Genomic DNA, 57,671 nt, shown 5'->3' on the forward strand with positions numbered 1-57,671 from the left:
ACCACGCCTGGACGTACGACCACCTCGGCTGGCGTGACCTGGTCGACGGGCCGTGGTTCGACGCGATGGGCACGCTGACCTCGGCCGCGATGGTCACCTCCCGGATCCGGTTGGGCACCCTGGTCGCCTCGCCCAACTTCCGGCACCCGGTGCACTTCACCCGCCAGATCACCGCGCTGGACGACGTCTCGGACGGCCGGCTGCTGCTCGGGCTCGGCGCCGGCGGGATCGGGTTCGACTCGGCCGTACTCGGTGCGGAGACGCTCTCGCCACGGCTCCGGGTCGACCGGTTCACCGAGTTCACCGAACTGCTCGACCTGCTGCTCCGGGAGGACGGGGTGAACTGGCGGGGCGACTACTACGCGGCGGTCGACGCGCGGAGCAATCCCGGCTGTGTCCAGCAGCCCCGGGTGCCGTTCGTCGTCGCCGCGAACGGGCCCCGCTCGCTGCGGCTCGCCGCCCGGTACGGCCAGGGCTGGGTAACCACCGGCGTCCGGGACGGCGACGACCTGGCGTCGTGGTGGCGATCCGTCGCCGACCTCGCCGGCCGGATGGACGGGATCCTCGCCGCCGCCGGACGAGATCCCGGCAGTCTGGACCGCTATCTCTCGCTGGACTCGGCGCCGGTCTTCTCGCTGTCCAGTGTCGGACACTTCACCGAGGCCGTCGGCCGGGCCGCCGAGCTGGGCTTCACCGACGTCGTCACGCACTGGCCGCGCGAGTCGAGCTGGTACGCCGGGGACGAGGCGATCCTCGCCGAGGTGGCCACCGAGGTACTGCCCCGGCTGCCCGGCCGGAGCTGACCGTCCCGTCCGGACGCACCGGACGTGCGGGACGGTGCTCAACCTGACGATCCCGCCGCGCACGCCGACATCTCGCTCGGATGCGCTGAGTAGTTGCCGACTGAACGACGCGTGGTTGCGGCGTATCCTGCATCCGCCGGTGACCGCGCCAGCCCGGCCGGTCACCCGGCATCGGTGCCACCATCCGACGGGAGAGGCCGATGTCGATCACCCCGAAATCCGCACAGCCCGACAAGGCGCTGAGCGCCGCACGGTACTCGCTCCAGATCGACGGCGTCGAGATCGCGGCCTTCTCGGAGCTTTCCGGGATCAGCAGCGAGGTGCTCCCGGCCGAGCTGGAGTCGACCGGCCGGGAGGCCGGGACGAGGAGACTTCCCGGCAAGGCGAAGCCGGCGACCCTGGTCCTGAAACGCGGCAAGAACAGCTCGCTGGAACTGTGGAACTGGCAGGCGCTGGCGATCTCCGGCGACCCCGGGGCCGCCCGGAACGGCTCCCTGGTCATGTACGCCACCGACGGCACGCCGGTGGCCCGCTACCACCTGGAGCACGCCTGGCCGTCGAAGCTGGAGATCGGCGCGGTGCGGGCGGGTGCCGGCGAGGTGCTGATGGAAACCGTGACGATCGTCTGCGAACGGCTCCAGCGCGTGTCGGTCTGAGCCGGCATACCCCGCACCGGCGGTGGCCGGGTCCGCAGCGCGCGGACCCGGCCACCCGGGAACCGAGCGGTCAGCCGGCGGCGCAGCTCAGCGCGGGCGCGCTGTTGGTGCCGTTCCAGGTCCCGATGAACCCGAACGCGGTACTGGCCCCGGCGGCGAGGCTGCCGTTGTGCGAGACGTTCCGCGCGGTCACTGTCGACCCGCTGCTGGTGACGGTCGCGTTCCACGACTGGTTGACCTGCTGCCCGTTGGCGAAGGTCCAGGTGACGGTCCAGCCGCTGATCGCGGCGCTGCCGGCGGTGACCCGGACGTCGCCCTGGAAGCCGCCCTGCCACTGCCCGGTGATGGCGTACGTGGCGGTGCAGCCCCGGGTACCGGCCGGCGGGGTGGTCGTCGGCGGGCGGGTGGTCGGGGTGCCGGTCGGCGGACGGGTCGTCGGGTTGCCACCGCTGTAGACGGTCGCCTCCCGGGCGGTCTGCCGGATCCCGTTCGCCCCGTTGAAGATCCGCTGCCCCCACGAGGTCAACTGGCTCGGGTCGAAGTTGGTGACCATGTCGAGGTATTCGACGCCACCCCCGTTGCCGCTCCACGACCAGCCGATGTAGCCGATCCCGTTCTGCTGGGCGTACGACATGATGGTGTCCTCGTCCGGGTTGCCGTCCGAGTGGTTGTGCCCGAACTCCCCCACCACGATCGGCAGGTTGGCGCTGCGGAACCGGCCGAGGTAGTCGGTGATCTCGGCGGCGGTGTCGAAGACGCCGTACATGTGGATCGAGAAGACGGTGTTCCGGTCCGGGTCGGAGTTGAAGACGCTCTGCGCGTTGTCCCGCATGATGAAGCGCCAGTCCTGACCCCACATCGGCGCGTCGACCATGATGGTGTGGTCGAAGCCGGCGTTGCGCAGCCGGGTGATCGCGTTGCGGGTGGCGGTCGGCCAGGTCGCGCTGACGCTCTCGTTGTTGCCGAACGGCTCGTTGCCGATGTTGAGGATGACGTAGTTCTCCTGGCCGGCCAGCGCGCTCTGGACGCTGATCCAGTAGCTGACCGCCTGGTCGAGGGTGATCGCCGCGCCCTCCTCTCCGTACCCGGTGGTGTCGTGCACCTCCAGTACGCAGATCAGCCGGTTGGCCTTGCACAGCGAGATGACGTTGGCGACGTCGCTGGCGCTGTTCTGGGTCCACCGGGCACCGCTGCTCAGCACCACCCGTACGGTGTTCGCACCCAGGGATTTGATGTTGGCGAATGAACCGGTTTGGCTGGCGTACCAGGTGTGCGCGTGGCTGACGCCGCGCATGATGAACTCGTTGCCGCGGGCGTCGATGAGCCGGCCGCCGCTGACCGTGAAGCCGGCCGCCGCCTGTGCCGGCGGGGCCACCACGAACAGCGAGACGGCCGCGGCGGCGACGAGCGCGAGCAGCGCCGATCCGACGGCGAAGATTCGTCTTTTCATGACCTACCTCAGGGAGGGCCCCGGGACGGGGACAGAAGTGAGGGGATCGGTAACTGCAGCCCGACAGTTACCGCCCGACTCCCTGCGGCGGCACGGATCAGGGTAGGCCGATGAACCGGTTAACGCAACCGGTTAAGTAACCCCTCCGCCCGGTGCCGGGCGGAGGGGTCGGCACAGCCCGTCACCAGGCGGTGGGCTTGCCCGGGGTGTAGAGCCAGGTCTGGAAGAAGGCGTCGAGCTGCCGCCCGCTCACCTTCTCGGCGAGCCGGACGAGGTCGGCGGTGGTCGCCGTGTCGTCGCGGTTCGCCGCGTACCAGGTGCGGAGCAGCGCGAAGAAGGCCCGGTCGCCGATCTTCGTACGCAGCGCGTGCAGCGTCATCGCGCCCTTGGTGTAGACCGAGCCGGCGAAGAGGTTCGTGGCGCCCGGATCACCGGGCGGCGGGTTCCAGAAGCTCGCCGTCTCCGGCCGGGCGTAGTTGGTGTCGAACCGGGCCTGCGCGGTACGCCCGCCGGTGTGCTCCTCCCAGAGCCACTCGGCGTAGCTGGCGAACCCCTCGTTCAGCCAGATCTCCTGCCAGCGGGCCGGGCTGACGCTGTTGCCGTACCACTGGTGGGCCAGCTCGTGCGCCACCGTACCCTCGCCGGGCGGTCCGGAGTAGATCGGCCGGGTCTGCGTCTCCAGCGCGTACCCGGCGTCGGAGTCGTCGTCGACGATCGCCCCGTAGGAGGTGAACGGGTACCGGCCGAACAGGTCGGAGAAGTACTCGATCATCTCCCTGGTCCGGGCCAGCCCGTCGGCGGCGTCCGGGCCGAGGTCCCGGTCGACCGCGTCGATGATCGGCAGTCGACGCGGACCCGTGCTGCGCCGCAGGTCGTAGTCGCCGACCGAGGCGGTGGAGAGGTAGCTGGCCATCGGGTCGCGGGCCCGCCAGACGAAGGTCGTCCAGCCGTTCCTGGTCCGCTGCTCGACGAGTTCGCCGTTGGCGACCGCGGTCTTGCCGGCCGGAACCGTGATCCGGAAGTCGTAGCTGGCCTTGTCGGTCGGGTGGTCGTTGACCGGATACCAGGTGGGGGCGCCGTCCGGCTCGTTCGCCACGAAGGAGCCGTCCGGGGTGGAGACCCAGCCGTAGAGCGCGCCCTCGATGTCGGTCGGCCGGCCGGTGGTGCCGTCGTACCGGACCAGCACGGTGAACCGCTCGCCCCGGGACAGGCCGTACTTCGGCGAGATCCGCAGCTCCTGGCCGTCCCGGTCGTACCGGGCCGGCCGGCCGTCGACGGTCACCGAGCGCACCTCGAAGTCGCGCAGGTCCAGGTTGAACCGGGAGAGCCGCTCGGTGGCCCGGGCGCTGATCGTGGCGATCCCGGCGAAAGCCCGGCTGGTCGGCTCGTAGCGGATCTCGAGTCCGTAGTGGAGGACGTCGTACCCGCCGTTGCCGGCGGCCGGGAAGTAGCCGTCGCCGGCACCCGGAGCGCCCGGCGTCCCGGCGCCGCCGTGACCGCGGCCGGTGGCGGACGCGGGGGTGACACCGAGCGAGAGCGTGACGGTCGCCGCCACCAGCGCGGCACCGACCCGTCGATAGATCACCATGGTCGGACACGTTAATACGGCCCTGACCCGCGGGGAAGGACCGAACGGACGGGCGGCGCCCGGGCGGTGCGGTGACCGACCACCACGGGCGCCGTCATCCCCACCACAAGGATGATGCACCGGCGATTCTTAACCGGTTAAGGGAACTTACTCCGCCCCTGACAGATAGTCAAGGACATCACTGCCCCTTCGGCCCGGACGACGGGGGTTTACCGGCGCCAGGCGGGGTAGACAACCGGAATCGGACGACGGAGGAGGCCGACATGGTCGGGGTGGGCTACACGCTGATGTGTGAACAGACCGGACCGAAGGAACTGGTCGACCAGGCGGTCCGGGCGGAACAGGCCGGCTTCGACTACCTGGTCATCTCCGACCACTACTACCCCTGGCTCGCCTCGCAGGGTCACTCCCCCTACGCCTGGGCGGTGCTCGGCGCGGTCGCGCACGCCACCTCCCGGGTCAGGCTGATGACCTACGTCACCTGCCCGATCCGGCGCTACCACCCGGCGGTGGTCGCGCAGAAGGCGGCGACGATCGGGGTGATGTCGGACGGCCGGTTCACCCTCTCGCTCGGTGCCGGGGAGAACCTCAACGAGCACGTGGCGGGCGCCTGGCCGTACGTGCACCAGCGGCACGAGATGCTGGAGGAGGCATTGCAGATCATCCGGCCGCTGCTCGACGGTGACAACCTCTCCTACTCCGGCAACCACTTCGAGGTGCCCGAGGCGTACCTCTGGGACCGGCCGGCCACCCCCGTCCCGATCGCCCTCGCGGCCTCCGGGCCGCACTCGGTCGAGCTGGCAAGCGAGTACGCCGACGCGCTGGTCTGCGACAACCCGGATGCCGCAGTGGTCAGGATGTACGACGAGCGCGGCGGCGCCGGCAAGCCCCGTTACGGGCAGGCGGCGGTCTGCTACGGGCCGGACGCCGACGACTGCCGCAAGAAGGTGCACGACCAGTGGCGCTGGGCCGCCCTGAACTGGACGGTCAAGGCCGAGCTGCCCGGGCCGGAGTCCTTCGTCAGCGCCAGCGAAGCCATCCGCCCCGAGGACATCGCGGAACTCGTACCCTGCGGACCGGAGCTGGACTCGCACGTCGAGGCGTTCCGGAAGTATGTCGACGCCGGTTTCACCGACGTGGCGTTCGTGCAGGTCGGTGTCGACAGCCAGCCGATGTTCCTGGACTGGGCCGAGCGCGAGCTGCTGCCCCGGCTCCGGGAGCTGTGATCGGGATGCGGTTCGGCCGCGTCGAGGTCCGCCCGCTCGGCGGTGGACTGGGCTGTCTGCTGATGATCCTGATCTCCATACTCGGCTCGATCGCACTGACCGTACTGGTCAATCTCGTCCTCAACTGAACCTCCACCTCTCCCCTTGCGACCACTCGACCTCTTCCCTTGCGACCGCTCGACCTCTCCCCTTGCGGTCCGTCGTGGCGGAGGTGAGAGACGGGCGAACCCGCCGCGCTGTCCAGATCGAAGGGTTCGGCCTTCGGCCGGCGGCCCGGGTATGGCCCGGCGTGTCGGGCGATCCTCCCGAGCGGCCGGGTCAGCTGTCCCTGGTTCGGCCCCCGCCGTTGCACAAGGCTCGGCCCCAGGCAGCCGTACGGCTGTCGCGCGGCGACGCGGCGGAGACGAGTATGCGGTTCAGAATCCTGGGTCCCCTGTCGGTCGAGGTTGCCGGTGCTCCACTCCGGATCCGGAGCGCCCGGGTCTCGACCCTGCTCGCGACCCTGCTCCTGGAGGCCAACCGGACGGTGCCGACCGAGCGGCTGGTCGAGGCGGTATGGGGCTGGCACGCGCCGCCGACTGCCCGCGCCCAACTGCGCATCGTGGTGTCCCAACTGCGCCGGCTGCTCGCCCAGGCCGGGGTGGAGCGACCGGTGGTGTTCACCGAGACCGCCGGCTACCGGCTCGCCGCGACGGGCCACGAGGTCGACGCGCTGCTGTTCGAGCAGCACGTCGCCGAGGCGGAGCGCGCGGTCTCGGCCGCCCGGCCCGCCGAAGCCGTCGGATGGTTCAGGTCCGCGCTGGAACTCTGGCGTGGGCCCGCGTTGGCCGGGATGCCCGGCCAACTGGTCAGGACGGCGGGCACCCTGCTCACCGAGCGGCGGGCCGCGGTCCGGGCCCGCTGCATCGAACTCGAACTCGCCCTCGGCCGGCATGCCGACCTGCTCACCGAGCTGGTCGGGCTGGCCGTCGACGATCCGTTCAACGAGCGCTTCCGGGAGAATCTGGTGCTCGCGCTCTACCGCTCCGGTCGGGTTACCGAGGCGCTGACGGCCTACCAGGAATTCCGGCAGCGGCTCGCCGACGAGGTCGGGATCGAGCCCAGCCCGCGACTGGCGGCGCTGCACCACCGGATCCTCAACCGCGATCCCGCGCTCGACCTCCACGATCCCGCGCTCGACCTCTCGGCCGCGCCCGCCCGGGCGGCGTCGCAGGCCGGCCCGAGCAGCGAGCCGGCGCCGGTGACGGTGCCGGCCGGTGCGCAGGCGGCCCCGGGAGATCCGTCGACTACCGTCGTCGACCCGGTCGGCACCGAGCCGAACCGGCCGGGCCGGCGACCGGGCGGGCCACCGGCCCGGCGGCGGCTGGCCGGACGACCGGGCCGCCGGCCGGGCGGGATGCCTGGTCGACGGCCTGCCGGGCAACCGGGTGGCCCGGCCCGCCGTCGACCCAGCGGCCGGGACGGTACGACCGGCCAGCCCACCGGCTGCACCGGGGACACATCCGGCCCGGCCGGTACTCCCCCACCCCGGCCGGCACCACCCGTGGCCACCGCACCCGTCACCACCGCACCCGTCACCGCCACACCCGTCACCGCCACACCCGTCACCGCCACACCCATCACCACCACACGCCCCGGCACCGCGCCGCCGGTCCCCCCGCCGCCGGCCCCCGGGTCGTCCGTCACCGCGGCGTACCTGCTCGGTGCGGCGGCGGTCGGCCAGTCGGACGGAGAGCTGCGGGCCACACCGTGGCAACCGCCGCCCGCGGTGGCCGACTTCGTCGGACGGCAGGCAGAGCTGACCCGGATCCGACGCGCCCTCGGCGACGGCACCGGCCGGACCGGACCGGCCGTGGTGGTCCTCTCCGGCCTGCCCGGGATCGGCAAGACGGCACTGGCGGTCCGGGCCGGCTGGGACCTCGGCCCCGCTCACCCCGACGGCTGCCTGTACGCCCAACTCGTCGACGACCGGGGCGTACCGGTGGACCCGTACGAGGTGCTCGGCGCGTTTTTGTGCGCGCTCGGCGTACCCGAGGGCTCGGTTCCGGTCGGGCGTACCGAGCGGCGTGACCGCTACCGGTCGGTGGTGGCGCGACGCCGGATCCTGGTCCTGCTCGACGGTGCCGTCGACGAGGTCCAGGTACGCCCGCTGCTGCCCACCGGACCGGCCTCGGCGGCGCTGGTCACCGCCCGGCGCCCGCTGGCCGGGCTGGACGGCGCCCACCCGGTCGCCCTCGACGCGCTGCCGGTCGAGCCGGCGGTCCGACTGCTCACCGGCATGCTGCCGGAACGGGTGGCCAGCGACCTGCCGGCCGCGTACCGGCTGGTCGAACTCTGTGACCGGCTACCATCGGCGATCCGGGTCACCGGAAGCCGACTCGCGGTCCGGGCCGACCGGTCGCTGGCCCAGGCCGTCGAACGGCTCACCGACGGCGCGCGCCGGCTCGACCGGCTCGCCGACGGCGACCGGGACGTACGGCGAGGACTGGCCGGGGTGTACCAGCGGCTGGCGGCGTACCCCGCGACCCTGCTCCGGCGCCTCGGCACACTTCCGGTGGCGGAGTTCCCCGGCTGGCTCGCCGTCCCACTGCTGGACACCGATCGGCGCACGGCCGAGCAGGCTCTCGCCGACCTGACCGACGCCGGGCTGCTGCATCCCGTGCCGGACCGCCGCCCGGGGCTGCCCCGCTACCGGATGCCCGAGCTGGTCCGGCTGTACGCCGGGGAGCGGGTCAGCCTTGACGATCCACCGCCGACCCGGGCGACGGCGCACCGCCGGGCGTACTGGTGGCTGCTGGACCTGGCGCTGCGCGCCGACCGGCAGGTGCCCGACCATGTCTTCCCGGCCGGCGCGCTCGGCCTGCCGGAGGGCTTCGGCCCGGACGACGACCTTCTGCGTGCCGTCGACGCCGACCCACTCGGCTGGCTCAGCGCCGAACGGCACCTGGTGGTCGGCGCCGCCGAGCACGCCGCCGCACTCGGCGACACCGAGCTGGCCTGGCGGCTTGCCGTGGCACCGACCAACTTCCTGCATCAGCGCGGGCTGACCGAGCTGTGGCAGCGCGCGGTCGAGCACGGGCGTGCCGCGCTGCGCGGTCGCGGTGTTGCCGACCGTGCGCAGGCCCTGTTGTCGCTCGGCAACGCCCTGCTGCTGCTCTCCCGGGCCGAGTCCGCCGCGGCCTGGACGGCGGCCCGGACCGCCCGGCGGCTCTTCGACGAGCTGGGCGATCCGGACCGGGCGGCCGCCTGCGCGACCGTCCAGTGGCTGGCCGGGCAGCGCCCCGGTCCGGCGGCGCACCCGGCCGGGGAGCGCGTCGGGGCCCGGTGCGGCACCGACGAGCCCGCTCCGCTCCGCAGGACGGGGACGTTGCGCGGGGTGATCCGACGGATCGGGGTCGCACCCCGGGCGACTCCGATCCGCTGTCCCGCCGACCAGCCCGAGCCACTGCCACGCCGGCCGGCCGGTGGCCTTCCGGTACCGCGCCGGGCGTCAGCCCAGCGACCGCCAGAAGTCGTAGTGGTGTTCCCGGGCCAGGTCCGTCCGCCGGATCCCGCCCTGTCCCGGGGCGAGTGACTGGACGTACCTCGACCGGTCGTACGGCGCATCCCGGCCGTCGACACATCCCGGGTCGTCAGCGGTCAAGATCGTCAGCACCGGCAGGCGGGGCCGCCGGCACAGGGCGCGACGGGTCGACCTGATCCGGTCCGCCAGGCTCCGATCCCGGCCGCTACGGCCGGGGCCACGACGGGCCGGTCCGTCCCGTGGAAACCCGACTGCCCGGACGGGTCGGGGTGGAACAGCCGCGAACCGCCGAGGCGGAGCCGGAGCAGGAAGGCGAGTCGGCCGGCCGGATCGGGATCGCCGCAACCCGGCCACTCCGGCCGATCGGCGTCCCCGGCCGGGCCGGCGCCGGTCGCCCACCACCTCGTGGCGAGGGCCTCGGCCCAGCCGGCGTACCGGGCGTCGCCGGTGGCCCGGGTCAGGTCGAGCAGGAACTCCGCGTCACCGGCCGGCCCCGAGCCGACCCCGGACACGATCCCAGCGCACGGTCCGATCCCGCCGCCACGATGCCGGGTCCATCGGCTCGTGACGACCACTCGGGCAGCGGCCACCGCCGCCTCCCGGTACCGGGCGTCGCCGGTGTGCAGGTACGTGCGGCACAGGAAGGAGCCGATCCCGGCCGGGTCGTCGGGGCAGCGCGGCTGCTCGGGCCCGGTGCCGACGGATGGGCTCGGCCAGTGCACGGTCCCGCCGACAGACTCGGCGGCATCCAGCAGGGTCTCCGCGCAACGGATCGCGGCGGCGGTCAGGTCCCGCCGGCCGAGCGACTCTCCGGTGGCGAGCAGGAACGCGCCGATTCCGGCGGTGCCGTGCTCGAGGCCGTACGACCGCAGTCCGGCGCGTACCGAGTCGAAGGACGGGTCGACGGTCCACACCATCGCGCCGCCCGGGTCGACGGCGTCGAGCAGGTGTCCGGCCACCGCCGTGATCCGGTCCCGCAGCGCGGGCAGATAGGTGTGCTGCCAGAGGTGCAGCAGGCCGGTGCCGAGCCCGGCGAGACCGTACCCGAGTCCCGGCTCCGGCCAGCGCACCGGCAACCGGACCGCCAGCTCCACGGCCCGGTCCACCAGGTACGGCCGGCCGAGCAGCCGCCCGGCGTCACAGAGCGCCCAGACGGCTGCGGCGGATCCGGCGGAGAGCCCGGGCAGCCGGTGCGGTTCGCCGTCGAGCGAGTGCAGCAGCCGGTCCAGCAGGAGGTCCAGCGCTGGTACCGCGCCGGCCGGTCGAGCGGGTTCGCCGGCCGCCCGCCCGTCGACGACGAGCCGGGTCAGCGCGGCGACCGACCGGGCGAGGCCGCCGCATCCCCGGTCTGGGGCGAGCTGTCGGTCGGACCCGGGACCCGCCCAGCTCGGCCCCGGCCGCCGACCGGGCCGGCCGGCACCGGCCAGCCGTGCATGCGGGCTCGGTCGGGTGCCCGGCCGGGCCCCGAAGTCGGGACCGGACAGTGGATCCGGTGCCGGGTGTAGTCGGTGGACGCTCTCCTCGACCAGGCCCCACCAGGCCGGCTCCGGCAGCGTGGCCGCCGCCTCCGGCAGCGAAGGCCCGGGCAGGGTAAGGGCCTCCGCACCGAGACCGGTGCCGCTCTCAGCAGCGGTGCCGCTCCCAGCAGCGGTGCCGCTCCCAGGACCGGTGCCGCTCCCGAGTTCGGGGCCGGTCCTGGGACCGAACTCGGGGCCGGTCCTGGGACCGAACTCGGGACCGGTCCTGGGACCGAACTCGGGACCGGTCCTGGGACCGAACTCGGGACCGGTCCCGGTGTCGAGTCCGGTCTTCGGGCCGGAGCCGAGGCCAGAACTGGGACCGGAGTCGGGGCGGGAGCCGGCGCCCGAGCTGGCGGACTCGTCCGGTCGACGGGCGGCGGTCGCTGCTTCGGCGCCTCGCCGTCCACCGCGGTCGTCGGACGCCTCGGTGCAGAGCCCGACCACCTCGTCCAGCCCGATCCGGTCGGCGGGCTCCGTGCGCAGCAGGCCGGTGGCGATCCGGCGCAGCGGTGCCGGAACCGGTGGCCCGCCGAAGGACGGCTCCAGCAGCGCCGCCACCCACTCCTCCACCGACCGCATCGGCGGTCCGGCGGACCCGGGCGACGCACCGGCGAACCCGGCCGACGGGCGGGCGCCCGTCACGTCGGCGCTCGCCACGTCGTACCCGGCGCCCCCGGTCGCGGCGAGCCCGGCGCCCCCGGTCGCGGCGTACCCGGCGCCCCCGGTCGCGGCGTACCCGGCGCCCGCCACGTCGATGCCGGCCGGGGAGACCCGGCCGGCCAGCCACAGCGCCACCACGCCGAGGCTGAACAGGTCGGCCGCCGGATCCGGTGCCGCGCCCCGCCACTGCTCCGGCGCGACGAACCCGGTCGCGCCGGAGTGCCGCAGGTCGAGGTACGACCAGTCGTCCGATCCCCCGGTGCGTAACGCGGCCGACTCCAGGTCGACCAGCCGGAGTTCCCCGTCCGGTAACAGCAGCACGTTCTCCGGCGCCAGGTCCCGGAGCACCACGCCGACCGGATGCACCGCCCCGACCAGCCGGGCCAGCCGACCGAGCAGGTGCGGCCAGCCGGGCCGGCCCGGACCGGCCACCGGAAGGTCCGGCAGGTCGGCGCAGAGCGACCGTCCCGGGAGCAGTTCCTCGACGAGGAACCGGTGATTACCCTGCACGAACTCGCGCAGTGGCCGGGGCGTCACGCCGAGCGGGAGCAGGTGCCGCAACACCCGCGCCTCGTGCCCGAGCAGGTCCCGGACGTCCCGGTCGTACGCGTCGGTGCCGACGTACGGCCGGGCCTCCTTGATCAGGACCGTGACGCCGGTACGCAGGTCCCGGGCCCGGTAGACGCCGCCCTTGTTCGCCTGCCGGATCGCCCCGGTGACCGCGTACCTGCCGCCGATCAGCACCTCGGCCGGTCCGGTCGGGTCGACGGGCCCCCACGTCCCCGTCGACCCGACCGCCCCCGTTGACCCGGCCGCCCCCGCCGGCCCGACCGGGCCCCCCGACCCGGCAGGTCCCCCCAGCCGCGCGGATCCCCCGGACCGCACGGATTCCCCCGGCCGCGCAGGTCCCCTTCCCCGCACGGGTCCCCCCGGCCGCGCAGGTCGGTTTCCCCGCACGGATTCCCCCGGCCGCGCAGGTTCCCCCGACCCGGCCGGGCCCTCCGACTCGGTCGAGCCCCCCGACCGAGCCGGCACCCCGGGCCCGGCCGGGCCCCCCGGTCCGCCCCCCACGGACCCGGCCGTCCCCGCCGAGCCGATGACCGGATCGGCGGTAGACGTCCCCAAGACCTGCATCGACGCGACCGACCGGCCCGGCCCGGTCGGGCCGGTCGGCCACACCGGCGACCCGAGCAGCGCCGGGGCCGGTCGTTCCGACAGCGAGTCGAACGGCAACTCGACCCAAGCCGGTGGCCGGAAGACCGGCTCGCACCGGTCCTCGACCAGGTTGCCCTCCGGGTCGACCAGACAGCGCCGGTACCGGCCGTCGTTGTCCAGCACGTCGACCCCGCCGAAGGCGCCGTACCGGTAGTGCACCACCCCGCCCGACCGGTACGGCCGGTCGGAGAGGACCGCCGGCCCCACGTAGCCGACCGTCGCCTCGTCCAGGCGTTTCGCCAGTTCCCGGAAGATCTCGTCGGTCGCCGGGTGGACGGTAAGGAACTTTCCGGCTCCGGCCCGTGGCGCCCGGGGACCGTTGAGTTCGGCGAGTCCCGCCGCGGTGGCGACGAAACCGAACGCGGTACCGGTCTCGACCAGCACCGGTACGCAGGCGGCGAGCACCTCCGGCGCGTTCGACGGCGTCGCCGAGACGTGCAGCTTCCACCCCTGCAACCGGTTCGCCGGCAGCCCCGGAGCGACCAGGGTCCGCCCGGCCCGTTGCCGCACGGTCCAGCCGGCGAGGCTGATCCGGTCCAGCAGTTCGACGACGAGGCCGGCCGGCTCACGCCGCCCGGACCACCCCGCGCTGCGGGCCGGAACCCGGGTCCGCCCGCGCACCGGCATGGCGAGGCCGGAACTCCGGCTCGCGGTTGCCGACGACTCGGGCGTCATAGGTCTCCCCAGCTAGCGGTTGGCGAAGCGCCGGCCGTGGTGAGCGGCGGCTGGCACCGCCGACGAGAGTGCCGGTCCGGCGTATCGTCCGGGCATCGACCCCATATCGGGTACGCCCGCCCGGGCCGGGCGCCTCGTTCCGGGTCGGCTAGCTGTCGAAGATCCGGTCGGGTACCGGACCGTACGGAGACACGCCGGATTTTCCCGAGTGGACTGGGACACCGGTCCCGGGTCCGCGGGACGTCGGACGGGACATGATGCTCAGCCGACGGACCTTACGCGCCCGATGAACACCGGGCCTAGGCTGCCGGAGGAAACCGTCGCCCACCAGCGCCGAAACCGTCGAGGTTGGATTACGAGAGGAGTGTCATGACCGCAAAGCCGATTCGCCCGGTTCGCCGTACGGAGATCGAACCGATCGTCATCGCCAGCGACAACAGCTTCGCGCACGCCTACGGCAGCGTCGCGGAAATGCTGAGCGAGAAGGACATCGGCGCCAAGGCCCAGGGCGGCCTGGAGTTCTTCGACAAGGCGGGCCGTCGACTCGCGCCGGTACTCAGCCACTCCTGGGAGTTGGAGGGCCTGGTGCCGACGCTGGAGGATCCCGACCCGGAGCTGATCCAGGGCCGGTTGCAGGCCGTCGTCCAGCACGTCGGGGACTACATCCGCCGGCACCCGGAGCTGGTCGCCGATTCCGGGCTGACCGTGGACGAGGCGATCGACGCCCTGCCGCAGCTCGGCGGCGGCACCCTGGCCGAAGATGCCGCGCACTTCCCGGGCGGTGACTCCCCGTCGGGGGGCATGCGACTGATGGATCGTGGCGGATGGTTCCACAACTCACTGCACGCCGCCGGCTGGACACACTGAGAACTTGATCGGACAGGGGTAGCAGGGGTGACGTCCACCGAGGACACCAGGCGATGGCCCGCAGGTAGGGTCGCCGCGCTGGTCGGGGCAGCCATCGTCGTCGCGCTCGTGGTGGCCGGGCAGTACGCCAGCGCCCGTGGCATCTGGGTCGAACAGACCGGTGAGATCGCGGTGATCGCGGTCGCGTTCACCGCGATGGGCGTGCTGGTCCTGGTCGGGATACCCGGACATCTTGTGGGCCGGCTCATGCTCGCCGCCGGGGGGGCGGCGAGCGTGGCCGTGCTCGCGGAGAGTTGGGGAACCTGGCTGCCGCTGGCCTGGCTGAGCCAGTGGGCGTGGTGGATCCCGTACGGGCTGATCTTCCTCGCCCTGCTGGTCTTCCCGGACGGGCGGCTGCCCTCGCGGCGGTGGCGCCCGGTCGCCGTGGTGATCATAACCGGGACGGTCGTCGCCGCCCTCGCCTACGCGACCGCCGCCCTGGACGATCCCTACAGCCTGGTCAGCGACCCGGAGCCGGCGCCGACGCAGCGAGCCCGGACGCTCGTACTGGTCGCCCTCCTCGCCATCGGGGTGACCATACTCGGGCTGATCGCGGTACTGGTCTCGCTGGTGCTGCGCTGGCGGCGGGCCGACGGTGAGACCCGGGCCCAGCTCGCCTGCCTGCTGGCGTCGGCGATCCTGCTGCTGCTCGGGCTGGTGCTGGAGGCCATCAACCTGCCCGGGGCGTGGGTGATCATGGTGGTGGCGCTACCGATCGGGCTGGCCGTCGCGGTGCTGCGATACCGGTTGTACGGCCTCGACCAGGTCATCAACCGGACCATCGTCTGGCTGGTGATGAGCCTGCTGGTGATCGCCGCGTTCGTCGGGCTGATCACCCTGCTCCGTGACCTGCTGATGGCGGGCAGCACCTCGAACGCCTCCCTGGTCGCGACCGGCTTGATCGCGGTCGCCTTCGAACCGGCCCGGGGTCGGGTGCAGCGGGGGGTCAACCGGCTGCTCTACGGCGACCGGGACGATCCCTACCAGGTGATGGCGCGGCTCGGCGACCTGCTCGGCCGTACCGTCGAACCGGGTGCGGTACTGCCCCTGCTGACCGACACCATCGCGCGGTCGCTGCGGGTGCCGCATGTCGCGGTCGAGGTCGAGGGGCGGGAGGGGCCTCGCGTCCTCGCCGCGCACGGCACCGCGAACACTCCGGTCGAGTCGTTCGACATGGTCACCCGGGGGGAACGGGTCGGCCGGTTGCTCGTCGCGAACCGGAGCGCGGCGAGCCGTTTCACCCCGGTCGAACGGCGACTGCTGGGCGACCTGGCGGTGCACGCGGCGGTGGCGGCCGAGGCTGTCCGGCTCATCCACGACCTGCAGGAGTCCCGGGAACGGCTGATCACTGCCCGTGAGGAGGAGCGCCGACGACTCCGCCGCGACCTGCACGACGGGCTCGGCCCGACCCTGGCCGGGATGGCCATGCAGGTCCGGGCGGCGCACAAGCTCGTCGCCGGGCAGCCCCGCACCGGTCGGATCCTCGACGCGCTCACGGCGGACCTGCAGACCTGCACCGCCGAGGTACGCCAACTCGTCGACCAGCTCCGGCCGCCGGCGCTGGACCGGGGGCTCGCCGCCGCGCTGCGCAACGAGTGCGCCCGGTTCGACAGCCCGGCCCTCGCGGTCCGGTTGCACGTCGAGGGAAACCTCCAGGGGCTGCCGGCGGCGATCGAGGTGGCCGCGTACCGGATCGTCGCGGAGGCGCTGAACAACGTGACCCGGCACTCCCAGGCCAGCACCTGCCGGGTGAACGTGCACCGGGACCGGGCGCTGACGGTGGAGATCGTGGACGACGGGGTGGGCCTCGGGCCACGCCGGCCCGGCGGTGTCGGCCTCGACTCGATGCGGGAACGGGCCACCGAACTCGGCGGCGACTTCGACATCACCCCGGCGAGTCCACATGGTACGTCCATCCGGGTACGCCTGCCCTTCCAGCCTGCCGTACCCGACCAGGCGACCGGTGCGGCAGCGCAGGACGGCCCAGCTACCCTCGGCCGAGCGGCCACCGGCGCACCGGCCGGAGATGTCTCCGTCGCCGACCGTACCGGCGACGAGGCCGGAACCGATCCGGGCTCCGGCACCTCGGACGGCCGCTGGGGGGCCGCCCACCGATCCGTCGACGCCGGCCCGGAGTCGGAAGTGCCACAGCCACGGAGCGGTGCGGCACAGCCCGCCGCCACAGCCCCGCCGGCCGTCGGTAGCCAGAGTCCGGACAGCGACGCGGACCGGATCGGCTAGCCCGCTACGCTGAACCCGCGATGCGCAGCCCGGCTCCGCGGTGCCTTTCTGCCGCCCGATGGCAGCGCACAGGACGCGATGTGCGGGCAGAGGCGGCGACGAGCATGGTGCACGGTGGACGGATCCTCATCGTCGACGACCACCCGGTGGTGCGCCGAGGGCTGCGCACCATGCTCGAGGGCGAGTCGTGGGTGAGCGAGGTGTTCGAGGCGGCGACCACCGCCGAGGCGATCAGCACTGCGGTCACCGAGCGGGTCGAGGTGATCGCGATGGACGTGACGCTGCCGGACGGTGACGGCGTCGACGCCACCGCCCGGATCATCCAGTCCCGGCCGGAGACCAAGGTGCTGATGCTGACCATGGCCAACGACGAGGAGATCGTGGCCCGGGCGCTGCGGGCCGGTGCCCGGGGGTACGTGCTCAAGGACACGGATCCGGACGCCGTCATCGACGCGCTGCGTACGGTCGCCCAGGGCGGTGTCGTGCTCGGCCCGGGCATCGGTCCGTCCGTGCTCACCACGCTCAACCGGGGGCCGGTCGAGCTGCCCGCCCCGTTCAACCAGCTCACCGCCAGGGAGCGGGACATCCTCGGCCGACTCGCCTTCGGTGACACCAACGCCAAGATCGCACGGCACTTCGGGCTCAGCGAGAAGACCGTACGCAATCAGCTCTCCGCGATCTTCGCGAAGCTGGGTGTCGCGGACCGGGTGCAGGCGGCCCTGCTCGCCCGCGACGTCGGGCTCGGCACCTGAGCCTGACTCGCCCCGGCGCATCGGGCGGCGCCTGCGTCGATCCAGGTGCGTCCGGCCCGGTGCCCTGATGCCGTCCCGATGCTCAGCGGAGCCGCAGGTCGAAGTCGGCGACCAGCGGATAGTGGTCCGACGCGGACTCCGCCGCCCCACCGGTGACCACCCGCGGCGGCTGGGCCAGCCGGGCCAGCGGCGGCGTGCCGAGCAGATAGTCGAGTCGCATCTCGGTGAACTCCACCCCACCGCCGGCACTGGTCGGTACGGTGTGCGGCGGCTCCGCCCGGTCCGTGGACGGGTCGGCGCCCTCCGGCCGGAACAGGTCCACGAGACCCGACCGGTACAGCGCGGCGACCGCCCGGGTGTCCACGGTCACCCCGTCCGGCATCAGGTGCCGCCCCCGGTACTCCGGCGGTAGCCGGCCGATCCGCTCGTCGTGCCGGCCGCCCGGATCGAGTGTGTTCAGGTCACCCATCAGCAGTACCGGCCGGTCCGGTAACGGCCTCCGGTCCGGCCCGCCCCGGCCGGCCGCGCCAACCAGCCAGCCGGCCTCACGCAGCCGGCGCCGCCCGGAGTACGGATGCAGGTGCGTGCTGAGGACGGTCAGCGGGCCCCGGTCGGTGTCCAGCACGACCCGCTGCGCCCCGTGGTGGAACGGCCGGCGGACCGGCGCCGCCAGCACCGCCTCGACCGGTCGCCGGACGAGTACCGCCACCGGTTGCCCGAACCATCCCCCGGCCAGGTACGCCCGCATCCCGAGCCGCCGGGCCATCGTGTCGAGCCGGTCGCGGTCCCGGCGCAGGCCCCGGAGTTCCTGCAGTGCCAGCACGTCCGGCCGCTGCTCGGTGACGACCTGGAGCACCCGGTCCAGCCGGCTCGGGTCGGCACCGTCGCGCCCGCCGTTCTTGATGTTGTACGTCATCGCCCGCACCCGGCATCCGCCCCCGTCCCCGTCCGGCCCATCCGCCCGACGCCTCCGACCTCGGTCCAACCAGCCCGCCCGACGCCTCCCACCTCAGTCCGGCCGGGCCGCCCGGGCCAGTTCGTCGTCGAGACTCGACAGTTCGGCCGGGGCGCTGCGCGCGGTCTCCATCGGGCGCGTCGAGTGCGGCGGCTCCGCGTCGGCACCGCCACTGCGCCGCCGGTCGCCCCCGGCGAGTTCCTCGTTGGGGCGCACCACCAGCCAGAGCAGGCCGATCCAGAGCGTGGTGAGCAGCATGGCCCCGGCGAAGTCGCTCGGGTGGTGCATCCCCCGGTACATCCGGGAGCCGGCCACCAGGAGCGGCATCACGACCGCGGCCAGCACGGTCAGCCAGCGCCACCACCGGTCGGTGCGCGGCATCACCAGCAGGGCGATCGCCACCCACAGGCACATCGTCGCCGCGATGTGCCCGGATGGGAAGGACGCGGTCGGCAGGTGCCCGTCCAGGTGCTCGACCTGCGGTCGGGGCCGGTTCACCGCGCGGGCCGACGCGAGGAAGAGGGTCAGCTCGCCGAACATGGTCAGCGCGAGGAAGAGCACCGGCCGCCAGCGCCGCCAGAAGGCCAGCGCCAACGGGCAGAAGACCAGCGAAACCAGCAGGATGGCGTGGGTGTCGCCGGCCTTGCTCGCCAGATAGCTGAGGTCGTTGAGGGTGTCGGTCCGGTGCGCGGCGAGCCACTGCGGCACCTCCCGGTCGAGCGTCTCGACGAAGGTGCCCTCGACGTAGTAGCTGACCAGCATGCCGAAGGCGTACAGCAGGCCGAAGACCAGTACCCAGCCGGTGAGCACCTCGGCGACGGCCGCCCGGGGATGCGGCAGCAGGTGGCCCTCGGCCGGTGCCGGGCTGATCTCCCGGCCCGCCTCCGGCTCCAGCCCCTCGGCCAGCGGCCGGACCGGGCGACCCCGCTCGCGGCGCCACAACCGGAAGGCGTACGCGGTGACGCCCAGCCAGGCGAGTCCGAGCAGCCAGCCGGCGAGGACGTCGGAGACGTAGTGCACGCCGAGCGCGACGCGGGTCACCCCGACCGCCACCACCACCGCGATCACGACACCGGTCGCCACCCGCCGCCACCCGCGCCGCATCGCCGGCAGGAAGACCAGCAGCAGGGCGCCGTAGGCGACCATCGACCCGAGGGCGTGCCCGCTCGGGAAGCTGTTGCCCGGTGCCGAGGCGACCGGGATGTCGACCGCCGGGCGGAGCCGGCCCACCAGTTCCTTCAGCGACGGGTCGAGCAGCAGGGCGCCGAGACCGGTGACGATCAGATAGACGGCGAGCCGGCCCTGCCGGCGGATCAGCAGGCCCACCACCGCGATGGTGACCAGCCAGAGCATGATCGGCCGGCCGCCCAGTGAACTGACCGCCCGGAGCACGGTGACCAGGCCGTCGTTGGCCGAGACCACCCCGTTGAACCAGGCCGCGGTCTCGTGGTCGGCCCGGTGCAGCGGCTCCCAGTGGAACCGGACCAGCAGTAACAGCACGCCGAACCCGACACCGGTGCCGGCGACCAGGGCGAACCCGAGCAGGCTACGTTCGGCGAAATGCCCGAGCGGTCGCCGCAACACCTCGCTGACCGTGGCCACGCCAGAGCTCCCTTCTCGCCTCTGGCCTGCCCGGTACCCGCGCTGCGGGCGGCGTACACCCGTCAGCCGTCGCGCGGCTCCGCGTCGGGGCCGACCGCGTCGGCCGCCCGCTCCTCGGTGGCCCGTGGCCCGGGTACGCCCCGCCCGAGTGTCCCCGCCGGATCGATGTCCATCATGTCGGCGTGCCCCAGGTCCGTCCGGTCGGGATCCCAGCGGTCCGGCTCGGCCGGCTCGTGCTCGCCGATCCGCAGCGCCTCCAACTGGGCGGCGAAGGCCAGCCCGCCGAAGAGCGCGATCCCGGTCAGGTTGGCCCAGAGCAGCAGCGCCATCATGCCGGTCAGCGCGCCGTAGGTCGCGCCGAACGCGTCGCTGTACGACACATAGCCGGCGAGCAGGACGCTGGCCAGCCACCACAGCGCGGTACTGAATCCGGCGCCGAAGAGCAGCCAGGACAGTCCCGGCTGCCGGCGGCGCGGCGCGTGCCGGAACAGCACCGCGACGGCGAAGACGGTCAGCCCGAGACTCAGCGGCCAGCGCAGCACGTCCCAGGCGAGGCCGATCGACGGGCCCCACCAGTCGTAGTGCCGCCCCATCGAGCGGCCCAGCTCGCCACCGCCGACCAGGATGAAGAAGCCGGCCAGCGCGGGTGCTCCGGCGGTGAGGGCCAGGACGGCGGCCCGGACGTACTTCCACAGCGCCGGCCGGTCCCGTTCCACCCCGTAGATCCGGTTCGCCCCTCGCTCCACCTGCGCCATCGTGGTGGTCAACGCGACCAGCCCGGTGAGCAGGCCGAGGGCCAGGGCAAGTTCGCCGGCGTCCTCGGTCTGCTCCGAGTCGACCAGCAGCTCCTTGACCACCCCGTCACTGGCGCCCGGCGTCAGCCCGATCACCGTGTCGGCGACCACCAGACCACCCTCGTCCGCCCCGAGGTCGCTGATCAGCCCGGCCAGCGCGATCAGGAACGGCACCACGGCGAGGCAGAGTTGCAGGGCGAGGGCCCGGGAGTGGCTGAACGCGTCGCCGTACCGGAACCGGATGAACGCGTCCCGGATCAGGTGCCAGCCACCGTAGCGGCGCAGGGTGTGCCAGGCGTCGTCGGCGGAGAGTTCCTCGTCGGCCATGCACTGGGTCTCGGGAACCAGCCGGGTACTGCTCACCGCGCCCCCTCCACCCGCCGCTCCCCGCGCTCGGCGACCGCGTCGGCGTCCACCGCGAGGTCCGGCTCGGTCGCCGGCCTCGGTACGCAGAGCCAGAGCGCCCGGGGGCGGACGGACACCTTCAGCGCGCGGCCGGCGGGGATGACGTCCCCGTCCAGTTCGCGTGGTTGGGCCCGGTTGCTGGTGATGATGACCCGCCGGCCGCGCAGCACCTCCATCCGAGGCACCCGGCGGCGCCGCCGCAGCACCGCCCAGCCGAGCGAGACCCAGTGGTTGAGCGTCCGGGGCGTGAGCACGGCCACGTCCAGGTAGCCGTCGTCCGGCTCGGCGTCGGCGAGCAGTCGTACCCCGCCCTGCAACCGCCCGACGTTGGCCACCAGCACGGTACGGGCCCGGCGCCGTCGGGGCGGCTGGTCGTCGATCCGGATCGACACCCGCATCGGCCGGTCCCGCAGGTGCCGCAGCGCCCCCACCACGTACGCCGGCCAGCCGACCCGGGCCTTGGTGGTCTCGGAGGTGGCCTCGAGCATCTGTGCGTCGAAGCCCATCCCGGCCATCACGGTGAAGTAGGCGTCACCGCAGGTGCCGACGTCGATCCGCCGCCGGCCCTGTTCGAGCGCCACCTCCAGCCCGGCGGCCAGGTCGCCCGAGAGCCCGAGGTTGGCCGCGAGCAGGTTGCCGGTGCCCGACGGCAGGATGGCCATCGCCACGTCGGTGCCGACCAGTGCGCCGACGCAGGACATCACGGTGCCGTCGCCGCCGCAGACGAAGACCACCTCGGCGCCGTCCTCGATCGCCTGCCGGGCCTGGCCCCGGCCCGGGTCGTCCACTGTGGTGGTGTACCAGGCCGGTTCCGGCCAGCCTGCGGCGGCCAGTGTCTCGGTGACGGTCCGGCGCAGCCCGTCGAGGTCGGTCTGCTTCACCGGGTTGACCACCACCGCCGACCGGAGACCGCCGGCACCGCCACTCCGGGAATCCGCCGGCACGCCGGCCGTGCTCTCCTCGTGCGCCTTCACGGCCGCCAGTGTGCAGCAGCTTGCCGCCGGCAGCGAGCCGGACGGGCGTGACCTTTTCCGCATGCCGGGCGGGTTTCGGCGGGTCAGCGCCGCGGCCGCTACAGTAACCACATGATCGATCCGCCGCTCGGGCCGGAGGAACAGGTGGCCACCGCCGGTGAGCGGGCGGTCTGGGAGGCGTTCCTCGACTGCCAGCGGCGGGAGCTCGCGGAGAAGGTCGCCGGGGTGTCGGACGAGGATGCCCGGCGCCGGCTCGTACCCTCGCTGACCACGCTCGGTGGGTTGCTCAAGCACCTGTCGGTGGTGGAGCGGAGCTGGTTCCAGCGCCGGCTGGCCCAGCGGGAGCCGGTCGAGATCGCCGGTTGGGTGGACGGCGGCGACCCGAGTTGGGCACTCGGCCCCGACGACACCGTCGAGAGCCTGCTCGCCGAGTACGCCGAGGCGTGCGCGGAGTCGCGTCGGGTCGCCGCCCGGTTCGCCCTCGACGACACCGCGCCGCAGGCCCGGCTGGGCCGGGTCTCGTTGCGCTGGATCTACGCCCACATGATCGAGGAGACCGCCCGGCACGCCGGGCACGCCGACATCCTCCGCGAACAGCTCGACGCCGCCCGCCCGCCGGCCTGAGCCCGCGGCCACCCCGGCCGGCTCGGCCGACTCGACGCGTCGCCGACCTCGACCGGCGCCGACCGATGGGGCCGGTGCCGGTCAGGCGGCCTTGCGGAGGGAGTCGAGGGTACGGCGACGCAGCTCGGCCAGGTCCACCCCGGCCTCGGTCAGCACCAGCGCGGCCAGCCCGTGCCCCTCGCGAAGCAGCCCGAGCAGGATGTGCTCGGCGCCGATCTCCCGGTGCCGGAGCTGGACCGCCTCGCGCAAAGCCAGCTCCAGCACCTTCTTCGCCCTGGCGGAGAACCGGCTGCCGAAGTCCCAGCCGCCGAAGAGGCCCCACCGCGACCGGGCCGGCGGTGACTCCAGGGCGCCCTCGCCGAACGACTCCTCGAGCTTGGATCGCACCGCCGCCAGGTCGATGCCGATCGAGCGGAGCGCCTCGGCGTCGCGGTCGCCGAACTCCTCGGTGCCGCGACCGATCTTCCGCTCGATCGCCTCGGTCACCTGCGCGGCGTCCACCCCGGACTGGTTGAGCAGCCCGGCGACGGCGCTCTTCTCCCCGTCGAGCAGCGCGAGCAACAGGTGCTCGGTGCCGACGTTGCGGTGCCCCAGCCGCTCGCGCGCCGCCACAGCCCCCCGGACCACGTCCCGGGCCTGCACCGTGAACCGCTCGAACATCATGCCCCTCCCTGGGTACGCGCCGACGCCCGGCCGGCGTGCTTCTTGTGTACTCCCTGCCTGCTGACCTCGAGTGCGTCGGCGATCTCCTGCCAGGACCAGCCCTGGCGCCGGGCGTTGTCGACCTGGACGACCTCCAGGCGTTCCAACAACCGGCGCAGGGCCACCACCGCGCGCAGCCCGACCCGTGGATCGGTGCTGCCGGCCGCCGCCGCCAGATCCGTTGCCTGACTCATACTGTCAACTTAGGTTGACAGGGCCACGTGTGTCAACCCCGGTTGACACAGTCGGCCTGGAGCCGTCCCCCCGGGCACGCCTGATCGAGCCGTTCAGGAGACGGCGGCACGGAACGCCGTGGCCCGCAGCCGCAGTGCGGCCAGGTCGCCACCCTGGGGCGCCGTGCCGAGCAGGGACTCGGAGGCGCCGACCGCGACGGCACCCGCCGACAGGTACTCCGGAGCCGACTCGACGTCCACCCCGCCGAACGGCACGAACGGGACGTCCGGAAACGGCTCCCGGAGCGCCCGGAGATAGGCCGGGCCACCGAGCGACGCGGGAAAGAGCTTCACCGCCGCCGCCCCGGCCAGGCTGGCCGCGACGACCTCGGTCGGGGTCAGCGCGCCGACCAGGACGGGCAGCCCGAGCCGGACCGCCTCGGCGACCGCCGGCACCAGTCCCGGGGTCACCACGAACGACGCCCCGGCCTGCTCCGCCTGCACCACGTCGGCCTCGGTGAGCACCGTACCGGCACCCAGCGGCGCCTCCGGGCCCAACGCCGCCCGGGCCCGGACCAGCACCCCGGCCTCGTCCCGGGAGGTCAGCGACACCTCGACGAGTGCGATCCCGGCCTCCGCCAGCGCCAGCACGCTGGCCAGCGCCGCGTCGGGGTCGTCGCCCCGCACGACGGCGAGCAGCCGGTGCCGGCGCAGCACGTCGGGCAGGTTCACCGCTACATCCTCGCAGTCGAGCCGGCCCCGGCGCGGCACAACGGGTCCGGGCCAAGCCCGCACAGAACCGACGGTAGCGGGGATTTGCGACGATTCGCATATACCGCCCGGGCTGGTCGGCAATCCTGCTAACCTCCCCGCCATGCACCGTAGCCCTGTGACGGGTCCGGACCGGATGCCCGCCGAGGGCGACGTGAGCCGCGTCTACCCACTCGCCGGCCACCGGCTCAGCGTCGCCGGAGGCAGCCGGGTCGGTCAGCGCTACTCGGCGAACTTCGACGTACTGCACGTCGATCCGGTGCTGCCGTTCCTGGCGGTCGCCGACGGGATGGGCGACGGCCGGGGCAGCACCATCGCCGGCGGCACCACCATGGAAACCATGGTCGCCGGGGTGCGCGCGGCAGCTCCCGACATCGGCCCCGGACAGCTCCGCGCCGCGATGGCCCAGGCGCAGTCCCGGGTCCGGGCGGCCGGCGCCGAACTGAACGAGCTGACCGGCTGCACCTTCACCGGCCTGGTCGTCATGCCGCCGGCCGCCGGACCGGGTGCCGCCGGACCGGGTGCCGCCGGACCGACCCAGCCGCCCGGTGGCGGGGTCACCGGGGCACCGTTCCCGGCCGAGCCGGGCGGCGCCGGCCAGGGAGTCGGGACGCGGCGTACCGCGCCGATCGCCCGGTCGGCCCTGGGCGGTACGGCAGTGGACCCGGCCGGTGAGACCGAGCTTTCCGGCTGGATCGTGCAGATCGGCGACTCCCGCGCGTACCGGCTCCGGGACGGGCTGCTCGAACTGCTCACCGTCGACCACACGGCCGCCTGGCTCGGCGCCGTCTACGGCTGGTATCCGGCGGACTCCCCGGCGGCGGCCGCCGCCCGCTACCAGCTCACCCGATACGTGGGCCACCCGGCCATGCCCGAGCCGGACCTGCTCAACATCGCGTTGCGGCCCGGCGACGTCTACTGCCTCTGCACGGACGGTGTCGCCGAACAGGTCGACTACCAGCGGCTGTCCAGCCGGCTCGGCGCGACCGGCAGCCCTGCCGACACGGTCCGTGGCGTACTCGCCGACACGCTGGTCGCGGGCGGTCGGGACAACGCGACCATCGCCGTACTGCGGGTCGAGCCCTGACCGAACCATCCACTGTGCGGTCGTACCGGCCGAATCCGCCGACGCCCGCCGTGCCGCCCGGATACTCTCGGCTGGTGCAGAGGACACGCCACGTAGTCCGTGCCGGGCCGGTGGCCGAGTGATCGCGGGGCGACGGTGAACGCTCCGCAGGAGGCGCTGGTCGTGGTCGGGGTCGACGACTCCCGGCTGAGCATGACGGCGGTCCGGCTGGCGGCCCGCGAGGCGGTCCTGCACTCCCGCCCGCTGCGTGTCGTGCACGCGTTCAACTGGGTCGCGGACCCGTCGGAGCCGATGCCGGAGGAACCCCGCCGTCCGGCCGAGGAGCTGCTGCGCCGGGCGACCGCGACCGCGACCGAGGCCCAGCCGGGGGTCGAGGTCTCCTGTGCGCTGATCGAGGGCCCGGTGATCACCACCCTCCTCCGCGAGTCGGGTTCCGCCGCGCTGCTGGTGATCGGCGGTGGCGGGCTCTCCGCGGATCCCGACGTGCCGGCCGACTCCGACGCCACCGCCGTGCAGCTCGCGGCCCGGGCCGGGTGCAGCGTGCTGGTGGCCAGGGAACAACTGCCCTCGACCGGGCCGGTGCTGGTCGGGGTGGACGGCTCGGCCAGCTCGCTGAGCGCCCTCGACTTCGCCTTCGACACCGCCGCGCGGCACTCGACCGACCTGGTCGTGGTGCAGGTCTGCGACCCGGACGGCACGGACGGCGCACCGCCGCCCGAGGTCGTCGAGCAACTCGCCGAGGCGGTCGCGCCGTGGCAGCGGAAGTACCCCTCGGTCCAGGTGGACCAGCAGGTCCGGACCGGCGACCCGGAGTCGGCGCTGGCCGAGGAGACCCGCCGGGCCGAACTCGTGGTGGTCAGCGCGCGTGGCGACGAGCCCTGGCGCGGCATGCTCGGCTCGGTCAGCCAGGCGATGCTCTACCACTCGGCCTCGCCGGTGGTCGTGGTACGCGGCGCGCACGGCGTCTACATCCAGGAGTGAGCGTGCCGAGATGGTCGTTCCGGTCGCGGGTCGGCCCGGCTCGGGGCAGGCTCGGGTGATGGAGACCGCGCTGGACCCGCAGCCCCGGCTGACCGACGAGGAGCTGGGCCGGATCGACGCGTACTGGCGGGCCGCCAACTATCTCAGCGCCGGGCAGATCTATCTGCTGGCGAACCCGCTGCTGCGCGAGCCGCTGCGGCCGGAGCACGTCAAGCCGCGCCTGCTGGGTCACTGGGGTACGGACCCGGGGCTGAACCTGGTCTACGCACACCTGAACCGGGCGATCGTGGCCCGCGACCTGTTCGCGATGCTGGTGACCGGACCCGGGCACGGTGCTCCGGCCATCATCGCGAACACCTGGCTGGAGGGAACCTTCACCGAGCTGTACCCGTCGGTGGGCCGGGACGAGGCCGGGATGGCCCGGCTGTTCCGGCAGTTCTCCTTCCCGGGCGGGCTGCCGAGCCACGTCGCGGCCGAGGTGCCGGGGTCGATCCACGAGGGCGGCGAGCTGGGCTACTCGCTCGCGCACGCCTACGGGGCCGCCTTCGACAACCCCGACCTGCTGGTCGCCTGCGTGGTCGGGGACGGCGAGGCGGAGACCGGTCCGCTGGCCGCGAGCTGGCTCTCCACCATGTTCCTCGATCCAGCCCGGGACGGCGCGGTGCTGCCGATCCTGCACCTCAACGGCTACAAGATCGCCAACCCGACCGTGTTGGCCCGGATGCCCCAGGAGGACCTGCTCGGCATGCTGCGCGGCTACGGCTACCGGCCGTACGTGGTGGCCGGGGACGAGCCGGCCCGGGTGCACCGGGAGCTGGCGGCCTGCCTGGACCGGGCGCTGGACGAGATCGCCGAGATCCAGCGCCGGGCCCGGCGCGGCGGGCCGGTGCAGCGGCCGCGCTGGCCGATGCTGGTGCTGCGGACCCCGAAGGGCTGGACCGGGCCGGACGAGGTGGACGGCGAGCAGGTCGCCGGGACGTGGCGGGCCCACCAGGTGCCGCTGGAACGGGTACGCGACGACCCCGGTCACCTGGCCCAGTTGGAGCGCTGGCTGCGGTCGTACCGGCCGGAGGAGCTCTTCGACGCGACCGGCGCGCCGCTGCCGGCGCTGGCCGACCTGGCTCCGCGCGGCGACCGGCGGATGAGCGCGAACCCGCACACCAACGGCGGTGTCGTACTCCGCGACCTGGTGCTGCCCGACTTCCGGACGCACGCCGTCGAGGTGGACCGGCCCGGCCACCCGGTCACCGGCGCGACCGGTGTCCTCGGCGGCTGGCTCCGGGACGTCATCGCGGCCAACCCGGACCGGTTCCGGCTCTTCGGCGCCGACGAGGTGGAGTCGAACGGCCTGTCCTCGGTCTTCGAGGCCACCGACCGGGCCTTCCTGGGCCCGACCGAGCCCGGCGACGACCACCTCTCCCCGGGCGGCCGGGTGCTGGAGGTGCTCTCCGAACACCTCTGCCAGGGCTGGCTGGAGGGCTATCTGCTGACCGGCCGGCACGGCGTCTTCACCAGCTACGAGGCGTTCATCCACATCGTCGACTCGATGCTCAACCAGCACGCCAAGTGGCTCAAGATCACCCGCGGCATCCCCTGGCGCCGCCCGGTCGCCTCGCTCAACTACCTGCTCTCCAGCCACGTCTGGCGGCAGGACCACAACGGCTTCTCCCACCAGGATCCGGGTTTCATCGACCACGTCACCAACAAGAAGGCCGAGATCGTCCGGGTCTACCTGCCGCCGGACGGCAACACGCTGCTCTGCACGATGGACCACTGCCTGCGCAGCCGGCACTACATCAACGTGGTGATCTCCGGCAAGCAGGCCGCCCCGAACTGGTTGTCGATGGAGCAGGCGGAGCTGCACTGCCGGCGTGGGCTCGGGATCTGGGACTGGGCCAGCAGCGACGCCGGGGCCGAGCCGGACGTGGTGCTCGGGTGTGCCGGCGACGTGCCGACGCTGGAGACGCTGGCCGCCGCCGACCTGCTCCGCCGGTACCTGCCCGAGTTGAAGGTCCGGGTGGTCAACGTCGTCGACCTGATGCGGCTGCAACCCGCGAGCCTGCACCCGCACGGGCTGCCCGACCCGCAGTTCGACACCCTCTTCACCCGGGACCGGCCGATCATCTTCGCTTACCACGGCTATCCCTGGCTGATCCACCGGCTCAGCTACCGCCGGACCAACCACGCCAACCTGCACGTCCGGGGCTATCAGGAGGAGGGCACCACCACCACGCCGTTCGACATGGTGATGCTGAACGACCTCGACCGGTTCCACCTGGTCATGGACGTGATCGACCGGGTCCCCGGGCTGGGCGCCCGGGCCGCCCACCTGCGGCAGACAATGGTCGACGCGCGGCAGGAGTGCCGCGACCACACCCGCCGGTACGGCGAGGACCACCCGATGGTCGCCCAGTGGCAGTGGCCGGGCTGAACCGGCGGCGGTTTCACCGACGTGCTGGTGCCGCACCGGGGTCGATCCGTCGGCTACCGGGCTGACCGGGACCGGTGGGCCTGGTTGTCTGGTGGCACCGGTTCTTACTTCCGCGCCGGCACGGCCCCGCCGAGGAGGCAGACATGCCACTGCCCGAGCACGACGCCAGCGTCGGCCACTCGTTCGCCCTCGACGTCGACGGGACGGTGATCTCGGAGATCACCGAACTCTCCGGCCTGCGCCTCGGCCAGGACGTCGTCGAATTCAGGTCGACCACCTCCGACGGCGGGTATGTGGTCCGCCCGGTGCCTGGCCGGCCGCGCGGCGGCGAGCTGACCCTCGTCCGGCCGCAACGCGGCGGCAACAGCTTCGAGGGGTGGATCGCCGACGTCCGCGCGACCCGGGGCGGCGGGGGCGGCTCGGCCGCCGCCGTGGTCGTGTTCGACGCCGACGGTACGCCGATCAAGCGCTACCGGCTCGTGGCGGCCACGCCGAAGCACCTGGAGGTCAGTACGATCACCGGCGGCGACACCGGCGTGCTCACCGAGAAGCTGGTGCTCACGTACGAGGCGGTGGAGGTGGAGTAGTCCCGTGGCACGGTCGGCGGACGAGATCCTGGACATCGTCGACGAGCGGGACCGGGTGGTCGGGCAGGCCCCGCGCGGCGAGGCGTACGCCCGGCGGCTGCGGCACCGGGCCGTCTTCGTGCTGGCCCGCGACCCGTCGGGGCGGATCTTCGTGCACCGGCGTACCGCGCAGAAGCTCGTCTTCCCGTCCCGCTACGACATGTTCGTCGGCGGGGTCGTCGGCGCCGGCGAGACCTACGACGAGGCAGCCCGGCGCGAGGCCGAGGAGGAGTTGGGTGTCACCGGCCTGCCCGCGCCGACGCCGCTGTTCAAGTTCCTCTACGAGACTCCCGAGCACACCTGGTGGTCCGCCGTCTACGAGGTGTGCTGCGCGACGCCGGTCGACCCGCAGGTCGAGGAGGTGGCCTGGCACGCGTTCCTCACCGACGAGGAGTTGGCGGGGCGGCTGACCGAGTGGGCGTGGGTGCCGGACGGGCTGGCCGCGTACCACCGGCTACTGGAGCGGCGCCGGGCGGCCAGCGGTTGCCGCGGCGGCCAGGTCCCACCGCCGTCGGCGGACTCGTGACCCGTCACCGCCACCCGTTACCGGATGTGTCCTGTTCGAGCCCGGCGTGGAGGATCTGCCTGATCAGCTCGACGTAATCGCTCTCCGTCCCGTCATCGGCGGTGTACAGCCGGTCGAGCATGTGCCGGACGTCGCGCAACGGATCGTCCTGCTCGTCGTCGAAGCCGTACGCGGCGACCTCCCCGCCGGCCCGGATCACGCCGTCAGATCCCGGATGCGTCATAACCCATCGCCTTCACTCCGCGCAACGGTGAACTCCCGCCCCCCGCCAGCGCCCCGAAGATCGTGGCGACGCTGCCCCGGGCGGTCAGCATCCCCCAGCCGATGTACCCGACGTACTTGACGATTTTGAATGTGTAGAACGCTGCCATCGCGTCGCCGAACGGCCCCTTCTTCTTCGTGATGAAGATGATCGCGGTGTCGATGGCCAGCTTGAGCGTGTCGACCAGCACCGAGGCGGTGTGCATGGCGAACTGCGCGAACTGCTGGTACGCCTTGTGGACCTCCATGAACCGGGACAACATGTTCTTGAACAGGTCGGCGAGCGCCTGGAACGCCTTGTACGCCACCTCGCTGGCGCCGCCTTCCCAGGCACGGTCCAGCGAGGCGAGACCCCGGTCGATGTTCTTGCCGATCCGCTCCAGCGCCTGACCGATGGCCCGCCACGCCCCGGCGGTCCGGCTGTACGCCTCCCAGTCGCCGGCGACGAACTCGGCGATCTTCTGAAGTGGATTGGTGCCGGTCAGCTCCTCGATGAAGTTCATGACCATCCCGGTCAGGCTGACTTCGGCGATCTTGTCGAGGACCTTGGTGGGGTCGCTGAACACCGTGTAGCCCGGCGTGCCGGTGAGCACGTCGAGCGGGTTCATGTAGTCGGCGAAGCCGGAATGGCTCGCCTCCCAGCCCTCTCGCTCCGAGTGGCCGTTGACGACGTACTGGGACGACTCGAAGCGCTCCTTGGCCGCCTTGTCGCTGCCGTCGTAGAGCTTGGCGGCCTTGTCCAACTCGGCGGCGGAGGCGCGCAGGGCCTGGCCGAGCTGGGTGACCAGGTTCACCGCGTCGTCGTAAATCCGGTCGTGGAAGTTCAGCGCCTTGGCCAGCAGCCCTTCGGAGGAGACCGCCTGCATCTCCTGGCCGCACCACTGGCGCAGGTAGGCGAGGACCTTGTCGTTGTGCTCGGCGTTGCGGTTGAGCAGGCCGACGTACCCGCGCAGGTCGGCGGTTTCCACCTTGAAGGTCATCGACCCTCCTCCTCCCGCTCCCTCGCGATGGCCTCCCGCTCATTCGCGATGGCCTCCCGGCCCTCGGCGTACAGCCGCTCGCGTTCGTCGTCGGGCAGGTCGTGCCACCACTTCGCGTGTTCCTCGGCCCGCTGGGCGAACACCTCGCCGTACACGCTGGAGCCGACCGCCTCGTAGAGCGTGACGTTGCCGGCGAGGACGTCCCGGGCCATGTCGCGGGCCAGCGGGTCGCCGTCGTCCTTGGCCTGTTCCTCCAGGGCTTCGCGCAGCAGCCGCTGCTCGGCCGGGTCGCGCAGACTCCTCAGCAGCGGCCTATCCATCGCGCATCCCCCGCCGGTAACCGGCCCGGTTGTCCATCGTCACGCCTCCACGGTGGCAGAGGACGCTCACCGAACCCTGGCGTCCGGCCAGCCGTACCCGGCCGCCGGCGGCGCTGGTCGGCGACGTGTGGCGGGGTCGTCCACCGGCCGACTACGGGTTGGGTACGGGGCGGCAGGTACCGGCGGAGTCGATGTACGGTTGCCCAGGATTTCCTACGGGAGCGACCAGCCACGAGGACGCGGTCGGGCGGTGACGACCAGTGAGTGAGGCGGGACTCTCCAGTTCCCTTCGTGAGTTCCGGGAACGCGCCGGTCTGACCCAACAGGACCTGGCCGACCGGGCTGGGCTGAGCGTCGGTGGGGTACGCGACCTGGAGCAGGGACGCGTCGCCGCGCCGCGTCCCGCCACCCTGCGCCGACTCGCCAGCGCCCTCGGCCTGTCCGCCGGGGAGACATCGAGGCTCATCCAGCTCTGTCGACACGCCCACCCGCCAGCGTACGGCCTGCGGTTGCAGGTGTTGGGCCCGCTCGCCGTCCTCGTCAACGGGGTCGGCGTGGATCCGGGCTCGGTTAAGCAGCGCACCCTGCTGGCCGCGCTGGCACTGCGCCCGAACGCGCCGGTCCACCTGGACACGCTCGTCGAGGTGATGTGGGGCCGGCAACCGCCGGACAGCGCCGCCGCTCTGGTGCAGAACCACGTATCCCGGCTGCGCCAGCGGCTGCGGGCGCCGCAGCCGGCCGCCCACCCGGACCGCCTGCTGGTCGCCACCGGGGGCGGCTACCAGCTCACCGTCAGTGATGAGCAGCTTGACCTGCTCGAGTTCCGCCGGCTCGTCCGGCGGGCACGCGGCGCCCACCGGGACGGGGACCTGGCGTCCGCGTACGAGTGGTACCGGCAGGCGACCGGCCTGTGGCGCGGTGCCCCGCTCGCCGACCTTGCCAGCCTGCGGATCCTGCCCGAGGCGGCGGCGCTGGACCGGGAACGGCAGTGGGTCGTCCTGGAGTACGCCCAACTCGCCACCGGGCTCGGCCACCACGACCAGGTGCTGCCCCTGCTGCGGCAGGCCGCCGACACCGATCCGCTGGACGAGGCCGCGCACGCGCAGTTGATCCTCGCGCTGGCCGGCACCGGTCAGCAGGCCGAGGCGTTGCGGGTGTTCGAGGCGCTGCGCCGACGGCTCGCGGACGAACTGGGCGCGGACCCCGGACCCGCGTTGGCCGCAGCACACCGGCGGGTGCTGCGCCAGGAGGTGACCAGGCCGGCGGGGACCGGCACGGCGGTGAGCGCACATCGCCAGCTACCGCCGGACATCGCCGGCTTCACGGGCCGGGAGGCCGAGCTGAGCATCCTGTCGTCGGCCCTGCCGCCGGCCGGGCAGACCGGCACCAACGTGGTGATCTCCACGATCGAGGGAATGGCCGGGGTCGGCAAGACCCGGCTCGCGGTCCACCACGCCCACCAACTGGTCAGGTCCGGACGGTACGTCGACATCCAGCTCTATGTGGACCTGCACGGTCACGCCGACGAACCGCCCGCCGATCCGGCCACCGTACTCGCCTCCTTTCTCTACCTGCTGGGGGTGCCCGGCGCCCAGATCCCCGACGGTCTGGATGCCCGGGCGGCGCTGTACCGAGACCGGCTGCACAACCGGCACGCCCTGGTCCTGTTGGACAACGCCGCCAGCGACGAGCAGGTTCTGCCGCTGCTGCCGGCCAGTACGACGAGCCTCGTCCTGGTGACCAGCCGTCGGGTGCTCGCCCTCGACGGCGCCCACACCCTGAACCTGGACGTGTTCACCGCGCGGGACGCGCACGCGTTGCTCGGCCGGGTCGCCGGAGAGCACCGGGTCGCCGCCGATCCGGCCGGCGCTCGCCGGGTCGCCGACCTGTGCGGGCGGCTTCCGCTCGCGGTCGTGCTGGCCGCCCACCGGCTGCGGTCCCGGCCAGCCTGGACGTTCAGCGACCTCGCCGCCCGGCTCGACGCGGAAGGTGACCGCCTCGGCGAGTTGGCGGTCGGGAACAGGCAGATCCGCGCCGTCTTCGACCTCTCCTTCCAGGCCCTCGATCCGGCCGGGCAGCGGCTGTTCCGGCTGCTCGGGCTGCACCCCGGTGACGACTTCACCGTCGATTCGGCCGCGGCGCTGGTGGGCGTGCCGCCGCCGGTGGCCCGGCAGACCCTGGAGCGGCTGGGCGACGAGCATCTCGTCACTCCGATCACCGCCGACCGCTACCGACTGCACGACCTGCTCCGCGAGTACGCCGGCACGCGGGCCACCCTGGATGACGGTGACGACGGTGCGGACCGTACCGACGCCGTCGTCGGCCGAATCCTCACCTGGTATCTGTACGCCGCCGAAGCGGCCGTCCGCCGGCTGTTCCCGTACAACATGGAGGTCGTGCTGGACGAGCCGGCCCGACCATCCCACCTGCCCGGGTTCGGCACCGACGAACAGGCGTTCGGGTGGATCACGGCCGAGCAGAGCACCCTGGTCGCGGCCGTGAACAGCGCCTTCGGCCACGGCAGGTACGACATCGCCTGGCGCCTGCCCGCGGTGCTCCGGTTGTACTTCGACCGCCGCAGCAACTGGCACGACTGGCTCGGCACCAGCCGGATCGCGCTCGACGCGGCACGCCGGGCGGATGACCGGGCCGGCGAGGCGCTGATCCTCAGCGGTCTCGGTCTCGGCTACGGACAGCTCGGCCAGACCGAGAAGTCCGTCGACTGCCTCACCCGGTCACTGGAGATCCGTCGTGCCATCGGCGACCGACGCGGAGAGGGCCGGACACTCAACAACCTGGGGATCGCGTACGGCCGGCAGGGCAGGTTCCACGAGGCCATCGACCACCTGACCGCGGCTCTGGAGATCCGCCGGGACACCGCCTCGCAGTACGACCAGAGCATGGCGTTGGGAAACCTCGGCCGGGCGTACTCGGGGGCCGGGCAGCACCGGGAGGCGATCCGCTGCCTGTCGCAGGCGCTTGAGGTCCGGCGGCGGCTGGCCGACCCGGCAGGCGTTGCCTCGGCGCTGTTCAACCTCGGCGAGGCACTGCTGCACGCCGGGCAGCACCGGCAGGCCCTGATCCGCCTGTACGAGGCGCGCGACCTCTTCCACCAGAAACACTGTCGCGGATTCGAGGCCGAGACCCTGGAGGTACTCGGGGACGGCCTGCTCCGCTCCGGCGAGCCGGTCCAGGCCCGGGACTGCTGGCAGCAGGCGCTGGACATCTTCGACACCCTGGGTCACCCACGGGCCGAAGGGCTGCGTGCCCGGCTGGCACAGCACCCCGCCCACCGGTAGTCGGCCCGGCGAAATCTAGCCGAGTTGGGGCTCGGCGTGCGGCAGGCCCTTCAACTCGTGGAACCCGGGCACGCCGGCCACCAGCAGCGTCCCGTCCCAGAGCCGGCCGGCCTGCTCGCCGGTGGGGATCCGGGAGATCACCGGGCCGAAGAAGGCGACCCGGCGGCCGTCGGTGCCGGTCGCCGCGATGATCGGGGTGCCGACGTGCTCGCCGACCAGCGCGATCGCCTCGGCGTGCGAGGCCCGCACGATCTCGTCGTACCGGGTCGACGTGCCGGCCTCGACCAGTTCGCGCGGCAGGCCGGCGGCGGCCAGCGCGGTGTGCAGGTCGCCGAGCCAGTCCCCGTCGCCCCGGGCAGTGGTCCACATCGCCGTGTAGAGCCGGGCCAGCGCCTCCGGGCCGTGCTCCTGGCGCACCGCCGCGCAGATCCGCACCGGCACCCAGAGGTAGCCGTCGGGGTCGCCTTCCGGGTCGTCGTCCCGCCCCTCGTTGAGCACCGACAGGCTCATCAGGTGCCAGCGCGGCTCGACCGGCCGGACCTTCGCCACCTCCAGCAGCCAGCGCGAGGTCGTCCAGGTGTACGGGCAGGAGGGATCGAACCAGAAATCCGCGACCGTCGTTTCCGGCATCCCCACTCCTTCGACGTCTCATGCGAGCCTAGGCGGAGACGCTCCGGCACGCGGACCCGGCAGGGCCGGTCGGTCGCCCGGGCAGGTGCGGGCCCACGTGGGTACCCGGGCGGGGGCCGCACCCGTCGGCGGGTCAGCGCCCGTCGAGGCGGGTCGAACCCGGAAGAGTTATTCCCATGAACGGCGCCAACTGGCGTTGCCGGGAACGCAGAGACCCCCGGGGAGATGGCCGGGGCTCTCGCGTGCGGTCGCCGCTGTAACGGTTTCCGACACCCCCGATACGGCTGGACGCCTGCCCGGGGGATTGGGTGATGAGGCAAGTCGGTTACGGGCTTCGGTGGCGGGGAACCCAGTAGAGGATCTGGCCTGCGATCAGCGCGGGGTGCGTGTCGGGCAGTGCTTGCAGTGCGCGGGCGAGGTGCAGGCCGAGGAACATCATCAGCCCCACGCGGTTGCCCTTGTAGCCGATCAGGAGGGCCAGGCGTGCCGGCGCGCACGGCCAAGGATCGGAACACGTCAGGCAGGCGTACGTCCGTCCAGGGATGTGCTGACCGGTCGGGTACCGCCTCTGAGCAAGCCGCCGCATGTGTCGGTACCAGCGCTCTTGTGGCCCGATCATGGCTCGCCGAGGTCGCGCGCCTCGGTGGGCTGTCCGCAAGCCATTTGTCCCGGATCGAGGCAGGCGAACGGCCCGTTACGCCGGCCACCGTCGAGCTGTATCAGCGGGCGGTACGGCTGGCGCTCAGCGAGGCGTCGTCGCCTACCGTTGACGAGGTGAGACGTAAAGACCTTTTCGCGCTGGCAGGCGCGACCGTCGCCGGCGCGGTCGCAGGCGCTTCGTCGGTCGTTGACCTGGACGAATGCGCTCAGTGGATCGCGTGGGAGATCTGGCGCGGGGACGGGCACGAGCTACACCAAAGCCTGATACCAGCCGCCCTGCGGCCCGCTACGGCCCAGCTCGTCCAGAGGCGCCAACTCGTCCGCACGCCGGCCGGCGCCGTCCGCTTCGCTCACCCGGGCCTGCTCGACTTCCATCTAGCCTGCCGGGTGTTCGGCGAGATCACGGCCGGTGCGAGCGGCCGGCTTGAGACCACCCAGACCAGCCACGCGACCGATCTAGTGATCCGCGAGTTTGTTCAGCAGGATGCTGCCAGCGAAGCAACCCTCAGTCGGTGGATGCGGGGCGGCGCAACGGACGTCCTGCGGGTGAATGCGGCCGGCATCCTGGCGAAGGTCGAGGTACCCGAGACAGCCGACCGGGTGATCGCAGCGCTTCGGGCGGACGAGGCAATGCGGGCGCTGTACCTGACGGCGGTCGCGAGCCGGGTCCTCGGCCTGCCGTGGGTGCTCGCCACGCAGTTCGCCCAGGGCTCGGCCGTTGCCGGGCCGGATGCGGCATTGAAGCTCGCCGAAGAGCTGCGCAACCCTCGCGACGCGGCGGCCCGGTGGTGTAGCCGGGCCAGCGCGGCCGGCCGCGAGCCAGTGAGGGCGGCTGTCGCCGATGCCCTGCGGACCGAGAGCGCATCCGAGAACCTACGCACCATGGCCGCACTCCTGGCCGGCGCTGACCCGATCACCACGACAGCAGAGAGGCCCCGATGATCCTCGTTTCCGTCCAGCCTGGACAGGAAGTCATGGCAACGCTGACGGCCGAGCTTCAGGCACGTGGCGTAGCGAACGGCGCCGTCGTGTCGCTGATCGGAGCCGTCGAGGGCTGCGCAATCTCAACGATGGCGGCCGACGACTACTCGAAGGACATCGTCACGGAGTACAGCGAGCCGATGGAGTTGACCGGGACTGGCGAGGTAAAGGACGGTGCGGTTCACGTCCACGTCGTGCTGGGCCGCCAGGGCGACGAAGCCAAGGCCGGACACCTGCACTGGGGCAGGGTTGAGCACTTCTTCGTCAATGCCTATGTCGTCCCACTGTGACCGGGAGCCACCAATTCGGGGGAAGGACCAGGTCTCTCGCAGACTGTCGAGCTGCCTCGCCTGGGTACCCGGGACACCGCACCCGTCGGCGGGTCAGCGTGCGTCGAGCCGGGTGGCGTTCGGTCCGACCAGCCACTCGGTCTCCTCGCAGCTCGCGATGAAGTCGGCCGGGAAGCCGGCGGTGAACTCGACCGCCGCAGAGAGCCGCCGCACCGCCTCGGCCGGCAGCGTCACGTCCACCGCGCCGAGGTTCTCCTTGAGCTGCGCCACGGTGCCGGCTCCGAAGATCGGGTGTACGGCCCGGGAGCCGGCCCTGGCCCAGGCGATGGCAACCTGCGCGGCGGTCACGCCCAGCTCGTCGGCGACCTCCTGCACCGCCAGTACGGCTGCCTGCTCCCGGGCGTCGAGTGCGCCGAACCCCTCCCCCGCCCGGGATGTGGCACTGTCGCCGGGGCGGGTGTGCCGGCCGGAGAGCAGTCCGTGTGCCAGCGGCGACCAGCTCGCCACGGTCATCCCGAACGCCTCCGCCATCGGCAGCAGCTCCCGTTCGATGTCCCGTTCCAGCAGGTTGTACGGCACCTGGAGACCCACGAACGGCGCCCAGCCGCGCCACTCGGCAAGCGTGTTCGCCCGGCTGACCACCCAGGCCGGGGCGTCGGAGATACCGACGTAGAGGATCTTGCCGGCCTGGACCGCGTCGTCCAGCGCCCGCATCATCTCCTCGATCGGGGTGTGCCGGTCCCAGACGTGCGCCCAGTACAGGTCGATGTGGTCGGTACGCAGCCGCTTAAGGCTGGTCTCCAGGGAGAGCCGGAGGTTCTTCCGGTGGTTGCCGTACCCGTTCGGATCGGTGCGGTCCCGCGACGCGGTGTACTTGGTTGCCAGCACCACCCGGTCCCGCCGGCCGGTCAGCAACTCGCCGAGGATGCGCTCGCTCTCCCCGTCGCCGTAGTTGACCGCCGTGTCGACGACGTTGCCCCCCGCGTCGAGGTACGCGTCGAGGATGTCCCGGGCGGCCGGCAGCGGCGCGACCCCGCCGGTCGGCGAGGCGAGCCCCATCGCGCCGAGGAACAGTTCGGAGACGCGCAGGCCGCTTCGGCCCAGTAGTCGGTACCGCACGGGAGACTCCTTCGGTGGCAAAGGATTGATGCCACCACTGTGCCGGCGCCGGCCGCCGGCTGGGAGCCTCCGCGAAGGGTATCCCTGGCAGGGTCAGCATGACGGCCGGCTAGCTGCCACCACCGGCGACCCCGCCCCGGACGACTGCGTCAGGCCTCGGCGGAGCCGGACAACGCCGCCCGTACGGCCGCGGTGTGCCTGCCGCATGACTGGCTGACCTGGCGACTGGCCGGCGCACCGGGGCTGGCTTCGCTGGACGCGATGACCGAACAGGGCACGACGGTCAACCGGGTCGTCCTGGTCGGCGGCGGCGCCCGCCCGGAGGCGGTACGCCGGATCGCGCCCACGGTCTTCGGCCTCCCCGTGCTCGTCCCACCGCTGCGGGAGTACGTCGCCGACGGCGCCGCCCGCCAGGCCGCCTGGGTGTTGTCGGGCGGGCAGCGACCGCCGTCGTGGACGGTCGGGCAGGTGCAGACGTACGAGGCGGACGCCGTGCCGGCGATCCGCGAACGGTACGCCGTGGCCCGCGCGAACGCCCTCGACCGCGCTGACTGACAGCGTCAGCTCCCGGGAGATCCGGGCGGACGCGGAACGGTCCTACACTGCTCGGCATGGTTGCCGTCGACGAGGGCGAATTCGTCCTGCTGAACGACCTCCCGGTCGAGGACGAACTCGCCGACCTCCTCGGCACCTCGATGGTCGCCGGTGAACTCGCGAACCTCATCTACGGCTCCCGCGCCAGTACCCCGTTCGTGCTCGCCGTCGACGGCCGCTGGGGTACCGGCAAGAGCACCCTGATGAAACAGCTCTCCGACAACCTCGCCCGGCGCCCGGACGTGGAAACGGTGTGGTTCAACGCCTGGACCGCCAGCGGGGTGAGCGCGCTGACCGGGATGCTCAAGCTGGTGCTCGGCAAGCTGGACCGCAACGTGGTGCGGCGGGCGTTCCGGCAGCTCCGCGACAACGAGGTGCTCGGCGGCTCGCTCCGGATCGGCGCCGGCGTCGCCGCGTCGTTCTTCCGGCTCGACCGGGCGCTCGACCAGCTCTGGGCCCAGATGTCGGTCGACGCCAGGGCCCGGGAGCAGGCCCGCGACCTGCTGGCGCAGTCGCTCGGCGCCTGGGTCGACGAGCAGACCGGCCAGCCCCGGCACACCATCGTGGTCTTCGTCGACGACCTGGACCGCTGCGGCGAGGCGACCGCGATCGAGATCTGCGAGGCCATCAAGCTCTACCTCGACCTGCCCGGCATCGCCTTCGTGCTCGGCTGCGACCTCTCCGTGCTGTCCCGCATCTCGCTGCCGGGCGCGGAGACCGGCAGCCACGTCCGGGAATACCTGGAGAAAATCGTCCAGGTCAGCTACCAGATCCCGGTGGCGCCGGAGGCGACCGTGGCGACCATGATCCAGGGGTACGCGGCCAGGTCGGGGACCGGGCACCTGCTGACCGAACCGCTGGTCGCACTGATCGGGCGGCAGTGCGCCGGCAATCCGCGCCGGGTGAAGCGCCTGCTGAACAGCTTCGTCGCCGAATACCAGCTCGACCCGCGCTGGCGGGAGTTCGGCGCCGACGGCCTGATGAAGTCCGTCCTCCTGCAACACCTGTATCCCGACCTCTACCGGGAGATCCTGCGTACCACCGGCGACACTGTCGGCGATCTGCTCGCGTACCGGTCGGCCCGGTACTGGCTGCTGAACCACGGCCGGCAGCCGTCGGACGAGGACGTCAAGACCGGGCGGCACCACCTGGCGTCGTACGGCGTCCTGCAACCCTCGGAGGACGATCCGATGGAGGTGTGGGAACGGGCTCTGGGACAGCTCGAGGGCCGGGTACCGGAGGCGTGGCGGCTGCTGGCCGGCAACGAGGACTGCCGGATGCTGATCCGCGACCTCGGTCCGGAGGAGGAGCGGCTGCGGCTGCAACACCGGCTGCGCCGACGTCCACTGAGCACCACTCCCACCCCGATCGACACCTCCGTCGCCGACGGATCGAGGTACGAGGGACTTCGACTGCTCTGGATCGACGACTCCCCGGCCGACAACGAGCTGATGATCAACAGCCTGGCGGCCCGGGGCGCCCAGGTACGGACCAGTACCGGCACCCGGCAGGCGATGGACCTACTGCCGCTGTTCCAGCCGAACGCGCTGATCTCGGACCTCGGCCGGGCCGACGACGAGTACACCGGGTTCGACGGGCTCCGGGCGCTGCGTCAGGCGGGTTACGCCGGCCCGGCCCTCTTCTTCACCTCGTTCGTCGACGACGGCCGCCGCGAGGGGGCGGAGGCGATCGGTGCCGAGATAACCGCGTCGTCCGTACGTGTCAACGAATGGGCCGAGGCTCAGGCGGCAACCCTGTCGTAATCCGCACTGCTGCCACGCGGCCGTCCTGGTCAAGGCCGCGTTGGCCGGGGAGTTCTCGACGATCGTGGCACTGGCGGTCCTCGCCCTGCTGGTCGTACTGATGCCGATCATGACCGGACTCGACTTCCTGTTGCGCCGGTTCCTCCGCGATCCCCGGCTGATCTACCGGCTGAACGTGCGGCTGCTCATCCGGGCGAACCCGGCGCTGACCCAACCGATGACCGCCACCGTGGACGAGGGCGGCGTACGGGTGCAGAACGTCAGCGGTGAGATGCAGAGCGGCTGGTCGATGCACCCGCTGCACGTCGAGACGGACCGCTCCTTCGTCCTGCTCGCGTCACGGGGCCGGGGCGCGGCCGTACTGGTGCTGCCGAAGCGCGGGTTGGCCGGGGCCGACCCGGCACCGCTGCGGGCGCTCCTCGCCGCGCACAGCAGACGGCTCGGTTGACCCGGCTCGCCGGCCGGTGAACCCCGGCCGGGTGCGGCCGACGACCGACCGCACCCCCAGCGACCGCACCCCGCAGCAACCGCACCCCAGCAACCGCGCGGCCTGCGCCGGCACGTGTGCCCGCACATAAGAATCGATCCGGATAAATCGCCCTACTCTGCCACATCGATCCGGACGGATCCGCCCGAGGTGTTGACGCATCCGTAGCACGTCTGCAACATTACGACGACACCACGCAAGTTTCGGGTCGGTAGTTGCTCAATAGCTTTCTACTCCCCGGAATTTCTGGACAGGCGTTCTCTGTGTTCCTTCCCCGGCTGCCTCGGGGATCGACCCTCGGCGGGGTCGCGGCGGCGGTGGACAGGCGGACGGACGGCGCCACCGCTCGCCTTCGGCGGCGGGCGGCAGCCGGGCCAGCCGCCGACCAGGCCCGGTCGCTCGCAGCACCTCCGGTCGGTTCCGACGAGCGCCAAGGAAGACGATGAGACAGCTACCACCAAGACCCCGCCTGATCGCGGCGACGCTCACCACCGGACTACTCGTGGCCGCCGGATCGCTCTTCCCGAACCCGGCCTCCGCCCGTCCCGACACCGGCCCGCAGCGGGCCGAGGTCGCGGTCGCCGCCACCATCAGCGCCAGCAGTTCGCACCCCGAATACCCGGCGGGCAACGCGGGCGACGGCAACCAGGGAACCTACTGGGAGAGCGCCAACAACGCCTTCCCACAGTGGATCCAGGCGGACCTGGGCGCGGCCACCGACGTGAACCGGCTGGTGCTCAAACTGCCGCCCGGCTGGGGCACCCGCACCCAGACCCTCGCCGTGCAGAACAGCAACAACGGCAGCACGTTCAGCACCCTCGTCGCCGCCACCGGCTACACCTTCAACCCGGCCAGCGGCAACACCGTCACCGTCAACCTGCCGACCACCAACACCCGCTACCTGCGGCTGCACATCACCGCCAACAACGGCTGGCCGGCCGGTCAGCTCTCCGAGCTGGAGGTGCACGGCCCGACCGGCGGCCCGGACGGGCAGGCCCCGACCGCGCCGACCAACCTGGCCTACACCCAGCCGGCCAGCGGGCAGATCCGGCTGACCTGGAACGCCGCCAGCGACAACGTCGGCGTCGTCGGGTACGACGTCTACGCCAACGGCGCGCTGCGGGCCAACCTCGGCAACGTGCTGACGTACACCGACAACCAGCCGACCAGCGCGACGGTCTCGTACTACGTACGGGCCCGGGACGCCGCCGGGAACGTGTCGCCGAACAGCAGCACGGTGACCCGCAACGGCACCGGCAACCCGCCGGCCGGGACGAACCTGGCGGTCGGCAAGCCGATCACCGCCTCGTCGACCGTGCACACCTTCGTCGCCGCCAATGCCAACGACGACAACGTGGCGACGTACTGGGAGGGGGCCGGCGGGGCGTACCCGAGCGTGCTCACCGTGCAGCTCGGCGCGAACGCCACGGTCAGTTCGGTGGTGGTCCGGCTGAACCCGGATCCGGCCTGGGGCCCGCGCAGCCAGACCATCGCGGTACTCGGCCGCGAGCAGAGCGGCTCGTCGTTCGGCAGCCTGTCGGCGGCAACGGTCTACAACTTCAGCCCGGGCAGCGGCAACAGCGTGACCATCCCGGTCAGCGGCAACGTCGCCGACGTCCGGCTGTCGATCACCTCGAACAGCGGGGCACCGGCCGGCCAGGTCGCCGAGTTCCAGGTATTCGGGGTACCGGCGCCGAACCCGGACCTGACGGTCACCGCCGCCACCTGGAGCCCGGCCGCGCCGGTCGAGACCACCGCGATCACCGTCTCGGCCACGGTCCGCAACGCCGGCACCGCCGCCTCCGGTGCCAGCAACGTCAACTTCTACCTGGGTACGACCCTGGTCGGCACCGCCGCCGTCGGCGGGCTCGCCGCCGGGGCCAGCAGTACCGTCACCGCGAACGCGGGACCGCGCAACGCCGGCACCTACCAGTTGACCGCCAAGGTCGACGAGTCCAACTCGGTCGTCGAGCAGAGCGAGACCAACAACAGCTTCACCAACCCGTCCTCGCTGACCGTCGCCCCGGTGGCCAGCTCGGACCTGGTGGCGATTCCGAGCTGGTCGCCGAGCACCCCGGCGAACGGCCAGACGGTCACCTTCGCGGTGGCGATCCGCAACCAGGGCACCAGCGCCTCGGCCGGCGGGGCGCACGGCATCACGGTGACCGTGCTGAACGCCAGCGGCACGGCGGTACGCACGCTGACCGGCTCGTACAGCGGGACCATCGCCGCCGGGGCCAGCACCGCGCCGGTGAACCTCGGCACCTGGACCGCGACCAACGGCCGGTACACGGTCCGGACCGTACTCGCCGCCGACGCCAACGAACTGCCGGTGAAGCAGGGCAACAACACCAGCGACACCCCGTTCTTCGTCGGGCGCGGCGCCAACATGCCGTACGAGATGTACGAGGCCGAGGACGGCACGCTCGGCGGCGGCGCGGCGATCGTCGGGCCGAACCGGACCGTCGGCGACCTCGCCGGCGAGGCGTCCGGCCGGCGCGCGGTGACCCTGAACAGCACCGGCGCCTACGTCGAGTGGACCACCCGGGCCCCGACCAACACCCTGGTCACCCGCTTCTCCATGCCGGACGCCCCGGGCGGCGGCGGCGCCAACTCGACACTGAACATCTACGTCGACGGCACGTTCCACAAGGCCATCGAGCTGACCAGCCGGTACGCCTGGCTCTACGGGGCCGAGGCGAGCCCGAACAACTCGCCCGGCTCGGGCGGTCCCCGGCACATCTACGACGAGGCGAACGTGCTGCTCAACTCGTCGATCCCGGCCGGCAGCCGGATCAGGTTGCAGAAGGACCCGGCCAACAGCACCACGTACGCGATCGACTTCGTCAACACCGAGCAGGTCGCGCCGAGGGCGAACCCGGACCCGGCCCGCTACACCACGCCGGCCGGCACCAGCCATCAGGACGTGCAGAACGCGCTGGACCGGGTCCGGATGGACACCACCGGCAACCTGATCGGCGTCTACCTGCCCGCCGGCACCTACAGCACCTCGAACAAGTTCCAGGTGTACGGCAAGGCGGTCAAGGTGGTCGGCGCCGGCATGTGGTACACCCGGTTCCAGACACCACCCGGCCAGGAGAACACCGACGCCGGGTTCCGGGTCGAGGGTACGGCGAACGGCTCGTCCTTCGAGCACCTCGCCTTCTTCGGCAACTACACGTCCCGTATCGACGGTCCCGGCAAGGTCTGGGGCGAGTTGCAGAACGTCTCCAACCTGACCTTCGACAACGTCTGGGTCGAGCACACCGTCTGCATGTTCTGGGGCGTGCACGTCAGCAACGTCACCATCAAGAACTCGCGGATCCGCAACACCTTCGCCGACGCGGTCAACATGACCAACGGCAGCACGAACAACCTGGTCAGCAACGTCGAGGGGCGCGGCAACGGCGACGACGCGTTCGCGCTCTTCTCGGCGACCGACGCCGGTGGCGGGGCGAACACCGGCAACGTCTTCGAGAACCTGACGGCGACGTTGACCTGGCGGGCGGCCGGGGTCGCCGTGTACGGCGGGCAGGACAACACCTTCCGCAACATGTACATCGCCGACCAGCTCGTCTACTCCGGGATCACCATCAGCTCACTCGACTTCGGCTATCCGTTCGTCGGGTTCGGGCCGGGAATCACCCGGGTGGAGAACGCGTCGATAGTCCGGTCCGGCGGCCACTTCTGGGGCGCGCAGACGTTCCCCGGAATATGGGTGTTCTCCGCATCGAAGGAGATGCGCGGAATCCGGGTCAGTGACGTCGACATCGTGGACCCGACCTATCACGGCATCATGTTCCAGACGAACTACGTGGGCGGTCAGCCACAGTTCCCCGTCACCGACACCGTATTCACCAATATTTCCATCAGCGGCGCGCAACGCAGCGGCGACGCGTACGACGCCAAGTCCGGGTTCGGCATCTGGGCGAACGAGATGCCCGAGGCCGGTCAGGGCCCGGCACGCGGTACGGCGGTCTTCAACAACCTCCGGCTGAGCAACAACTACCAGGACATCCGGAACACCACGTCCACCTTCACCATCACCGTCAACCCCTAGTCCGGGGAAAGTGCGGGGTGTCACCGGAAGCGCCCGCTTCCGGTGACACCCCGCACGCCGTTGTGGCGCTGCGCCCGGGATCACGCCGGAGCACCATCTGATCGTCCTTTCTCGATGTGTTGCCGCGCCCGGGAGCGGCGGTAGAGTTTCCGGCACTGGCCACGGACGGGACAGCGCTGTCTACGCAAGACGGAGCGAGGAGTGTGTCAGTGGTGGACCGTGTCGATCCGCAGCCGAACCTCCCGCACCATCGCCTGCCCCGGGAACACCTCGACGCCCTCTGCACCGGCGACGGCGGGCCCGACCTGGTCCGGGCGCTCTGGCACACCCAGCGCAGCCGACGACTCCTGCTGCTGCACGCGGTGGTCGAGGCGGCCCGGGCCGAACCACGGCTGCTCGGCCCGCTGCCTCCGGCCGACGCCGCCCGGGAGGTGCTGATCCGGGCCGAGCGGGCGGCACCGGCCGAGTTCACGGAGTTGCTGCTGCATCCCCAGATCGGCAACTGGGCCGCGTACGCGCTGCGGCGCCATCGCGGCGGTGCACAGGCGCGGGCCCCGATCTGGATCGACTTCGGCGCTCTGCACGCGGTGGCGCTGGTGGCCGCCGCCCGGGCCGGCCTGTCCTGGCGTACCCGGCTGCCGGCGCGCTCCGGCCGGGTCATGTTGCCCTCGCTCGGGATGGCGGTACTCGCCGACCCGACCGGATGGCAGCAGGTGGCGGCGGAATGCGCTGACGGCGTACTCCGGATCGGTGCCCCCGGCGACGGGCCCACGGTCCGGCTCTGCTCGCCCGAGGAGGAGGTACCGGGCTGGTGGAGCCTGCGGCGGCTGACGGTCGGCCCCGATCCCCGGCTACGCGTCCTGCTCGACGACGTCGACCCGTACCGCGAACTCGCCGACCCGGTCGAGCCGGACCGGCTCGACGCGGCGGCCGTGGCGCGCTGGACCGAGCTGCTGGCCGGGGCCTGGCGGCTGCTCCACGACCAGCGGCCGGACGGCGCCGAGGCGATCGCGGCGGCCGTGGTCTCCCTGGTGCCGTTGCCCAGCACCGACGATTCGGAGACGCGCAGCGCGTCGACCGGCGAGGCGTTCGGCAGCGTGATGGTCTCGACGCCGCCGGACGAGGTGACCCTGGCGGTCGCGCTGGTGCACGAGTTCCAACACATCAAGCTCGGCGGCCTGATGCACCTGGTGCCGCTCACCGCCGGCCCGGACGAGCAGGTGAGGTACGCGCCCTGGCGCGACGACCCACGCCCGGTGAGCGGCCTGGTGCAGGGGATCTACGCCTTCGTCGGCATCGCCGGGTTCTGGCGTGACTACCGGCTGCGCCGTACCGGGCCGCAACGGCGCAGCGCGGACCTGGAGTACGCGTACGCGCGGGCGCAGGTCCGCGAGGCGCTCCGGGACGTCCGGCAGCCGGGCTCCGGCCTGACCCGCTGGGGCGAGCGGCTCGTCGCCGGGCTGACCGAGCGGGTCGAGCCCTGGCTGGCGGACCCGCTGCCCACCGGGGTGGTACGCGCCGCCGAGCTGATCGCCGCCGGTCACCGTGCCGGATGGCGGATCCGTCACCTGCACCCGCCGCCGGCGGACGTCCGCCGGCTCACCCGGGCCTGGGCCCGCGACCAGCGGGTGGAGCTCGACTCGTACCGGCCCGGTCTCATGGCGCACCCGCAGCGGCGCTGGTCGCCCGGGATGCTGCTGCTCGTCCGCCGGCACATCGCCGGACACCCGCTCCCGCCCGGGCAGCGGATGCGCTCGCTCGACCTCACCGAGGCGGACGTCGCGCTGGTCCGGGACGATCTCGACGCCGCCCGGGCCGGCTACCGCGCGCGCCTCGGGGCGAACCCCCACGACCTGAACGCCTGGGTCGGGCTCGGCCTCAGCACGTGCGACCCCGACCCGCACTCCGGTTCCGCGCTGCTGCACCGCCCGGAACTCGTCCGCGCGGTGTACGTGCGCGCCGTCGAGGAGGGCTACCGCCCCGACCCGGTCCGGCTCACCGCCTGGCTGGACGAGGCGACCGCGGCGCTAACCGCCTGACCAGTGCCGCTCGACGATCCCGTTGATCCGCCGATAGTCCGGATCGTCCACACCGAAGGTCAGCCGGAGCGCGTCGAGCAGGGCCTCCCGCCCGCCGGGATAGTGCTCGCAGGTCCGCACCAGCCCGACGACGTGCAACCTGCCGACCACGCTGTCCGGAACCGCCGTCCGGATGTGCTCGGGCAGCATGTTGAGGACCGCCCGCCGCTGGTAGTCGTCCCGCATGGCGGGGACACCCATCAGCGCGTCGACGATCGCCTGGAGACCGTTCGGCTGTGGGGCGTTCGGCTGGAGACCGTTCGGCTGTGGGGCGTTCGGCTGTGGGGCGTTCGGCTGGAGGGCGTTCGGCTGGAGGGCGTTCGGCTGGAGGGCGTTCGGCGCCGGTCCGGCCGGTCGGCGGTCCTCCGGCACGAACGGCGCGGTCTCGGCCAGCAGCGCGCGGACGTACGCCGCCGCGACCAGTGCCGCGTACGGATGCCAGACGTCGCTCTTCGTCCGGTTGTCGCAGTAGTCCGCGACGCCACGGACCATGAACCACTGCCGCTCGTGCAGGTCGGCGGCGACCGCCACCCCGGAGCCCTCCATCTCGACGGCCCGGATCTGGTGGCGGCCCGCCAACGCGTCCCGGCGGGCCGCGTCGCGCAGCAACCGGTCCGCACTGCCCACCGCGGCGCGGTGCACCCGGGGCGAGCCGACCGGCCACTCCGGTCGGGTGTCCGGCCGGCCCTCGACAGGTCCCTGCGAAGCCAGCGGATCCGTCTCCTCGGCCGGCCGGCGGAACCACGCCGCCCTGGCCTGCGCCGTGCCGAGCAGCGCGCCCCAGGGCAGCTCGCCGGCGAGCTCCTTCATCTCCAGTTCCCGGTCCGCCCGGAGCAGCGCCTTCGACGGCTGTTGCACCGACCGGCGGAGCGTGTCGGTGCCGTCCACCGTCCAGACGTGGTCGTAGTCGACGACACCCTTCGTCGCCACCACGATGTCGCCGAGCCGCACGTGCCGGTCGGGCTGGTGCGGCGCGGGTACGCCGCCGGCTATCCCGCACATCACGAACGTCCCCAGCCCGGGAAAGCTGCGCGCCATGTCCGCGCAGATCGCGGCGGCGTTACGGGTACCGTCCTCGGTCTGCACCGCGATGACGACCCGGTGCGGGCGGGCCGGATCCCGGCTCGGCAGTGTCCCGCCGCGGTAGTGATTGGGGTCGCCGGGAACTCGAAGGTCCTCCAGCTCGTCGACCATCATCCGCATCGCCACGCATTCCACTGGTAATGCGGTGACGATGCCGACTTTGACGTCGGAGGATGCACCAAAGGATCTCGACATTGGATGCCTCCAGACATTCAGCATCCCATCGGCCGCCTGGAAAAAACAGAGATGAATCAGGACCGAGTTGCCCGAGGCGTGTGGGAAACTGGTGAAACCGCAGGGCCAACGGACCGGACACTCCCCCGCCACCGATGTCGGCCGGGTCAGTGCATGCTCGCGGGTGATGAGACGGCGTCCCCCAGAGGAAGGAACCGGCGAGTGGAAAACTCCTTCTCCCGAGACGTCGAGACGGACCTGGTCGACCTCAGCAACGACTCCCTCGCCACGCTGGCCGGATACGACCAGGACCTGCTGACGCGGCCACTCCGACGGGTTATGGCCCAGGTCGAACGGCCACGCAGCAACATCGGCCAGACCGGGCCGCCGGGGCGGGTGGACTGAACCGGGCATCATCTCCGGTTGTCACAACGGCATCGGATCCACGTCGCAGTCCGCCCGGACACTCTGGATGGCGTTCAGGGTCGCCGGGTGTCGTTCGCCCAGCACCTTCCGAAGCCGCGCCATGGTGTCGGCCAGGATCTTGTCAGCCTCGTTGACCCGTCCCAAGGCCCGCAGATCGAGGGCGAGGTTCACGCTGACGGCCAGGGTCGACGGGTGCTCCACCCCGAGCACCCGCTCCGAGCGGGCCAGGGTGTCGGTGTCCCGCTCGTACGCCGGCTGCGTCCTGGCGAGCGCGTACAGGTCGCTGGCGAGGTTCGTGGCACAGGCCAGCGTGACGGGATGATCGCTGCCCAGCGTGGCGTCGAGTAGTTCCAGCGCCTCACTGTTGTGTCGGTACGCGGCCTCGGTGCTGTTCAGGAGCCGAAGCACGATCGCCAGGTTCGTCCGCGCGGACAGCGTGTACGAGTGACGCGGGCCGAACATCCGACCGTAGCGCTGCAGTGTCGCTTCGCCGAGTTCGATCGCCCCGGTCAGATCACCCGCGTGCCGGAGATCGATCGCCACGTTCAGCGCGGTCGCGATCGTGTCGGGAAAGTCGTCGCCGTACCGGCGGCGGTACTTCTCCAGAGTCTCGTCCGCGAGGCTCCGCGCGCCGGAGTGATCTCCGGCCTTACGCCGGGCGACCGCAAGGGTACGGGCGGCGCGCAGCGTGGCCGGAGCGTCCGGACCGAACGCGGCCAGATGCCGGGCGTAGAGGTCCTCCTGCTGTCGGTGGGCCTCGACGTAGCCGCCCAACTCGCGGATGTCGATGAGAAGGCCGTTGAGGGTGTTGAGAGTTGCCTCGTCGTCGGGCCCCAGGATGACCGCCCTACGGTCTGCGGTTTCCCGGTCGAGTTCGGCGGCGCGTTTGAACTCGCCGGTGAGCCGCAGGCTCACCCCGAGGCCGTGCGCGCAGATCAGCGTCGCGGGATCGTCCTCGCCGAACTCGCGGCGGGCGGCACCGAGCGCACGCTCGTCGAGGTCGCGGGCGGCGACAAAATCCCCACTCGTCCGCAGGTCCATCGAGACCATGTACATCGCGTCGATAGTGCCCTCGTCGTTGTCGCCGAACGTCGTACGGTACAGCTCCAGGGTGCGCCGGTTCAGTTCCCGAGCCTCCGGGTACTTGCCGTTGACCCACCGCGTCCAGCCGAGCCATTTGGTCAGCCGGAGCGTCTCCGGATCCGTCTCGCCCCGGTTCCGCACCCACAGCGCGTACGTCTCCTCGGCCAGTTCCTCGCTGCCGGTGTGGTCGCCCCAGTGGTAGAGGAACCGCACCAGCCCGAAGACGAGTTCCTGGACCCGTGGATCGGTGGACTCGACGGCCCGGGACACCGTGATGTGCGGGCGGAGCGCCTGGTAGTTCTCCCACTGGTCGCGCCGGCTCGGATTGTTGGGGTTCCCGTTCGCCAGCAGCGTGTGCGCGCCGCGCCGCATCAGCAGTCGCTCGTCGTCGTCCATCTCGCCGACCAGCACGGCCTGGATCAGCCGGTGGATCTGCAAGGTGTTCCGCCGGTGGTCGATCCGGGCAAGTGCGTACCGCTGGATGTCGCGGATCGCGCGGCTGAGCCGGAACTTGTCGCTCAGGGTCGCATCCAGTTCGGGGGTGATCGGCGCCGTGGGCGAGCCGGCGAACAGATCCCGCGAGATCGGCTCCGGTGCGAAGAACGAACAGATCTGCAGCAGTTGGAAGGCGGATTCGTTGACCTCCTTCAGCCGTTCGAGTGAGAGCTTCCACGCCGCCGCCACCGATCGCTTGTAATCCGGGGACGGGGAAGCGTCGAGCAACTCGATGCGCTTGTCCTCCAACAACGCGAGGTATTCGTCCACCGGCATTCCGGTGGCCGCCCGCCAGGCCGCGGCCTGCTCGATGGCGAGCGGCAGGTCACCCAACGCCTCGGCGAGCCGGTCGGTGTCGGCATCCGACAACTCCGGGTTGCGCTTCTGGAGGAAGGTCCGGCTCTCCTCACGGGTGAAGACGTCGACCTCGATCGACTGGCTGACCCGCGCCCAGTCCAGGTCGCGGGATGTGACCAGGATCTTCCCGGCGCCGCCGGTGGGAAAATACCGCTGCACCTCGTCCGGCGTCTCGGCGTTGTCGAACACGAGCAGCCAGCTCTCGTACGGCACCTGCCCGGTGCTCAACGCCTCCCGTACGGCGGGAACCGCGCTGTTCGCCTCGGGGCTGACGTCCAGATCCAGTCGCTGGGCGAGTTTGGTGAGGGACGCGAGGATCTGACCGTCCTGTTCGGAGGGGACCCACCAGATCAGGTCGTAGTCGCCGCTGTGCTGGTGGACGTACTCGATGGCGACCTGCGACTTGCCGACGCCACCCATTCCGTGCAGTGCCTGCGGAAGCACCGCGGTCTCCCTTGAGGTCTGTAGCTCGTTGTGCAGATGCTCGAGCAGCGCCTTGCGGCCCGTGAAGTTCGGATTTCGCTGTGGAACGTCGCCCCAGACCTGTGGCAGTTTGGCGGTGGACCGCTGGGTGGGGGCGACGGGAGGCATCGGTTCTCCTCGCAATAGGCCCGCGTCGCTCCTGGGTAGCACCGGCGGGTCGGCGACGTCGGTCGGTCCAATCCGTACAAGCCCATCCGAGTCGTCTGGACCGCTCACGGGAATTGTACCAATTTGTCCCGGGTCGGCCGGGCTCTCGTTGTCGTTGTCGTTGTCGTTGTCGCCAGCCTCGACCGGTGGACCCTCCGCCTGGCGCGGGATCGACGGGCCGTCCCCGGCACCGGCCGCCCCCGCCTCCGCATCGCCCACAGGATCTCCGGCGGGGCGCCGGAGGGCCCGGAACTCCTCCAGCACCTCGAGGCGTTCGGCCTGGCCCTCGGCCCAGTGCGCCAACTCGACCGCGATCGGACCGTCAAGCTGGGCCGCGACATCGTTGAGCAGGACCAGGGCCGCCGGCAGCCGGTGTTGGCCGTGCGGTTGAGTGGCGAGATGGTCGAACGCCAGTGTCAGGTTCCTGACCGTGCTCGGCAGTTGCGGAACGCCGGCGCTCACCGCGGCGCGCCACCAGCCCGGGTCGGAGCGTCCGTCCTCCGCGCGACGGAGCAACTCGTGCACCCGCTTGACCTCGCTGTCCGGGAGCAGGTTGAGCAACGCCGCCGACTCGATCAGTTGGGTCGCGCGTTTGGTGCCGGGCGCGTCCGGGGCCATCGTCGACAACGCGGCCACCAGCGCCCGCAGGCCGCCCGGGTTACCGAGACACGCCAACACGATGTCCACGACGTGCAAACGGGCTTCCGAGCGCTCCTGAACATCCGGGAAGTTGACGACATCCCGCCGGACGAGGTTTATGAGTAGGCGCCTATCTGGAAGCGCATTCATAAATTGCACGTCGATCAGCGCAGAAATGAGCGCGTCCCGCAGCTCGGCAGCGGGGTCTTTCTTGATCGAACCCTGCGCCACGCTCTCCCCCATCACCTGCTCGATACGCCGGGACCGGTTAGCCCATGATGCACCGCCCGAAGAGCCGAGGGCAATTGACCGAGTGTTCGCATGCACAACCTGCGCCTATGGAGCCTATGGGCCGAGGCTCCGAAGGTCCAGACATCGACGTCGCGATCTCATATGCCGGAGCGATCACACGCTTTGCCCACGCCGACTGTTCACATACCGCCAGGCCAAACCGCGAGCCAGCAGTCGGGCGCCTGACCTTCGCCCGGGCCGCTCGCCCGGCGGTCCGGACGAGCGAGCCGGGGGCCGCCGCTCGCTCGATCCGGAGCCGCCGGGCGGCGGGGTCACTTGCCGACCGGTCCCAGGCAGAGGATGAAGCCCTTGCGGAACCGCCGTCCGTCCTCGAAGAACGACGCCTCGGTCTCCGGGTGGGCCGCACACGCGGCATCGTTGTGGTCGGCCTCGGTCCTGCCCTCCAACCGGGCGAGCACCGTCCACTGGGCACCGCTGTCGGCACAGTCGACCGTACGCAGCTCGGAGACCGTCCGGCCGGCCATGCAGTCGCCCGCCTCGGCCTGGTTCGGCTCGTCCAGCCCGAGATAGATCGCGAACGGCGCCACCAGGACCGCGATGCCGAAGAGGACGACCCGGAACTTGCTGATCGGCCGGAGGCCACGGAACCAGGTGGCTATCGACCGTTTCGAGCGCTGTTCCGGCCCCGTGAAGTTGGACATGGTCCCGTTGTTCCTTTACTCATGATCGATTGGACCCGCAGAGAATAGCCAGCCCGACGGACCGGCGGAAGCCGTCGGGCAACGAATTCCGGGAGAAGTGCGACAGCGATTTTCACGCCGTTTCCGTTACACGGCTACCGGGGCGGCTCGTGCCGGTTGGCGAAGGCGATGTCCCGCCAGGTGGCGAACCGGCCGGCGGGGTCGCTGCCGCTGGAGTAGTACCACGGCCACTCGGTCACGTTCTCGCCGATCGCGTCGAAGACGGCGGCCGCCGCCGGATAGTCCTCGGCGAAGGAGAAGGCGAGCGCGAATGAGTTGAACGGGCTGGGCCAGCCCGGCCGGCGACGGTACTCCGGGTGCCAGATCGACTGCTCGGCCGCCGCTCGCAGTTCGGCGCGTACCTGCGGACTCATGATGTACGGGTCCTTCTCCTCGCTGGGCAGGTCCAGCCAGTGCTCGATGTGCGCCACCGCGACCAGCTCCGGCAGCAGGCTTCCGGCCGGCGCCCTGGCCGCCGCCGTACGCGCGAAGTCGAACATCTCCTCCGTGCTGCCGAACCACTTCCGGCAGAGGAACTGGAGCATCTGCTGGTGTGCCACGAGGTGCGTGGGATGCCGGCGGACCACCTGCGCGAAGCGGTGCATCGCCTCCTCCCGGCCGACCTGACGGCCTCGTGCGGCGGTCACCAGGAAGGTCCACGCGGTCGTGTCGTCGGGGTCGCGGTCCACCACCTCGTCGAGGCAGTTCTCGGCCATCCGCAACCGGTCGAAGAAGCCCGTGAACTGACTCTGGCTGGTGTGGTCGGCGGTGGCGCCGCCGCGTGCCTCCCAGGCCCAGTAGACGGCGTGGCAGCCGCGTACCAGCGTCGGGAGGGTGGAGTGCGGCTCGGCGGCGACCCACTCCTCGATCCAGTCCTGCACCCCGTCGACGTCCGCGCAGACGCCCAGATAGAACGCCCGGTCGTCGGGGTGCTCCACCGAGGTGAGGAAGTCACGGGCGGCCATCCAGTTCCGCTGCTCCAGCGCGGCGCGCAGCCACGCCGCCCCCCGGTCGCCCTTGGCCTTGTCGACCGGCGGCGCGGCACTGGCCGGACGTTCCGGCGACACCGCGATCTGCTTCTTACGGAACGGCCACATCACCGTCTCCCCTTCCCTGTCGTCGACGCGCCTCCCGCGCCTTCCCCACCAGGTCCGGCCCGTACCGCAGGCGTCGCGGACGCCCCGGCGGTCCGTTGTCGAAACGCAGAGGCTACCGAGCGTCGTGCCGGGCGGCAGCCGGGGCCGCCCCGAATTCGCGGGGACACACCGCTGAGCGCGACCGGCGACGAACGCTCCGTCACCGTCGGGCGGGAACTCGGCGTCGCGGCCGCGGAACGAAGCCCTTCACCTGAACCGCGGGGCGCTCACGCACCGCGTCTGACCTTGCGGTCCACAGCGCCGCAAGGGGGAGGTGGAAAGGTTCAATGGTCGGCGACAGCGCCAGACGACGGAATCGCGTTACCGGGACGCACCGTGCCGGCGGGCGGAGATATCTCACTCGTTCCGGAGCGGCCACGACTTGCCTACGGAGTCGGCCCGCACCTAGCGTGGGACGGCGATCACGTGGACGGGGGACGACCGGTGCGGATCGGGATCCGACGACAACGCACGGTACGACGAGACGCTGCGGAATGCGCTCCGGTATCCCGTCATCACGTCCGGACGGCACCCCGGGCGGACGGGGCCGGAGCGACCCGTACCGGAGCTGAGCCGTGCCGGCCGAGCTGACCGCCCTGGTCCGGTCGGCGCAGCAGGGCGACGAGTACGCGTTCCGGATGCTCTACCGGGAACTCCAGCCAGGACTGCTGCGGTACCTGACCGTGCTGGTCGGGCCGGACGCCGAGGACGTGGCATCGGAAACCTGGTTGCAGATCGCCCGCGACCTGACGACGTTCGCCGGCGGGCCGGGCTTCCGGGCCTGGGCCACCCGGGTCGCCCGCAACCGGGCGCTGGACCACCTGCGCCACCAGCGCCGCCGGCCGACCCTGCCGGTACCGGTCGAGGCGCTCGCCGAGCTGCCAGGCGCCGAGGACACCGCCGCGAGTGCCGACGAAGGACTGGGCACCGACACCGCCGTCGCGCTCATCGCCACCCTGCCGCGTACCGAGGCCGAAGCGGTGCTGCTGCGTACCGTCATCGGGTTGGACGCCGAGAGCACCGCGCGGGTGCTCGGCAAGCGACCGGGAGCCGTCCGCACCGCCGCCCACCGGGGGCTGCGCCGGCTGGCCCGCGTCCTGGCGGCGCAGAACGGGCAGGACGCTGCCGTGCAGCCGGCCGGCGCCGGACCGGCGGACGGGCAGGTCGCCGACGTACGGTCCGGCGAGGATGTCGAGGCTGGACAGGGATGGCGCTGAGAGAGATGAGAATGATTTTCCGTCGACGCGGTCGGCCCGATCCGGAAGCGGCGGAGCGGCTACTCGACGCCGTCGCGGCCGGCGCCACCGGGTTCCGGCAGGCGCACGGCGACGTCCCGGACCCGCTCGCCCACCTGCTCGCCGTCGCGGCGGCGCCGGCCCGACCCGGAGAACTCCACGGCGAGGACGCCGCGGTGGCGGCGTTCCGGGCGGCCCGCGACGGCCGGACCATGGCCTCGGCGGCGACACCCCGGACGACCGAGACCCGCGAGGCCCTGGCCGGTACCGCCGCCGGTCCACCTGCCGAGCGGCGCCGGCTCACCGCCGGCGCCCTCGGCTGGATCGCCGTGGCCGTCGCCACGCTCACCGCGGGCGTGGCGCTGGCGGCAGAGATCCCCGCACTGCGTCCCGCCGGGCCACCCAGCGGCACGCCGAGCGCCGATGCCGGCCCGTCGGCGGTGCGGACGTCAGCGCCGCCGACGACCGGACCGGCGCCGAGGCCCACCACGACCGGCACCGAGCCGCCGCTCGCCGAGCCCGGCCGGCCGGGCCAGACTCCCCCGCCGCAGTCGCTCGTGGCGCAGTGTCGGGCCTTCCTGACCAGGGGTGGCCCGGACGGCTCCTCAGCCCGCCGGCCGCCCTCCGCCGCCCTGGTCCGGGCGGCCGGCGGCCGAGACGGGGTCGACGACTACTGCCGACGCCTGCTGGCCACCGACCCGGAGCCGGGCCCGAACGAGCCGCACCGGCCTCCGGGCAGGGATGTACCGCCCGATCCGCCCGGTCGGATGCCCGGTCAGGAACACGGCGGCAACGGTTCCCGCTGAGCCACCACCGGCCGGCCCCCCTCGGACAACCGCCGAACCAGCAACCGCCGAACCAGCAACCGCCAGACCAGCAACCGCCGAACCGGTTATCGCCGGCCGGCGAGAGGGCCGTCGTCCGAGGGTCGGTCGACCCAGCCGGGCAGCGCCTCCCGGGCGGCCAGCCAGGCCGCCGGCACGCCGACCGTGTCGGGCCGGTCACCGGTCCCGGTGTACGCGGCCAGCACGCCGCCGACGATCGCCCCGGTGGTGTCGACGTCCCCACCGGCGGCCACACACGCGGTGATCGCGGCCGGATAGTCGCCGAGGTGGGTCGCGGCGACCCAGAGCGTGAACGGGACGGTGTCCTGGGCGGTCACCCGCGAGCCGTTCCCCAGTTCGTACGCCGCCTCCTCGACCGTCACCGCCGTGCCGGTGAGCAGTCGGCGGGCCCGTTCGACGCCCCGGCGTAGCTGCCCGTCGATCAGGTACGGCTCCAGCCGGTCGAGGAACTCGGGCGCGGACGGGCGTACTCCGGTGAGCCGGGCCGCTCCGGCGTGCGCGGCGGCGACCGCGACCAGCACGGCCCCGGCGATCCCCTCGGGGTGGGCATGGGTCACCTCGGCGGACCGGATCGCCTGCTCGGCCGCCCGACGCGGCCGGTCGGCGTGGTAGGCGCCGAGCGGAGCCACCCGCATCGCGGCGCCGTTGCCGCAGGAGCCCTCCCCACCGAACGCGTCCCGGGCCGCTTCCCGCCACGGCACCCCGTCCCGGATCCGGTGCAGGATCACCACCGCACCCGCCCCGTAGCCCCGGTACGGCTCGCAGCGCTCCGCGAACGCGGCGGCGAGCCGGTCCTGGCCGATCTCGCCGTGCGCCGCGAGTTCGGCCACCACCGAGCAGGCCATCTCGGTGTCGTCGGTCCACTCCCAGGGGCCGGCCGGCGGTCGACCCGCGGCCAGATCGGCCGGCGACCGGCCAACCATGAAGAACTGCGCGCCGAGCGCGTCACCGACGGACAAGCCGTGCAGGCTGTCGTAGCAGAGGTCGAGCCGGGCCGGCTCGTGCAGGACGAAGGACATCGCTCCGATCATGCCCCAGTCCGGTCCGGATCCGCCCGCCCGGTGGCCCACCGCCGAGTGAGGGTTTTCCGGGCGCGGTGCAGCGGGTTCAGTCCTCGGTCAGCGGCCGGATCGACTCGGCGACCAGGTTCGGAAGCGTCGGGTCACCGCTGCGGGCGTACGTGTCGAT

General features: G+C 72.3%; 45 protein-coding genes and 1 pseudogene (2 of these 46 only partly in view). 25 read left to right on the forward strand and 21 right to left on the reverse strand.

The features are described 5' to 3' along the window. Positions 1-803, forward strand: partial view of an LLM class flavin-dependent oxidoreductase gene (locus ACQEVC_RS40365; RefSeq protein WP_432888949.1) — the 3' portion only. The gene continues 85 nt to the left of window position 1, outside the view; 803 of the gene's 888 nt are visible here — the last part of the coding sequence; its start codon lies beyond the left edge, outside the window; the stop codon is at positions 801-803. A gap of 200 nt (positions 804-1,003) precedes the next feature. Continuing rightward, on the forward strand, positions 1,004-1,459 hold the full coding sequence (locus ACQEVC_RS40370; protein WP_432888951.1) for a phage tail protein: 456 nt from the start codon (positions 1,004-1,006) through the stop codon (positions 1,457-1,459). 70 nt (positions 1,460-1,529) lie between these two features. Here ACQEVC_RS40370 and ACQEVC_RS40375 read toward each other — a convergent pair whose 3' ends face one another. Continuing rightward, positions 1,530-2,909 carry a cellulase family glycosylhydrolase gene (locus ACQEVC_RS40375; protein WP_432888953.1) on the reverse strand — a complete coding sequence of 460 codons (1,380 nt, stop codon included), beginning with the start codon at positions 2,907-2,909 and terminating at the stop codon, positions 1,530-1,532. A 181-nt stretch (positions 2,910-3,090) separates the two neighbouring features. Continuing rightward, positions 3,091-4,497, reverse strand: a complete 1,407-nt coding sequence (locus ACQEVC_RS40380) for a M1 family metallopeptidase (RefSeq protein ID WP_432888955.1) — start codon at positions 4,495-4,497, stop codon at positions 3,091-3,093. Positions 4,498-4,760: 263 nt separating this feature from the next. Between ACQEVC_RS40380 and ACQEVC_RS40385 the strand changes: the two genes are divergently transcribed. The 3 genes from ACQEVC_RS40385 to ACQEVC_RS40395 all read left to right on the forward strand — a co-directional run bounded on the left by ACQEVC_RS40385 (position 4,761) and on the right by ACQEVC_RS40395 (position 9,297). After that, positions 4,761-5,723, forward strand: coding sequence for a TIGR03557 family F420-dependent LLM class oxidoreductase (locus ACQEVC_RS40385; RefSeq protein ID WP_432888957.1), 963 nt, complete (start codon positions 4,761-4,763; stop codon positions 5,721-5,723). A gap of 5 nt (positions 5,724-5,728) precedes the next feature. Beyond that, positions 5,729-5,851: a hypothetical protein gene (locus tag ACQEVC_RS40390; protein WP_255527944.1), complete on the forward strand. Its 123-nt coding sequence runs from the start codon at positions 5,729-5,731 to the stop codon at positions 5,849-5,851. Positions 5,852-6,132: 281 nt separating this feature from the next. Then, a complete protein-coding gene (locus tag ACQEVC_RS40395; RefSeq protein ID WP_432888960.1) occupies positions 6,133-9,297 on the forward strand; it encodes a BTAD domain-containing putative transcriptional regulator in 3,165 nt (1,054 codons plus the stop codon). A 74-nt stretch (positions 9,298-9,371) separates the two neighbouring features. Here ACQEVC_RS40395 and ACQEVC_RS40400 read toward each other — a convergent pair whose 3' ends face one another. Further along, the gene (locus ACQEVC_RS40400) at positions 9,372-13,316 is read right to left on the reverse strand and encodes a protein kinase domain-containing protein (protein ID WP_432888962.1); all 3,945 of its coding nucleotides are present in this window, start codon (positions 13,314-13,316) and stop codon (positions 9,372-9,374) included. Positions 13,317-13,685: 369 nt separating this feature from the next. Here ACQEVC_RS40400 and ACQEVC_RS40405 point away from each other — a divergent pair, with 369 nt between their 5' ends. The 3 genes from ACQEVC_RS40405 to ACQEVC_RS40415 all read left to right on the forward strand — a co-directional run bounded on the left by ACQEVC_RS40405 (position 13,686) and on the right by ACQEVC_RS40415 (position 17,215). Continuing rightward, positions 13,686-14,183, forward strand: a complete 498-nt coding sequence (locus ACQEVC_RS40405; protein ID WP_318402214.1) for a hypothetical protein — start codon at positions 13,686-13,688, stop codon at positions 14,181-14,183. Between the two features lie 27 nt (positions 14,184-14,210). After that, the gene (locus tag ACQEVC_RS40410) at positions 14,211-16,463 is read left to right on the forward strand and encodes a sensor histidine kinase (protein ID WP_432888964.1); all 2,253 of its coding nucleotides are present in this window, start codon (positions 14,211-14,213) and stop codon (positions 16,461-16,463) included. An 80-nt stretch (positions 16,464-16,543) separates the two neighbouring features. Next, entirely contained in the window at positions 16,544-17,215 is a 672-nt protein-coding gene (locus ACQEVC_RS40415) for a response regulator transcription factor (RefSeq protein WP_318402211.1), read from the forward strand. Positions 17,216-17,297: 82 nt separating this feature from the next. On the opposite strand, the gene ACQEVC_RS40420 is transcribed toward ACQEVC_RS40415, so the two are convergent. The 4 genes from ACQEVC_RS40420 to ACQEVC_RS40435 all read right to left on the reverse strand — a co-directional run bounded on the left by ACQEVC_RS40420 (position 17,298) and on the right by ACQEVC_RS40435 (position 21,915). Beyond that, positions 17,298-18,131, reverse strand: a complete 834-nt coding sequence (locus tag ACQEVC_RS40420) for an endonuclease/exonuclease/phosphatase family protein (RefSeq protein WP_432888967.1) — start codon at positions 18,129-18,131, stop codon at positions 17,298-17,300. Between the two features lie 93 nt (positions 18,132-18,224). Then, on the reverse strand, positions 18,225-19,772 hold the full coding sequence (locus tag ACQEVC_RS40425) for a phosphatase PAP2 family protein (protein WP_432888969.1): 1,548 nt from the start codon (positions 19,770-19,772) through the stop codon (positions 18,225-18,227). A 62-nt stretch (positions 19,773-19,834) separates the two neighbouring features. Then, a complete protein-coding gene (locus tag ACQEVC_RS40430; protein ID WP_432888971.1) occupies positions 19,835-20,929 on the reverse strand; it encodes a YihY/virulence factor BrkB family protein in 1,095 nt (364 codons plus the stop codon). Beyond that, positions 20,926-21,915, reverse strand: a complete 990-nt coding sequence (locus ACQEVC_RS40435) for a diacylglycerol/lipid kinase family protein (protein ID WP_432891995.1) — start codon at positions 21,913-21,915, stop codon at positions 20,926-20,928. Before ACQEVC_RS40435 ends, ACQEVC_RS40430 begins: the two co-directional genes overlap by 4 nt. Before the next feature lie 141 nt (positions 21,916-22,056). Between ACQEVC_RS40435 and ACQEVC_RS40440 the strand changes: the two genes are divergently transcribed. Then, positions 22,057-22,569: a DinB family protein gene (locus ACQEVC_RS40440; RefSeq protein ID WP_432888973.1), complete on the forward strand. Its 513-nt coding sequence runs from the start codon at positions 22,057-22,059 to the stop codon at positions 22,567-22,569. A gap of 81 nt (positions 22,570-22,650) precedes the next feature. Here ACQEVC_RS40440 and ACQEVC_RS40445 read toward each other — a convergent pair whose 3' ends face one another. From ACQEVC_RS40445 to ACQEVC_RS40455, 3 genes are all read right to left on the reverse strand, one after another. Then, positions 22,651-23,232, reverse strand: a complete 582-nt coding sequence (locus tag ACQEVC_RS40445; RefSeq protein ID WP_432888975.1) for a Clp protease N-terminal domain-containing protein — start codon at positions 23,230-23,232, stop codon at positions 22,651-22,653. Further along, complete coding sequence (locus ACQEVC_RS40450; RefSeq protein ID WP_130463859.1) at positions 23,229-23,465, reverse strand: helix-turn-helix domain-containing protein; 237 nt, start codon at positions 23,463-23,465, stop codon at positions 23,229-23,231. The genes ACQEVC_RS40445 and ACQEVC_RS40450 overlap by 4 nt, the downstream gene beginning before the upstream one ends. Positions 23,466-23,558: 93 nt before the next feature. Then, positions 23,559-24,176, reverse strand: coding sequence for a bifunctional 4-hydroxy-2-oxoglutarate aldolase/2-dehydro-3-deoxy-phosphogluconate aldolase (locus ACQEVC_RS40455; protein ID WP_318402199.1), 618 nt, complete (start codon positions 24,174-24,176; stop codon positions 23,559-23,561). Between the two features lie 142 nt (positions 24,177-24,318). On the opposite strand from ACQEVC_RS40455, the gene ACQEVC_RS40460 reads away from it, so the two are divergent. The 5 genes from ACQEVC_RS40460 (at position 24,319) to ACQEVC_RS40480 (ending at position 29,866) form a co-directional block, all read left to right on the forward strand. Further along, positions 24,319-25,302, forward strand: coding sequence for a PP2C family protein-serine/threonine phosphatase (locus tag ACQEVC_RS40460; protein ID WP_432888978.1), 984 nt, complete (start codon positions 24,319-24,321; stop codon positions 25,300-25,302). A gap of 135 nt (positions 25,303-25,437) precedes the next feature. Further along, the gene (locus ACQEVC_RS40465) at positions 25,438-26,283 is read left to right on the forward strand and encodes a universal stress protein (protein ID WP_432888980.1); all 846 of its coding nucleotides are present in this window, start codon (positions 25,438-25,440) and stop codon (positions 26,281-26,283) included. A gap of 58 nt (positions 26,284-26,341) precedes the next feature. Next, positions 26,342-28,714, forward strand: a complete 2,373-nt coding sequence (locus tag ACQEVC_RS40470; protein WP_432891997.1) for a phosphoketolase family protein — start codon at positions 26,342-26,344, stop codon at positions 28,712-28,714. A gap of 143 nt (positions 28,715-28,857) precedes the next feature. After that, positions 28,858-29,301: a phage tail protein gene (locus ACQEVC_RS40475; protein ID WP_432888982.1), complete on the forward strand. Its 444-nt coding sequence runs from the start codon at positions 28,858-28,860 to the stop codon at positions 29,299-29,301. A 4-nt stretch (positions 29,302-29,305) separates the two neighbouring features. Continuing rightward, positions 29,306-29,866 carry an NUDIX hydrolase gene (locus tag ACQEVC_RS40480; protein ID WP_432888984.1) on the forward strand — a complete coding sequence of 187 codons (561 nt, stop codon included), beginning with the start codon at positions 29,306-29,308 and terminating at the stop codon, positions 29,864-29,866. A 4-nt stretch (positions 29,867-29,870) separates the two neighbouring features. Here ACQEVC_RS40480 and ACQEVC_RS40485 read toward each other — a convergent pair whose 3' ends face one another. Genes ACQEVC_RS40485 through ACQEVC_RS40495 form a run of 3 tightly spaced genes read right to left on the reverse strand, consistent with a single transcriptional unit; the run spans position 29,871 to position 31,427 of the window. Then, positions 29,871-30,089, reverse strand: a complete 219-nt coding sequence (locus ACQEVC_RS40485) for a hypothetical protein (RefSeq protein WP_432888986.1) — start codon at positions 30,087-30,089, stop codon at positions 29,871-29,873. Continuing rightward, on the reverse strand, positions 30,070-31,107 hold the full coding sequence (locus tag ACQEVC_RS40490; RefSeq protein ID WP_432888988.1) for a WXG100 family type VII secretion target: 1,038 nt from the start codon (positions 31,105-31,107) through the stop codon (positions 30,070-30,072). Before ACQEVC_RS40490 ends, ACQEVC_RS40485 begins: the two co-directional genes overlap by 20 nt. Next, positions 31,104-31,427 carry a hypothetical protein gene (locus tag ACQEVC_RS40495; protein ID WP_432888990.1) on the reverse strand — a complete coding sequence of 108 codons (324 nt, stop codon included), beginning with the start codon at positions 31,425-31,427 and terminating at the stop codon, positions 31,104-31,106. Before ACQEVC_RS40495 ends, ACQEVC_RS40490 begins: the two co-directional genes overlap by 4 nt. Before the next feature lie 260 nt (positions 31,428-31,687). Here ACQEVC_RS40495 and ACQEVC_RS40500 point away from each other — a divergent pair, with 260 nt between their 5' ends. Then, entirely contained in the window at positions 31,688-34,726 is a 3,039-nt protein-coding gene (locus ACQEVC_RS40500) for a BTAD domain-containing putative transcriptional regulator (protein WP_432888992.1), read from the forward strand. 15 nt (positions 34,727-34,741) lie between these two features. On the opposite strand, the gene ACQEVC_RS40505 is transcribed toward ACQEVC_RS40500, so the two are convergent. After that, the gene (locus tag ACQEVC_RS40505; RefSeq protein WP_432888994.1) at positions 34,742-35,356 is read right to left on the reverse strand and encodes a mycothiol-dependent nitroreductase Rv2466c family protein; all 615 of its coding nucleotides are present in this window, start codon (positions 35,354-35,356) and stop codon (positions 34,742-34,744) included. Positions 35,357-35,962: 606 nt separating this feature from the next. Between ACQEVC_RS40505 and ACQEVC_RS40510 the strand changes: the two genes are divergently transcribed. Continuing rightward, entirely contained in the window at positions 35,963-36,958 is a 996-nt protein-coding gene (locus ACQEVC_RS40510; protein ID WP_432888996.1) for a helix-turn-helix domain-containing protein, read from the forward strand. Next, complete coding sequence (locus ACQEVC_RS40515) at positions 36,955-37,287, forward strand: PCC domain-containing protein (protein ID WP_318402174.1); 333 nt, start codon at positions 36,955-36,957, stop codon at positions 37,285-37,287. Before ACQEVC_RS40510 ends, ACQEVC_RS40515 begins: the two co-directional genes overlap by 4 nt. 93 nt (positions 37,288-37,380) lie before the next feature. Here ACQEVC_RS40515 and ACQEVC_RS40520 read toward each other — a convergent pair whose 3' ends face one another. Then, positions 37,381-38,406 carry an aldo/keto reductase gene (locus ACQEVC_RS40520; RefSeq protein ID WP_318402172.1) on the reverse strand — a complete coding sequence of 342 codons (1,026 nt, stop codon included), beginning with the start codon at positions 38,404-38,406 and terminating at the stop codon, positions 37,381-37,383. Between the two features lie 252 nt (positions 38,407-38,658). Between ACQEVC_RS40520 and ACQEVC_RS40525 the strand changes: the two are divergent. From ACQEVC_RS40525 to ACQEVC_RS40545, 5 genes and pseudogenes are all read left to right on the forward strand, one after another. Further along, a pseudogene (locus ACQEVC_RS40525) lies at positions 38,659-38,961 on the forward strand (FGGY-family carbohydrate kinase); the annotation flags it as partial. A 56-nt stretch (positions 38,962-39,017) separates the two neighbouring features. Beyond that, positions 39,018-40,763: a P-loop NTPase fold protein gene (locus ACQEVC_RS40530; RefSeq protein ID WP_432888999.1), complete on the forward strand. Its 1,746-nt coding sequence runs from the start codon at positions 39,018-39,020 to the stop codon at positions 40,761-40,763. Positions 40,764-40,827: 64 nt separating this feature from the next. Then, on the forward strand, positions 40,828-41,211 hold the full coding sequence (locus ACQEVC_RS40535; RefSeq protein ID WP_432889001.1) for a YcxB family protein: 384 nt from the start codon (positions 40,828-40,830) through the stop codon (positions 41,209-41,211). 481 nt (positions 41,212-41,692) lie between these two features. After that, the gene (locus ACQEVC_RS40540; protein WP_432889003.1) at positions 41,693-45,310 is read left to right on the forward strand and encodes a discoidin domain-containing protein; all 3,618 of its coding nucleotides are present in this window, start codon (positions 41,693-41,695) and stop codon (positions 45,308-45,310) included. Between the two features lie 209 nt (positions 45,311-45,519). After that, the gene (locus ACQEVC_RS40545) at positions 45,520-47,349 is read left to right on the forward strand and encodes an HEXXH motif domain-containing protein (protein ID WP_432889005.1); all 1,830 of its coding nucleotides are present in this window, start codon (positions 45,520-45,522) and stop codon (positions 47,347-47,349) included. On the opposite strand, the gene ACQEVC_RS40550 is transcribed toward ACQEVC_RS40545, so the two are convergent. Next, on the reverse strand, positions 47,338-48,591 hold the full coding sequence (locus ACQEVC_RS40550; RefSeq protein ID WP_432892000.1) for an effector-associated domain 2-containing protein: 1,254 nt from the start codon (positions 48,589-48,591) through the stop codon (positions 47,338-47,340). The two genes, ACQEVC_RS40545 and ACQEVC_RS40550, sit on opposite strands and share 12 nt — an antisense overlap. A 276-nt stretch (positions 48,592-48,867) precedes the next feature. Between ACQEVC_RS40550 and ACQEVC_RS40555 the strand changes: the two genes are divergently transcribed. After that, on the forward strand, positions 48,868-49,050 hold the full coding sequence (locus ACQEVC_RS40555; protein WP_432889007.1) for a hypothetical protein: 183 nt from the start codon (positions 48,868-48,870) through the stop codon (positions 49,048-49,050). Between the two features lie 21 nt (positions 49,051-49,071). Here the strand turns inward: ACQEVC_RS40555 and fxsT are convergent, their stop codons facing one another. The 3 genes from fxsT to ACQEVC_RS40570 form a co-directional block, all read right to left on the reverse strand. Next, positions 49,072-52,518 carry an FxSxx-COOH system tetratricopeptide repeat protein gene (gene fxsT, locus ACQEVC_RS40560; protein ID WP_432889009.1) on the reverse strand — a complete coding sequence of 1,149 codons (3,447 nt, stop codon included), beginning with the start codon at positions 52,516-52,518 and terminating at the stop codon, positions 49,072-49,074. 320 nt (positions 52,519-52,838) lie between these two features. After that, complete coding sequence (locus tag ACQEVC_RS40565; RefSeq protein ID WP_432889011.1) at positions 52,839-53,228, reverse strand: LppU/SCO3897 family protein; 390 nt, start codon at positions 53,226-53,228, stop codon at positions 52,839-52,841. 134 nt (positions 53,229-53,362) lie between these two features. After that, positions 53,363-54,364 carry a DUF4034 domain-containing protein gene (locus ACQEVC_RS40570; RefSeq protein WP_432889013.1) on the reverse strand — a complete coding sequence of 334 codons (1,002 nt, stop codon included), beginning with the start codon at positions 54,362-54,364 and terminating at the stop codon, positions 53,363-53,365. Between the two features lie 614 nt (positions 54,365-54,978). Between ACQEVC_RS40570 and ACQEVC_RS40575 the strand changes: the two genes are divergently transcribed. Both ACQEVC_RS40575 and ACQEVC_RS40580 read left to right on the forward strand, forming a co-directional pair. Next, positions 54,979-55,620 (forward strand): RNA polymerase sigma factor, encoded by a 642-nt coding sequence (locus ACQEVC_RS40575; RefSeq protein ID WP_432889015.1) that lies wholly within the window; start codon positions 54,979-54,981, stop codon positions 55,618-55,620. Positions 55,621-55,631: 11 nt separating this feature from the next. Next, complete coding sequence (locus ACQEVC_RS40580) at positions 55,632-56,444, forward strand: hypothetical protein (RefSeq protein WP_432889017.1); 813 nt, start codon at positions 55,632-55,634, stop codon at positions 56,442-56,444. Positions 56,445-56,530: 86 nt separating this feature from the next. On the opposite strand, the gene ACQEVC_RS40585 is transcribed toward ACQEVC_RS40580, so the two are convergent. Next, the gene (locus tag ACQEVC_RS40585) at positions 56,531-57,502 is read right to left on the reverse strand and encodes an ADP-ribosylglycohydrolase family protein (protein WP_432889019.1); all 972 of its coding nucleotides are present in this window, start codon (positions 57,500-57,502) and stop codon (positions 56,531-56,533) included. Positions 57,503-57,590: 88 nt separating this feature from the next. Beyond that, on the reverse strand, positions 57,591-57,671 hold the end of the coding sequence (locus tag ACQEVC_RS40590; RefSeq protein WP_432889021.1) for a questin oxidase family protein. It continues 954 nt past the right edge of the window; the window shows 81 of its 1,035 coding nt (coding positions 955-1,035); its start codon lies off the right edge, out of view — the gene reads right to left on this strand; the stop codon is at positions 57,591-57,593.

Origin of the sequence: Plantactinospora sp. CA-294935, from assembly GCF_050936445.1 — a bacterium.
GTDB lineage: Bacteria > Actinomycetota > Actinomycetes > Mycobacteriales > Micromonosporaceae > Plantactinospora.

Bases quoted from the DNA above. Each gene is read 5' to 3' on its own strand.
- ACQEVC_RS40370 (WP_432888951.1), top strand. From the start codon at position 1,004: ATGTCGATCACCCCGAAATCCGCACAGCCCGACAAGGCGCTGAGCGCC.
- ACQEVC_RS40375 (WP_432888953.1), bottom strand. From the start codon at position 2,909: ATGAAAAGACGAATCTTCGCCGTCGGATCGGCGCTGCTCGCGCTCGTC.
- ACQEVC_RS40380 (WP_432888955.1), bottom strand. From the start codon at position 4,497: ATGGTGATCTATCGACGGGTCGGTGCCGCGCTGGTGGCGGCGACCGTC.
- ACQEVC_RS40385 (WP_432888957.1), top strand. From the start codon at position 4,761: ATGGTCGGGGTGGGCTACACGCTGATGTGTGAACAGACCGGACCGAAG.
- ACQEVC_RS40390 (WP_255527944.1), top strand. From the start codon at position 5,729: ATGCGGTTCGGCCGCGTCGAGGTCCGCCCGCTCGGCGGTGGACTGGGC.
- ACQEVC_RS40395 (WP_432888960.1), top strand. From the start codon at position 6,133: ATGCGGTTCAGAATCCTGGGTCCCCTGTCGGTCGAGGTTGCCGGTGCT.
- ACQEVC_RS40400 (WP_432888962.1), bottom strand. From the start codon at position 13,316: ATGACGCCCGAGTCGTCGGCAACCGCGAGCCGGAGTTCCGGCCTCGCC.
- ACQEVC_RS40405 (WP_318402214.1), top strand. From the start codon at position 13,686: ATGACCGCAAAGCCGATTCGCCCGGTTCGCCGTACGGAGATCGAACCG.
- ACQEVC_RS40420 (WP_432888967.1), bottom strand. From the start codon at position 18,131: ATGACGTACAACATCAAGAACGGCGGGCGCGACGGTGCCGACCCGAGC.
- ACQEVC_RS40440 (WP_432888973.1), top strand. From the start codon at position 22,057: ATGATCGATCCGCCGCTCGGGCCGGAGGAACAGGTGGCCACCGCCGGT.
- ACQEVC_RS40445 (WP_432888975.1), bottom strand. From the start codon at position 23,232: ATGATGTTCGAGCGGTTCACGGTGCAGGCCCGGGACGTGGTCCGGGGG.
- ACQEVC_RS40450 (WP_130463859.1), bottom strand. From the start codon at position 23,465: ATGAGTCAGGCAACGGATCTGGCGGCGGCGGCCGGCAGCACCGATCCA.
- ACQEVC_RS40460 (WP_432888978.1), top strand. From the start codon at position 24,319: ATGCACCGTAGCCCTGTGACGGGTCCGGACCGGATGCCCGCCGAGGGC.
- ACQEVC_RS40470 (WP_432891997.1), top strand. From the start codon at position 26,342: ATGGAGACCGCGCTGGACCCGCAGCCCCGGCTGACCGACGAGGAGCTG.
- ACQEVC_RS40475 (WP_432888982.1), top strand. From the start codon at position 28,858: ATGCCACTGCCCGAGCACGACGCCAGCGTCGGCCACTCGTTCGCCCTC.
- ACQEVC_RS40485 (WP_432888986.1), bottom strand. From the start codon at position 30,089: ATGACGCATCCGGGATCTGACGGCGTGATCCGGGCCGGCGGGGAGGTC.
- ACQEVC_RS40490 (WP_432888988.1), bottom strand. From the start codon at position 31,107: ATGACCTTCAAGGTGGAAACCGCCGACCTGCGCGGGTACGTCGGCCTG.
- ACQEVC_RS40495 (WP_432888990.1), bottom strand. From the start codon at position 31,427: ATGGATAGGCCGCTGCTGAGGAGTCTGCGCGACCCGGCCGAGCAGCGG.
- ACQEVC_RS40505 (WP_432888994.1), bottom strand. From the start codon at position 35,356: ATGCCGGAAACGACGGTCGCGGATTTCTGGTTCGATCCCTCCTGCCCG.
- ACQEVC_RS40515 (WP_318402174.1), top strand. From the start codon at position 36,955: ATGATCCTCGTTTCCGTCCAGCCTGGACAGGAAGTCATGGCAACGCTG.
- ACQEVC_RS40530 (WP_432888999.1), top strand. From the start codon at position 39,018: ATGGTTGCCGTCGACGAGGGCGAATTCGTCCTGCTGAACGACCTCCCG.
- ACQEVC_RS40540 (WP_432889003.1), top strand. From the start codon at position 41,693: ATGAGACAGCTACCACCAAGACCCCGCCTGATCGCGGCGACGCTCACC.
- ACQEVC_RS40550 (WP_432892000.1), bottom strand. From the start codon at position 48,591: ATGCGGATGATGGTCGACGAGCTGGAGGACCTTCGAGTTCCCGGCGAC.
- fxsT (WP_432889009.1), bottom strand. From the start codon at position 52,518: ATGGGGGAGAGCGTGGCGCAGGGTTCGATCAAGAAAGACCCCGCTGCC.
- ACQEVC_RS40565 (WP_432889011.1), bottom strand. From the start codon at position 53,228: ATGTCCAACTTCACGGGGCCGGAACAGCGCTCGAAACGGTCGATAGCC.
- ACQEVC_RS40570 (WP_432889013.1), bottom strand. From the start codon at position 54,364: ATGTGGCCGTTCCGTAAGAAGCAGATCGCGGTGTCGCCGGAACGTCCG.
- ACQEVC_RS40580 (WP_432889017.1), top strand. From the start codon at position 55,632: ATGATTTTCCGTCGACGCGGTCGGCCCGATCCGGAAGCGGCGGAGCGG.
- ACQEVC_RS40585 (WP_432889019.1), bottom strand. From the start codon at position 57,502: ATGTCCTTCGTCCTGCACGAGCCGGCCCGGCTCGACCTCTGCTACGAC.